Origin of the sequence: Klebsiella sp. CN_Kp100, assembly GCF_040065315.1 — a bacterium.
Classification (GTDB): Bacteria; Pseudomonadota; Gammaproteobacteria; order Enterobacterales; family Enterobacteriaceae; genus Klebsiella; species Klebsiella oxytoca.
This window is the reverse complement of record NZ_JBEAIJ010000039.1, coordinates 113,126-170,796: the sequence shown is the minus strand read 5'-3', so window position 1 is coordinate 170,796 and position 57,671 is coordinate 113,126. Positions and strand designations below refer to the sequence as shown.

Here is a 57,671-nt window from a genome sequence, read left to right as displayed (position 1 = left end):
AGGCCATCTGAACATGATGGTCGCCAGGCTTACCGGAGGGTATGGCGGCAATACTCAATGTGAACAGGCTTTCCCGGTCGGAGGGGAGCGCGTCGCCGGTCCAGGTCACGCGCAGCGTATTCTCCTGCTCTGCCGCAAGACGGAACAACGGCGGCGTAATGATAAAGGGGGGTCTGTTCCCTGCGGCAATAGCCGCGCCGGGCCATCGTCGCGCCGACTGAATGTGGCTATCAATAAGCCAGCTCTCAGAAGAGGTGTTGCTCACCGGCACGCTTAGGGTCGGCATCTGCGCATGATAGATAAACCGCGTCCCGCCAATCACCACGCCCGCCTGAGCCACAGGGATCGGCAGCAGCCAGATCATCAGGATATAAAAAAGGAGTTTATTCATAGGCGAGGATAAACGTGGCTGAAGCATTCGCCTTTCCGGCCGTAACCGCGCTGCCGTCCGCGACATAACGAGCATAGAACTGCAGATGCGCGGAAGTCTGCCCCGGAGAAAGCGCGATGACTTCGCTCGTCTGCCCTGGCGGAATAAGATGTTTATCCTGGTCATAGAGGCCAATGCCAATCCCTGTGGCATCGTCCGCCGCGTCGATAAGCGCCAGGAGATCCGTATTTCGCTGATTTGCCGTCCCGCTGAAGCTCACCGTAACGCCGCTGACGGTGCTGCCGCAGTTTTGCAAATCAATGGCGAAAGGCTGCCAGGCGGAACCATCGCCAGCCTGGTAAAACTGACGGTTCGATACGCTGCCCATCTCCACGTTAATGTTTTCTGAATCCGGCGACAGCGTGCAGGTATTGTCGGTAATCGTGCCGGTGACATAGACACGCCCGTCATGCGCGTCTGCTGTTGCTGTCGTCAGAAGGCAGCAAGCCATGCAGGCATAATAAGCATATTTATTCATCGCCGCGCCTATTCGTATTGCAGGTCGAAATACATCACCGCCGTCGCATTGCCGGAGGTGACCACTGGCCGTGTCGATTTGTAGCGAATGTAGAAGGAGAGCGTATTGCGCCCGGCCTTGAGGGGATAAACAACTGATTCGCTATTATTAATACTGACATCATCTTGATCTTCATCAAGCAGCTCCACGCCGATGCCGCTGGCCAGCATATTTTCGTTACCCATGCCGGTATCGGTCAGCGCCAGCAGCGACGGATCATCACTGTCTGCCGTGCCGGTAAACCAGATTTTGGTTCCGGTAATTCCCCGGGAGCAGTTTTTCAGATTAATGTTAAACGGCTTAAATTTTGTTGTCGTTCCGGTTGCGGGAAAATCCTCAACCGAAAACTGCCCCAAATCGATACTCTGGCTGACGCTGGAAATCTCCACATCGCAGGTTTGCGCAACGATCGTGCCGGTAAATTCCAGGTTATTGCCGGTATCACTGGCCTGGCAAAATGGGCTCCCGCAGAGGAGCGCTAAAAAGAGACCGCGTTTTAAGCTCATTTAGTCGAAGTCCACCCGCAGGTTAGCCAGCGCGGTAAATACGCCCTCCGCGGGAATTTCACCGGTCGTGCTAACCGGATAAGCCTGCAGCGCGATGTTGGCTTTGCCCGCATCGTCAGTGACGAAAGGCACCACGCTGCTGGCATCGTTTGGCGTCAATACCGCGCCATCGTTGGTCTCAACCACCACGCCGACGTCCGGGTTATCCGAGGCGATAGCCTGGTTAAGGTGAGTATCCGCTGTCGCAATCAGCCGCAGGCTTAAATTAACCTGCGAATTCACGCCGCTGCATTTCACCGGCACCCTGAATTTTTTATTTCTGACGCTCACCGGCTTTGCCCCGGCGCGGTTGAAGCCACCGCTATAAAGCGAGCCGAAATCCACAAGAATGGTCTGCCCTGCGTTGATTTCGCAGCTTTGTGGCACGGTTACCGTTCCGCTGTAAGCAATGTTGTAAACCACGTTGCTCAGGGGATCGCTCGTCCCTGTCGTCACGTAGACGTTGAACATGGTCTTCGGAGTGATAGTGACGGTTCCCACGAAAGGCCTGGCAATCTTGAGCTGAAACACCAGGTTCGAGTCGCGGATGTAGAACGGTTTGCCGGCGTTTACGCTGTCATCGGTGCCCATATAGGCGTAGTTGGTAGGGAGATAAAGGGTTCCTGCCGCGGAGTCGTCAATTCTCATCGCCCCCTCCAGATAGTCAGGGTCGAGCTTTAAATACTTCCATGGGCCGCTGGTTTCAACCACGGCGTAGGGTGAAACATAGGAACGATACGTCCGGTTCGAGAATGCCGATCCAGCGGGACACACGGCCTGAACGTTCACTTCCTGGTTTTTGGTCAACTGAACCGTATTCCCCGCCGCGTTTTGGGCCGCCGTGAGGGTGGTACTCAGATCGTAATCGACCGTAGTAGGCGCGCCGTTGACGTTTTGACAGACGGCAGCCTGAGCCGCATTGGCTAACAGCAGTCCCGCCAGCGGAATAAAAAATAAACCTGTCTTCATTTAGCGGCATTCCACGCGTTGTCGCACCAGGGCCTGCCGGGTTGCGGGAAGTTGATAATGCACCAGACACTGGCGGGAAGCTCCCCGGCCCCACTGCACCTTAAGCGTCCCCTGAGGGCTCAGACCGGCCAGGTAAACTTCGCCGCCATCGCCGACGATCGCCTCCTCCACTGACGCATCGGTCGAGGCGGTCGCGCCGAACGGTACCGGCTGCCCGTCATGCAGCAGCGTCAGGAGCGCACGTTCGCCGACGCGCGCTTTAAAGCTGGCCAGTACCAGCGCGCCCTGCGTAGGCACGACGTTCACGACGGCATCGTCGATATCCACGTCATCCGCCATCGAGTTCACATCCAGCGCCATGCGATTTTGGCGATAGGTCGTGGCGTAAGGCACCACCGCATAGCCCCGGCGATCGGTATGAATGCCCGGCTCGTCATCAATATTGACATTGCCTGCTCCCGGAGCGGCGATCAGCACGTTGGTTTCGCCCAGCGGCTGGCTCAGCGTTAAGCCGTGCGCATGCGCCACTATGCCGCCGCTCAGACCGTAATTTATCTGCTGATAATCGCCGTTATTGCTGGTGTTATAGCCCACGTTGACATTGCCTTTGGCGCCATCATATTCGAGGCTGGCGGCGCCGCTTTTGCCAACGCCATGATTTTGATAACCCTGCTGTACGCTATAGCTGAGATTGTTTTGCGCCAGCGCGGTACCGCTTATTCCGGCATTTTGGATGACGCCGCCGTGCCGATCGGTACTGGTGCTGAACGTGGCGTAGATATTGTGATGCTTGTGGGTAATATCATCGCTGTGATGTAGCCACTGGCTGAGCGGCAGCGAGAGATTCAGGGCAATAAGCTGGTCGCTCTTGTCCTCTCCCGGGGCACGGCTTTGGTTATAAGAGAGGCTCCATGACACGCCCGCCAGAGTATCGCTATAGCCCACTTGCAGCAGCGTGTTCTTCTCATCGGTATGCCAGTAGCTCTGCTGACTACCGGTTACATAAAGCGAACCAAAACGCCCAAGCTGCTGCGAGATATTCAGCTGAATCTTGCCGCGTTTGGTGTAATAGAGGTTGTAGTAATCGCTCCAGCTACGCTGGTCTTCGTTTTCGTCGGTTGGACCGTTATAGCCAGACATGCGCTTCCACGCCGTCTCGTCGAGGGTATAAAAACCCGATGTTGAGTAGCGATAGCCGAGCAGCTGAAAGTTAGTTCCCAGACTATTCAGCGATTTAGCGTAAAGAAAACGCGTGGATTGCCCCTGATGCTCGCTATCATCAGCCAGGGTGCTGCGCGCCTGGGTCAGGTCGACGGAAATCGCCCCCCAGTCGCCCAGATTGGCTCCCGTACCTAACGCCAGCGCGCGATAATGATCGGCAAACTGCGTCCCGCCGTAAACGGTAAAGCTGTGCGGCAGGCCCCATATCAGCGTCGCCTGGCCAAACTTAACGTCCTCTTTCTGGCTGCTGTCGCCGCGATAGCTCGCCGCCGTGGCCGCGTATTTCAACCGCCCTTCACGTTGCAGAATTGGCACAGCGGAATACGGCACGCTATAGCGAGTGATGCTGCCATCGGACTCTTTTATCTCAACGCTTAAATCACCGCTGCTGGCCGTGGAGTAAAGGTCGTCAATAGTAAATGCGCCGGGAGAGACGTAGCGCTGGTCGATGGTGTAGCCATTCTGCCGAATGGTCACCTGGGCATTGCTTTTAGCGATACCGTGGATGGTCGGTGCGAAGCCTTTCATACTGTCAGGCAGCATGTTGTCATCGGAAGCCAGCTGAATGCCGCGCAAGGGCAAACTGTCGAAGATCGCGGAAGGCGTATAGCTATCTCCTGCGGTCAGTTCGCTTTTCAGAGCGCGCAAATCGCGCTCTACATACGTGCTGATATGCTGCCAGTCGCTTTTATTGCTCTCGCCGCCGCTGTTATCGTTCCAGGTGGAATAGTTACGCAAGCGCCAGGCGCCAAGGTTCAGGCCGCTGTTAAGGCCAAGAAACTGGGTACGGGCATCAACGCCGCCCTCGCTGCGATCGCGGCTATTCGCACCGGTAAACGTGTAATTAAGCAATAGCGCGTTGATCCCTTCATCCCAGTATTCAGGTGCAATATAGCCCCTGGCGCTGTTCTTCATCGCCGCCTGGGGAATACTGATATTCAGGCGCTGCTGGGTGAAATCAAAGCGCGCGAAGGCCGCAGGAATGGCGGCGGCAATATCCACGCACCCTTGAGAAGAGGGCCTTAACAACCCCGGAAAGGCCTCAACGTTCACCTTCATCTCTTTGAGCATATCAGGCGTCAGACAAGCGCTTAGCCCGGAGTCGTCTGCGGCTGGCGTCCTGGCGGAGGGTTTCGCTTCGTAGAAGGTCATATCGCGGGTGGCAAGAAAGGCGCCATTCAGATAGACGTCGACCCGATAAACGCCAGGCGCCTGGCCGTTGCCTTCAAAACGTGAAAGATCGGCGATCCTGGACGGATCGTCCGATAAAAACGCGGGATTAAAATAGTTATCCGCCCAGCCCTTCGGCAACGTTAACACGCTGACTAAAGTCAGGGTCATCAGCACCGGTTTACTGACAGACGGCGATTGACGCTTTATAGCAGCCATTTTCTGCACGCTAAGATTGGCTCTGGCAGGTTTGTACAGGCGTGGTCGCACCAAAATCATTGACGGTCTGGAAGGTTACCCGGCTTTCGCTGCTCGGCAACGTCAGCTCGCTTTTTGGCGCGACCATGGCATTCGGCAGTTTTCGGCTTCCAGCATGTATTTCAACCAGAGAGACATAGTAGGGCGACGGATTGGTAACGATTAATCGACCGTTTTGGCTATGGCAGCGCAGCATCGCAGGCGCATTTGCGGAAGGAACGGACAAATCCGCAGGACGAATAAAAAGTTTAATGACGCTTTGGGTCGCAATTTGCAATGAATTATTCGCCAGCCTGGTTTTATCGACCGAGGGGATCGCTTTGCTATTGAGATAGAACACGCTTTCCCGGTCGGTGGGCAAAGACGGACCGATGTACATAATTCGCAGGGTGTTCTCTTTTTTCGGCTGAATCACGAACAGCGGCGGGGTAATAATAAAATCAGAGCTCCGGCTACCATCAGCATTGGCAACCCAGGACTGAATCAGGAAAACGTTGTTCTCCGAGGAGTTAATAACCGGCAGAGAGACCTGCTTGCTTTCCTGCGGATAGATAACGCGGGTTGATCCCAGAGCAATACCGCCCGCGTGCGCCTGGTTTATTATTCCAGCGATAGCCAGTAACAGCGATAGAAATTGAATTGTTCTTTTAAGCATTTTCTAAGTAAATAAACGATTTTGGGCGCAACACAAATAGCGTTTCCTCCGTGCAAGATGCACGGAGGAATACCTGAAAAGAAATCAGGAGTACACCATACTAAAGGTGGCGGTAGCAGAGACGTTACCGGCAACTACAGCGCCGGTGGCGATATAATCGACGCTCAGCGGAACCACGTTTTCACCATCAATTAACGTTACGGTGCCAGAAGTATCGCCAATATTGAGCGGCTGGCCGTCCGGACCATACAGCTGCAGAGCGACGTTGGTAGCCGCACCAGCACCTGCGGTGTTGGCAAGGGAGCCGGCCAGCGTACCGTCCTGCTGACCGTTAAAAATAACTGCGGCTTCCTGGCTTACCGTGGTATCGCAATCTTCCAGTTTGATCGAGAAATCTTCTTTTTGATTCGCAACCATGCCGGCGGCCGTTAATTTGCTGGCACGAACCTGGCTTAAGGTGACCGTTTGATCAACGGAGTCAGCAGAAACAGAACAGGCGGCATTAACAACCTGGCCAACAAAATTAACAGTGCCACCAGAAACGGTCGCCGTATCCGCAAAAGCGGAAGTCATCATGCCGCCTGCAGAAATAGCAGTCACCATCATGGCTAATAGATGCTTTTTCATATAATCCCTTTTAAATTTAATAAAAACCCAGTGTTATAGTTTGATAAATATCAGACATTGGTGGACAAGGGCTTTCGCTCAGGCCAGCCTGACGACTCCTGGTTTTATATGCTACAGGAAGACACTCACGTCATTAATATGAGATAACTTACTGACCAGTAATCGCCTCACTCAAATAAACACTCTGACATTAGTTAATTATTATAAAAGGTATAAACAGTTGCAATCATCACCTGCTGTTTTTATAGGACTACAGGTAACCTCATGTTTTAAAAGAACTATAGTTATGAGATACACCCTATGCCATCAGGACTATTGACTTTTTAATTAATACATGAATGCACGAAAGACAACCGTTCGTAATACTTTTTAAAAGGTGTTTAATTGATGTAAAAAAACACCTTTTATGCAACATCGTTAATAGGCCGTCGGTAATTTCTTCATGTCTAATAAACGACCGCCATCGATACTAATATAACCCCCTTTCTTAAGTTCAGAGAGAAGTTTCATCGTACGGCTACGGGATATGCCCGTTCGTCTTTGAATAAAATTAAGGACGTTAATGCTTTGTCGGTATTCGCTGGCATAAGCCCAAAGCTCGATTAATAATGCGCGTACCTTCAGATAAGAATCCACGCCAACCAGCTCCCGATCCCGTACGCTCATCACCATCAGACGATAGGCAAGTATTCGTGCGACATCGTGCCACAGATCGCACTCATCGACGGTCTTAATAAAGTCGGGCAAAGAAACCGCACGTCCGCTGCACTCGGTTTCGGCCACCAGAAAGTGCTCCGGTCGGGTCGGAACATCGTAGGTCACCCCGTAGCTGTCAACTAATCCGACAATAGAGGGCGCAAAAGCGGAACATACATGAAGTCCGCTGCCGCAGCGGCAAAATGAAAAAATTCCGGACTGCAGAAGAACTATTTTACTTTCTCCGGAAGAATTCAGTAAAAACTCATCGCCAGGATTTAAATTAAAAGGCCTTCCAAAAGACCATAATGCAGAGAAGAGCGCATCAAGCGCTGCATGTGGTTTAGCCTGCTGGGAAAATAAATATGAGTGCAAGGTATTCTCATTATCGTTTTCAGCAATGTCAACTTTCATTTTTTCATTAAAAACCATAATCATAGGTCAACCCAACATATACTTAATGAAAGGTGTCTTCAATTAATTATAAATAAAACCACCTGGTAGTATATCTGTACCAAACCCGCACAAATACGCAATACTTAGCACGATGAGTAAATTCTTAATAAAAATATCAACAAGCTCAATCAAACCTCAAAACATAATATTAACAGGGAAATAAAATCACAAATGAAACTATTTCTCGGAAAATAAAAAACCTCATAAAAAATAGTGATTCAGAATATTAAACTCTCTGAATCACTATGAACAAGACGATTTTTCTTCACTAAACAGCAGGGAAAGAGGTGTTATTAACTAAAATATTTTGGCGCTGAGTAATATTCCACCATTTTTTCTGCCAGCCAACCGCCATCTTCACCGTTAGAGTGAATCGTCGTAATACTTACCGTTGAGCCTCCGCCCCAAAGTACCGAGAAAACGTTATAATCAGGAAGATTTAACGCCTGCATCTGCCCCCAGTCGTAGCCATTATCCTGGCGTAAAAAGTCACCGACTGTCGCTACGCCATAAGTCGCGCTATTCACCGTCGTATTTAACAGATCCGAAGCGATGGTATTAAGATCGCTGCCAATACGCGCATCGCCCATAAAGAAGCTTCCGCCCGACGCGTAGTGCGCGGCGGCAATTTTACTGTTGCCTTCGTCTACGGTTGGCATATGGCCCCCCGGGATTTGCCATAGCATAGCCGGTTTATGCAGGTCTTTAGCCGCTTGTTTTACCATCCCTAAATAATTAAACCAGCAGGTTGCGTTCCAGCCATAGTGCGCTAATGCATCCGGGCTAAAGCAATCGCGTTCAAATTTATCAAAGGCGATAAAATCTGGCGCATACTCACCGCTATACACTCCCAGCTCATTGATAAAGCTGGCTATCGCTGTCCCCTGGGCCACAGGATCGGCATTTGCTCTGAGTACCCAGTCTGCCGTTCCCGTCGCCCAGACGTTGGTCTGCCAGCCGAAGGCCACGTCCGGCGCAAACTGGCGCACAATATAGTTAATCGCCTGGACATAACCATAAAGATCGTTAGAAAACGTCGGCAACAGCGGCGCGCTGAATCCCGGAAGAGCAGGCAAAGCGTTAATCGCCGCCGCCAGCTGGACGTTAACCTGTACGCTATTCGCTTTACGTACCGCGGTATAGCCGTACGGCTCCTGCTGTATCGCGCCAAGGAAATCCGGATTCAGCACAAAGGTGGCGGGAACGGCGTGCTGGTCGTCCTTCCAGGACTGCGCCGCAAGACACTGGGTGATGAAGTTACCAAAGTGGTTACGTAACCGCTGTCCGTCCTGAAGATCCGAGAGCGCGCTGCCGCCGCTGGCGTTAGCGGTATAAACCACCATGACCGGCATCACGGAGCGTCCCGCCTCTTTTTCAATCTCACGCACCAGCGGAACGGTTTTGTGAATCGGCAGCGAGTCATAATCAAGGAAGCCGTCACCGTTTTTATCCACTTCCGCCGCCGGTATCGGGTCGCCGCCGCCGTCAAAACCATCATATTTAAACAGGGCGCTAAAAGGGACGTCGCGATATAGCGATACGGTATCCGCGGCATTCACCGTCACCCCGCCGTGGGCAAGATAGTCCGGCCAGCCTTTAACCTGCAGTGGAACGCCCTGCACAAACTCGAGCGTAATGTGATTGACGCTTTTCAGCAGCCGCAGCGGCGCATCCTGTTCACAGCGCCACGGTGTACCGGCGACGTAAACATCGGGAGTCTCAACGCTATACTGTCCGGGAGCCAGATGCATCGCCAGCGTTTGCAGACGGGCATCGCTCTCCAGCATCACGGTATATTGATATTGCCCGCAGCAGAACCGATAGCGCTGAGGCGATACGCCCTCAGGTAAACCTAGTATCGTCACCTGAACTTCGACAAAATCATGACTATCAACCCCGGTCTGCTGGAAGCCGATGCTCACCTCTTTCACCTGGCCCTGCTCAGGGGTAAAAATCGTCGGTCGGGCGGGATGGCTAATCATCTGATTATTGATTACCGTCGACTGTAAGCCAATCTCGTAGCAGTGACCGGCGATAAGCCGATCCACCAGCTGTATTTGGTTGACGGGCATCGTCAGGGTTCTTTCGCATACCCCAGATTCCGACCACAGCTCAACCACCATTTCCGCGCCGGCAAACTCAGGGGCATCGACGATAAGACGTACTGAAGCAAACTGTACCGGCGCCTGATACGCGACCTGACAGGTCTGGCAGTCAGATCCGCCAGCCAGCTTCAGCCTGAACGTCGATTCAACGGGTACGATCTGCATATCATCATTACTCAGTTCCAGCACAGCGATCGTGTACTCACCCGCGCTAAGATCGCTGATGGTCAGCGTCTCTCCCCACTCGCCTGCAAAGCGTCGTGAAGTCGCATCCGGATAGAACAGGTCGATCGTCGGCTTCAGGGTGGTGTTTTGTTTTAACGAAGGGAACTGAATATTGATCTTGCCCTGACGGCCTGGGTCGTGCGCGAGGATTGCCGTTAAGCCGCTCATAGTGACCGGAGTTTGGGTAGCGGAAAGATAGAACTGCAGCTCAGCGCTTGCGCCGCCCTTTAGCCAGAATTGCCCATCATTATTTATCGTAATCGTGTTCTTTTCGATTGGCCAACCGCCGTCGCTGCCCAACGTTACGGGCTTGTTGCCGAGCAAAGATCCGCTGAACGCGCTGTAAGGATCGGGATGCGCGCTGGCGGTAAACTGCAGCTTAAGTTGGTTAAGGTCGATAGCCTGGGCATAGAGGTTGGTCAGCGTCAGAGTCACCCGTTGATACCAGCTGGTCGTGCTCAGCGGGCTTGCGACAACAGTCATTCCCTCTCCTTCCACAACCGCATCATCGCCCTGCTCTTCAGGCTCAGGAGCCATCTCATCCGTACCCTCATCGTCAGGGATAATCTCTTCCGGTACAGGCGCGACATCATCAGTTTGATCATCGACGGGGGCTTCAGGTTCCGGCTGCCCCTCGTCCGCAGATTCATCAGCGCTATCATCTTGCGCAGATGAGGCCAGGGTTAAGCTAAAAGTTGAGATTTTGACCGGTACCTGAGTGGCGGCAAAGCTGAAGAATAACGTGCCGCTTTCACCGGGCTGCAGCAGCAGCGGTTGGCTGTTATTAATAATGATTTCATTGACGTCGAGGGCTCCCTGCGTTTTACCGCTCAAGGTGAGGGGCATATCCCCTTTAAGCGTACCGCCAAAATTGCCCCACGGATCCTGATGTCCGGACCCGGTAAAACCAATGGCCGCATGATTGATATCCACGGCGCTGTTATTTTCATTGGTGATGGTTAAGGTGATTTTTTGATACCAGCTGTTCACATCGATCTGGCTGTTTTTAATCGAGACCGTCATTGACAAAATTCCTCATTCCCTGGTGGAAAAAAGCCCCGGTAAACCGGGGCTTGCATTTTTTAGCCCACTATTTTTCGCTTAACGAAAAGGATCAGTAAGCACCAAGGTCAGTCCATGCCTGGCCCGCAGCGCAGTTCAGATCCGGCTGGTCGCCCTGAGACCACCATTTCACCTGGTAGTTATGGCCTTTCCAGCTGACGGTTTCAAAGGTACCCCAGTTGCCGCCATAAACGGTGCTGGCATCCCAAAGCGGGTAAGGCATCGTCGCGTCATCCGTGGAAGTGTCATCTTCCGCAGGCGTGGTGTCTTCTTCCGGTTCGACAGGCTCTACCGGAACTACGGTATCGTCCTCTTCAGGCTCAGGCTGCACCTGAGACGCCGACGGAACGACAACCAGCACATAACGCTGCTGGGAAGAAGGCTCGCCCCAGGCATCACGAACGAACAGGGTGAACTGGAAGTTGGTGTTAACGGTCACTTCCGGAACGACGAACTCGATGACAGCACTGGTCTTGTCTGCCACGCTGATTTCAGAAGGAACGCCCCAGCTCCAGGTAATCTCGTCTTTATCTTCATCAGAGGAACCTTCACCAGAGAGCTGTACGGTAGAACCGCCCACAACGCGCAGTTCAATGGCAGCCTTCGGCGCGTGGTTGATCGCCGGTTCAGGCTGAACGCTATCGTCATCCTGTTCATCTGCCGGGTCGACGTTGATGCCTTCGAAATAGAACGGTTCCATATCGATAACTTCAGAGGCCATTTCATAGCCCAGACCTTCACGCGCGGCGTTCACCAGCACGCCGTTGTCCTGGTCGATAGTCCAGGTGAACATTCCTCCGAGCCCCAACTTCGCGGCGTACTCGCCCTTGGCTTTAACAGAACGCGGCGTGTCCAGAGACATGAACAGTTTGCTTTCCGGGTTGTAGAGGTAATCCGCATTGGCCACCTGGTCGGTATAGACGTTGAAACCGTTGCGGCCTTTCTGGTTTTCCAGGTCCAGGTAGTTATAAATAACGTCATACCATTCGGTGGTACCGGATTCGAAGGTACCGGTGGTAGTACCGGTACCCGGGTTATAGGAGCCTTTCAGCGGAGACAGAGATTCCAGCTCAACGCTGCGGCCATTGCGGGTATAACCGGCATAGCCAATGTTAATGCGGTCTGCCGGGAAGCCTTCGGCCAGCAGATGGTCGACGATGGTATTGACCGCCCAGCCGCCTTCTTCCAGCGCGTTCAGGTTGGTGTGATGGGTCAGGGTTTCCGCCCACGGCGTACCGAAGAAGTCATAGGTCATCACGTTGATGCCGTACAGACCGGCCTGCAGCAGCGCTTTCACGTTGGAGTAATCGAAGGTCTTCACTACCGCGGAGCTGGCAATGGAGATTTTGACGTTGCTCAGACCGGCGGAATCCAGCTGCTTACGCAGCTCGCCGATCAGCAGCGCATAGTTTTCGCCGTCTTCCGGGCCGTAAGGGTTGCCCGCGCCTTCCGCGTTCGGGTATTCCCAGTCGATATCCACTTCGCTGAACATCGGGAACTGTTTGAACAGTTTTACCACGCCTTTCGCGAAGGTTTTACGGGCGGAATCAGAAGCTGCGGTTTCGTGGAAGCCGTTACTCATGGTCCAGCCGCCGATGCTCATGGACAGCACCAGATCGTGACCCTGCTGCTTCGCTTTAGCCTGCAGATCGCGCAGGCCGCCGAGCAGACCTTTGGCATTCGCCTGAGTGACGGTTTTCGGATCGACGTCCCAGCCGCTGACGGAGTGGCCAACGTTAACGTAGGACTGGAAATCGCCCCACGGGTCGAGGAAGGTCGGCTCATATTTAACTTTTCCGCACTGCTCGGCGCCTTCGGCAACCACATCGCGGTACATCCCATCCACTTTATGGAAGCCGGTGACGCCGACGAAACCGACGATGATTTTGTCGTAAGCGGTAGGCGCAACGTTGGTCAGATCGTAACCGCGACCACGGTTATCTTTCGAATCATCTCCCTGCAGGCGACCATCATACTGGGACCAGTCGGTGTAGTAGCCGAATACTTTGGGCTTAGCCGTGGAAGACTTGTACTGGTTATATACCGGCTTCGCGACGCGAGCAGAAGTATAGCTGTATGCGCTGACTTCTTTCGCTGGGTTAAAGCCGTCTGCGGCGTTGCTGGTTTCGGTCAGCGTATCGCCCTGAATCAGTTTGCTAGTAGCCATTATTAATTTCCTTTTAAGCTTGAAAAATTGTCGCAGTTCGTTCTGCCGGACCAATAATTCAATGCTTACGAGACAATGGCTAATCACATAACATCATGTTTTCAACATCTCATTCACGCTATTTTATGCGAGAAAAATGATGGCGGTAATTCTTAAATCATCAGCGGATATACGTATCTCAGCAAAATCATGGCGAAAACATCAGCAGCACATTAAATCTCATTTATCAGTGGGTTAAATATCATTTACTTTACATGAGATTATGTGATTAAGCTCTCATCATCAAATGACATTAGAATAATACGAATGACAAGTAATAGATTAAGCCAATTCTCGTACAATATATTGAACCCACGCAATCAGGATCTATATATCTAAAGGACGACAACATGAAAACTTATCTCATCAATGATAATTGCGTTTACAACGAAGGAAAGTATGAGCTGAGAACCACCTCAAACTCACAGGTCATTAAAATGACGGCAATGAGGGCGAAGTGCCTGAGCTTCATCATCGAAAATGCAAATATGGATATTATTGAACGGCAAAAAATAACTTCAGAATTATGGGGAAGCCGTAGTCACTTTGTGAATGACGCAAATTTAACGCAAATACTCTACTTAATCAGAAGAGATCTGAAGTCCCTTGGGATAAATGACCTGTTTATCACCATCCCAAGACAGGGCATTCAGGTTAATAAAGAAATTCCTATTAAAGCCATGGAGAGCGAAAAGAAAGGAACAAAACGACAGGTGTTCAGAAAGACGCTGGCAGCATTAACCACCGTATTTTCTGTCACCCTCGGCACGGTGATGTACCTGCACATTCATTAATTCAAGGAAATGAAAAATGAACCCGATTATTGATGGTATTTTAGTAATGGAAGGCGGCTATACCAACAATCCTAAAGATAAAGGTGGAGCCACCAACTGGGGGATCACTGAGGCAACGGCCCGAGCTCATGGTTATACAGGAGAGATGATCAACCTGACGCGAGCTGAAGCATTTTCTATCCTCGAAGAGGATTACTGGATCAAACCCGGATTTGAGCAGATCTCAACTATATCCTGGCCCATTTCTTTCGAACTCTGCGATGCCGCAGTCAATATTGGCCCCCACTATCCTTGCGTCTGGCTACAGCGCTGGCTCAACGCGCTAAACCGGGAAGAAAAAAGTTACCAGGATATCAAAACCGATGGCAAAATTGGCCCTCGGACCCTCTCCGCTCTCAATCACTTTCTGGCCTTAAGGGGCAAACAGGGTGAAGAAGTGCTGATAAAAGCGCTCAACTGCAGCCAGGGAGCCTACTATCTGGATATCACAGAAAAAAACAAAGGTAATGAAGAGTTTATTTATGGCTGGATGAAGGCCAGAATCACCTAAGATCATCGTGGCAATACAGCTAATAAAAGACTCAGGGACGAGACTTTTATTAGCATAAATATAGACTGGACATCACTTAATGAATTTTTGCATTTTCCAGAGCCTTTTTAATCTTCTCGCCAAGAATTTTCAAAATCGGCCCTGCAAATACCCCGCCAAGCCCCGCGGCGAGCAACACCATATTAAAACTAAGCTCTTTTTCAATCGCCACGGCGCTGAGCAAAAAACTGGTAAAACAGGAAACCACAACCTGGGTTAAACAGTGCATGATGCCCTTATGGGAATGATCATCACCTTCTTGCTTATCACGCCGGATAAGGTAGCTAACAAACCCGCCCCAAGCTCCGATAGCAATAATGGTGATAAAAATTTCGACTTCCAGCAAAACGACTTCCGTTGTCGCCAAATGATTTGGAATAGACATAGAACACTCCTTGATGAAGGCGTACAAAATGGTACCCAATAAGTGTAAAGAGGTTAGCTATTTACCAGTAATCAAAGAGCATCAAACCAAACCATATTAACTATATCGTTTGAAGTGATACTCCTCAGCGACGAAATGATGACAGAGTGTGTAACATGGAAACAATTTCATTTATCACTGATATATTTTTACTGTTTCTGTTCCATGATGCATAAATCTGTATAGATTTAAAAGTAAGTTCCGGTGGCGGTTGCACAAACTTAATATCATATTTACGCTGATTCTTATAGAATAGCGCCAACTTCAACGGCATTAAGGCTATGAATGAAGTACGTTCAATCATACTCATTAAGCCATTAAGGGAGTCGCTACGATAGCCAATAATACGTGAGCCTTTATAATAAAGATCATCTTTAAAAAGACCCTTATCATTAATAATCATCGGGGAGTGCATGCCCGGCTGATACATCGCATGACGGGAGGAATAGAAATGATGTAATGAAAGATGAGGCAAGGTACTTAAGATATGATTACTGGCAAAAATGCAGACAAAGCTTTTGAAGCTATCGATCAGTTGATTATCAATCCCGGGGACGTTCAACGGCTCGGTACCAATCAGAACATCACATTCTGCTGTAAGCAGTAGCTCCGTCATCATCTCACGAGAGAGATTTCTTGATGAATAATGGTTGAGTAATACTCGTTCAAAGATATCTCCGGCATAAAGCTGTGAGAGATAGTAAGCCTCAACGATATCACCGCCTAAAATAGTCAGCCGGGCATCACGACTCCCTTTATGCTCGGGAATAAAGGTACTATTTATCAGTTCCATAACCTGACGGAAATTTTGATGGATCTCGATCGCTTTAGCGGTGGGTAACAGGCCATCTTTACCACGGATAAACAACTCTTCCTGATAATAGCTCTGTAAACGGCGAAGCGCCAACGAGACCGCCGCCGGAGTGATACCAAGTTTTTTTGCTGCTTTGGCAGCATTTCCAGCTGAAATAACAGCGTCAAGGGTCTTGATTAAATTGTAATCAAAATCCTTGTTGGCACCTTTCGATCCCATCCGCTGTCAGCCTCTAAAAACGAAAAAAGCAATATAGATAATACTCAAAATAAATCAATTCTTAGCCCTTATAAATAATAGGTTAATTAAAAAGATAGGGCTGCGGATAGAAAAAAGCCTGAACGCGAAGGCCCAGGCTTAGTGGAAGACTGAAAATGAAATGCAATTAGCGGGTCAAATCATCGAAAAATTTCTTCACGCCATCGAAGAAACTTTTGGAGCGCGGGCTATTCTTTTCACCCGTTGGGCCACCAAAGCTTTCCTGCAGATCTTTCAGCAGCTGCTTTTGTTTATCGTTCAGACCAACCGGCGTTTCGACCACCACGCGGCATAGCAGATCGCCCTGCGCGCCGCCGCGAACGGACTTCACGCCTTTACCGCGCATCCGGAACAGCTTACCTGTCTGCGTCTCGCCCGGTATTTTAAGATTTACACGACCGTCCAGCGTCGGGACTTCGATTTCACCGCCGAGAGCAGCCATAGTGAAGTTGATCGGTACTTCACAGTACAGATTATTTCCTTCACGCTCGAAAATGGCGTGCTGCTTAACCTGAACCTGAACATACAGATCGCCTGCCGGTGCGCCATGCTCGCCGGCTTCACCTTCACCTGCCAGACGAATACGGTCGCCGGTATCAACGCCCGCCGGGATTTTAACCGACAGCGTTTTCGTTTTCTCGACGCGGCCATGACCGTGACATTTATTGCACGGATCTTTGATCAGCGTACCGCGTCCCTGACAGTGCGGACAGGTCTGCTGAACGGCGAAGAAGCCCTGGCGCATCTGAACCTGGCCTGCCCCGTGGCAGGTCGGACAGGTCTGCGGCTGGCTGCCCGCTTTGGCGCCGCTGCCGTGACAAACGTCGCACTCTTCCAGAGTCGGGATACGGATCTCTTTCGTTACGCCGCGAACGGCTTCTTCGAGCGTAAGATCCATGTTATAGCGCAGGTCTGAACCGCGCGATGCGCGCTGACGACCACGTCCGCCGCCGAAAATATCGCCGAAAACATCGCCAAAGATATCGCTGAAATCCGCGCCGCCGCCAAAACCGCCGCCGCCGCCCATACCGCCCTGCTCAAACGCAGCATGGCCGTACTGATCGTAAGCTGCACGCTTCTGGGCATCAGTCAGGATTTCATACGCTTCTTTGATTTCTTTAAACTTTGATTCTGCCTCTTTATCGCCCTGGTTGCGGTCCGGGTGATACTTCATGGCCAGGCGCTTGTACGCCTTTTTGATTTCACGCTCTTCCGCTGTTTTGGAAACGCCTAAAATCTCGTAATAGTCTTGCTTTGCCATTGGTGTTTTTCAGCCCCTTAACATGCGTGCACGGGCGGAGAGGAAACCTCTTCGCCCGTGCCAGTGTTTTACCCGTTCAAAGGGCGATTATTTTTTGTCTTTCACTTCTTCGAACTCAGCGTCAACAACATCGTCGTCCTTCGCGTTGCTCTCGGAAGCGTCAGCGCCGCCAGCCTGCTGCTGGGCGTGCTGCTGCTGAGCGATTTCCATCAGCTTCTGGGAAGCCTGGGCCAGCGCCTGCATTTTCGCTTCAATATCGGCTTTATCTTCACCTTTCAGGGAAGTTTCCAGCGCGGTCAATGCAGACTCGATAGCGGTTTTATCGTCAGCCGGCAGTTTATCGCCCGCTTCTTCAACCTGCTTACGGGTGCTGTGCAGCAGATGGTCACCCTGGTTACGGGTCTGAACCAGTTCTTCAAACTTACGGTCAGATTCCGCGTTAGCTTCTGCTTCACGAACCATTTTCTGGATCTCTTCTTCGTTCAGGCCAGAAGAGGCTTTGATGGTGATCTTCTGCTCTTTACCGCTGTTTTTGTCTTTCGCGGAAACGTGCAGGATACCGTCGGCGTCAATATCGAAGGTGACTTCGATCTGCGGCATGCCGCGCGGCGCCGGGTTAATCCCATCCAGGTTGAACTGACCCAGAGATTTGTTATCAGATGCGCGTTTACGCTCACCCTGCAGCACATGGATGGTTACCGCAGACTGGTTGTCTTCCGCAGTAGAGAACACCTGGCTGTGCTTAGTCGGGATAGTGGTGTTCTTGTTGATCAGCGCAGTCATCACGCCGCCCATGGTTTCGATACCCAGAGAAAGCGGGGTAACGTCCAGCAGCAGTACGTCTTTTACTTCACCGGTCAGAACACCGCCCTGGACAGCTGCGCCAATGGCCACGGCTTCGTCCGGGTTAACGTCTTTACGCGGCTCTTTACCAAAGAACTCAGCAACTTTCTTCTGCACCATTGGCATACGAGTCTGGCCGCCAACGAGAATAACGTCGTTGATGTCAGACACGGACAGGCCAGCATCCTGCAGAGCAACTTTCAGCGGCTCGATGGAACGGTTAACCAGATCTTCTACCAGGCTTTCCAGTTTCGCACGGGTCACTTTAATGTTCATGTGTTTCGGACCGGTGGCATCTGCGGTGATGTACGGCAGATTCACGTCGGTCTGCTGAGCAGAAGAGAGTTCAATCTTCGCTTTCTCAGCGGCTTCTTTCAGGCGCTGCATCGCCAGCGGGTCGTTACGCAGGTCGATGCCCTGATCTTTCTTAAACTCGTCAACGAGGTAGTTGATCAGACGGGTGTCGAAGTCTTCGCCGCCCAGGTGGGTGTCACCGTTGGTCGCCAGAACTTCGAAGGTTTTTTCACCGTCAACTTCGTCGATTTCGATAATGGAGATATCGAAAGTACCACCACCAAGGTCGTATACCGCAATAGTACGGTTGCCGACTTCTTTATCCAGACCGTAAGCCAGCGCAGCGGCTGTCGGTTCGTTGATGATACGTTTGACTTCCAGACCTGCGATACGGCCGGCGTCTTTGGTTGCCTGACGCTGAGCATCGTTGAAGTAAGCTGGTACGGTGATTACCGCTTCAGTTACCGGTTCGCCCAGGTAATCTTCAGCCGTTTTCTTCATTTTCTTCAGCACTTCAGCAGAGATCTGCGGCGGTGCGGTTTTGGTGCCTTTCACATCAAGCCATGCGTCGCCGTTATCTGCGGCCACGATTTTGTACGGCATGATAGAAACGTCACGCTGGACTTCTTCGTCCTGGAAGCGGCGGCCAATCAGGCGTTTAATCGCAAACAGGGTGTTTTGCGGGTTTGTCACTGCCTGACGTTTAGCCGGCTGACCAACCAGAGTTTCACCATCCTGGGTATAGGCAATGATAGAAGGCGTGGTGCGATCGCCTTCGGCGTTCTCCAGCACGCGTGCAGTAGTGCCATCCATAATCGCTACACAAGAGTTGGTAGTACCCAGGTCGATACCAATAATTTTACCCATCTAAACGTCTCCACTAAAAATTCAGTCAACATGTGGTTGTGAACCTGTAATAAGGGCGAAACGTGCGGTTTCAACTACCCAGACATCATTTTTTTTCAGGTTCATTCACTGCGGTTGACTACAAGATGGGGTCACCCGCGACTTCATCAAGGGGGGGATACGAAAAATTTTTACTCTGACCGCGCCGCCGGGTACGTCCCGGCAGCCGATAACGCGCGAAATGCCGCGCTAAAAACGCCCATTACATAATTTAAAATTATTATTAAACCTAAATACATTCACGCCGTAATTGACATAATCCGCAATCATTACGTGCTAAATACAATAAAGTTCCAGTGATAAAATGCGTCGTCCTAATAACCCATCTAATAATCAGGAAATCCTCATGAAATCACTGATTCATATATCAGCAGGATTATTTTTGAGCGCGACGTTAGCCACGTCGGCGTCCGCTAACGATCATAAAATTTTAGGGGTTGTCGCCATGCCGCGAAATGAGACTAACGATCTCACCCTGAAGCTACCGATATGCAGGGTAATTAAGCGTATCCAGCTGACTGCCGATCGCGGCGATGTCCAGCTGTCCGACGCAACGGTGTACTTCAAAGTCAGCAACAGCGCCAGCCAAAGCCTCAGCGTCCCGTCAACTATAAAAGAAGGGGAAACAACCGGCTGGATTAATATTAATAGCGACAACGACAACAAACGCTGCGTTAAAAAAATCGCTTTTTCTGGTCACACCATTAACTCTTCCGATATGGCCTCGCTAAAAATTATCGGCGACGATTAATATTCCGGTTCACATTATCAAAACGCTTATGAAGATTAATTATCTGGATGATGAAGACCTCTCTTTTCTGCATCGCTGCAGCGAAGAGCATCTGGAAACATTCACTCGAATTCTGACTCACAATGAGAATGGAAAACCCCGGCTTTCAAGTACGCTATTGCGTAATGAAACCTTTCAGGCGATGGAAGGACACCCTGAGCGCTATCGCCGCAACTGGCAGCTCATTGCCGGGGAACTCCAGCACTTTGGCGGTGATAGCATCGCCAACACGCTGCGTCGTCATGGCAAGTTCTATCGCGAAATTTTGCTGGACGTCTGCAAGAGACTAAAAATCAAAACCGATAAACAAGCCTCTACCCCGGAAATAGAACAACATCTCCTGGAACACTTTCTGGAGCATAGCTGGAAAAAGATGGATGAGCGGCAAAAAGCCGACTTCTTTAGTGCCGTTGAGTGTCGTGTCAAAGAGCAGAAAGAACTGCTTCCCCATCTGCTTCAGACAAATAAGTTAGCGCAGGGAGTCTCGCATCTTCTTGAAACCCGACTGACGAAGATCCTCCGCACCCACGCCGCGGTGAGCGTCATCGGCCACGGGCTGGTACGCGGAGCAGGGCTTGGCGGACCGCTCGGCGCCGCGTTTAATGGGGTAAAAGCCGTGAGCGGCAGCGCATATCGGGTGACCATTCCAGCCGTGTTGCATATTGCCTGTTTAAGGCAAATGACCAGACTTCATCAGGGAAAAAATGAAATTGGCGAAAAATACCCCGCCAGATCATAGACAGTATCGTAACGCCTAATTATTATGCCGCGCCCCGACGCAGAGACGGCGGGGAATGCTTCCCTTTCTAATCATTATTTTGAGGAATTATGGGCAACACTAAGTTGGCTAATCCGGCACCGCTGGGCCTTATGGGCTTCGGCATGACCACTATTCTGCTTAACCTGGCAAATAGCGGCCTGTTCGCGTTTGATGTAGCTATCCTGGCGATGGGCATTTTTTATGGCGGCATTGCGCAGATTTTTGCCGGCCTGCTGGAATTTAAAAAAGGCAACACTTTTGGCTTAACCGCATTTACGTCTTACGGCGCTTTTTGGCTGACGCTGGTTGCCATTCTTCTGATGCCGAAAATGGGCCTTGCTGAAGCGCCTGATGCACACTTCCTCGGTATGTACCTTGGACTGTGGGGCGTTTTCACCCTGTTCATGTTCTTTGGCACTCTGAAAGCCGCACGTATGCTGCAGTTTGTTTTCCTCAGCCTGACCGTGTTGTTCGCTCTGCTGGCGATTGGCCACCTGGCTGATAACGAAGGCATTGTGAAGATCGCTGGCTGGGTGGGTCTGGTCTGCGGCGGCAGCGCCATCTATCTGGCGATGGGTGAAGTGCTGAACGAGCAGTTTGGCCGCACCGTTCTGCCAATCGGCGAAAAGCATTAATTCATTGTCGCCGCTCGTTCACGAGCGGCGACATGAGTCACCTTGATTTAAGGCAGACGCTGCAGTTCAGCTTTCGGCGCTGCAACCTGCTGATCCAGTCCCTGACGCAGCCAGATCCCCAACCCCAATCCCATAAACGACAGTGCCAGCACATACCACGCGGGCGCCATCGGCGAAACGCCCATCAGCATGGTCACCGCAATCGGCGTCAGGCCGCCAAAGATGGCGTAAGAGACGTTATAAGAGAACGAAATACCGGTAAATCGGACCTCCGCCGGGAACGCGCGCACCATCACATACGGAACCGCCCCGACCACGCCAACGCATAACCCCACCGTACCGTAGAGCAGGAACAGGCGCTGCGGGCTATCACCGGAAAGATGATAGAAAGCCCAGCTTGCCGCAGCGAGGAATAAGCTGCCGACAATAAACGTGCGGCTGGCGCCAAAACGATCGGCGGCCAGGCCTGCCAGCAGGCAGCCGATACAGAGCATGATGGTAGCGATGCTGTTCGCCTGCAGGGTGATGGCGGGAGCAAAGCCGTAGTGTTTTTGTAGCCAGACCGGAGACATGAGGATCACCACCACCACGCCTGCGGATAACAGCCACGTCAGCAGCATTGAGACCACAACCGCCTTCTGATGCTTCAGCGTGACGGCTTTAACCGGCAGCTCCTGCGCTAATGCCTTACGCTGCTGCATTTCGAGGAAAATCGGCGTCTCCTGAAGCCAACGGCGCAGATACATGGCGACGAGGCCAAATGCGCCGCCTAACAGGAACGGGATACGCCAGCCGCCATCGTGGATACCCTGAGGGGTGAGGTGCGTATTAATCAGCGTCGCGACAACCGAACCAAGTAAAATACCCACCGTCAGACCGGCAGTCAGCGTACCGCAGGCGATACCTATTCTTTTTTCCGGTACATGCTCGGCAACGAAGACCCAGGCGCCGGGAACTTCACCGCCAATCGCTGCGCCCTGAAGAATGCGCATCAGCAACAGCAAAATCGGCGCCACGATGCCCATCGATGCGTAGGTAGGCAGTAGACCAATCGCCAGCGTAGGCAGCGCCATCAGTAGAATGCTCAAAGTAAACATTTTCTTACGCCCAACCAGATCGCCAAAGTGGGCCATAATGATGCCGCCAAGAGGACGCGCTAAATAGCCTGCCGCAAAAATGCCGAAGGTTTGTACCTGTCGCAGCCACTCAGGAATATCCGCCGGGAAAAACAGCTCGCCGACAACGGCGGCAAAGAAAACAAAGATGATGAAATCATAAAACTCCAGCGCGCCGCCAAGCGCGGCAAGCGTCAGGGTTTTATAATCCTGTCGGTTCAGGGGTCGGGTATAGTGTGACATAACGAGCAATCATCCAGAGGTGTGAAGAGATTCTACGCAGTGTGTAAAGTAAAAAACACTATATCGTAAATAAAACAACACACCACTGATGTTGCAGGTTATTTCAGGAATGCATTAAATTCAGGATAATGTTTCACGTCTCGCGCTTTTAGGGCGAAAAGCTGCTACAACATTGCCGTTTGTTTCGACATATGGCCCCTCAAGCAACTGTACACAATACGGTACACTTGCAAAAACTCCGTGCACCAGCACGTTACCCTCGGCATCTTTTACGCCTTCCAGGGTTTCTTCAATCGCTTTCGGCTGCCCGGGCAGGTTAAGGATCAGCGCCTGCTTGCGAATAACGCCAACCTGGCGAGAAAGAATGGCCGTCGGCACAAAGTGCAGGCTCACCTGGCGCATTTGCTCGCCAAAGCCTGGCATCACCCGATCGGCAATCGCCAGCGTCGCATCCGGGGTCACGTCACGGCGAGCCGGGCCCGTGCCACCGGTAGTCAGGACCAGATGACAGCCCATTTCATCAACCAGTTCGCACAGCGTTTGCTCGATAATAACCTGTTCATCCGGGATCAAGCGGGTTTGCAATTCGAAAGGCGTGGATAGCGCACGGGCCAGCCACTCTTCAAGCGCCGGGATGCCTTTATCCTGATAGACGCCGCTGGAGGCGCGATCGGAGATGGAAACTAAGCCGATTCGTAAGGTGTTCATGATTATTCCGTTCAAACAGTATTAATAGCCAGAATAATACACCGAGGGGAGCAAGGCAGACAGTTTAATGTGGCCGACGGGCGTCGGCCACATGGGGGATTACAGCAGATCGCCGATCATTTTTTCCAGTTTTTCCTGGTCGATCGCAAACTTACGGATACCTTCCGCCAGTTTGTCTACCGCCATCGGATCCTGATTGTGCTGCCACAGGAATTCGGATTCGGTGATGCGAGCCGGACGGGCTTTCACTTCGCCGCTGAAAGACAGTTTACGCTCAACCGCGCCTTCGCTTTCAGCCAGCTCTTTCAGCAGGGCCGGAGCGATGGTCAGGCGATCGCAGCCGGCCAGTTCCAGGATCTCGCCGAGGTTACGGAAGCTTGCGCCCATAACCACAGTTTCGTAGCCGTGCTGTTTGTAGTATTCGTAGATTTCGCTCACGGACACTACGCCCGGATCTTCTGCCGGCGCGTATTCTTTCTTATCGGTGTTCGCTTTGTACCAGTCGAGGATACGGCCCACAAACGGAGAAATCAGGAATACGCCCGCTTCCGCACAAGCACGCGCCTGAGCGAAGGAGAACAGCAGAGTCAGGTTACAGTTGATGCCTTCTTTTTCCAACTGCTCAGCGGCGCGAATGCCCTGCCAGGTAGAAGCCAGTTTGATCAGAATGCGATCGTTACTGATGCCGGCATCGTTATACAGCTTGATTAGGCGCTTAGCTTTGGCGATAGATGCATCGGTGTCATAGGACAGACGAGCATCAACTTCGGTGGAAATACGGCCAGGGATCAGCTTAAGGATTTCGAGACCAATGTTCACCGCCAGCTTATCGGAAGCATCGATAATCTGCTGCGCGCGATCGCTACTCTGGCCGCGAGCCCAGGCAACAGCGTCATCAATCAGCTTACGGTACTCAGGGATCTGAGCCGCGCCGAGAATCAAAGAAGGGTTAGTCGTGGCGTCCTGAGGCTGATACAGCTTCATTGCCGCGATATCTCCGGTATCAGCTACGACAGTGGTGTACTGACGCAGAGAAGTCAATTTATCCGTCATGATAGTGTTTCTCTTAAACAGCAGTTAAGGGGATGTAACCGGTCTGCCAAGATGATAACACGCTGCCGGGGCAGCGCAACCGCCTACAATGCATGAGCGCAGAGTGTGATAAACTGGGCCAATTAATTACCTGAACACTAAAGGATTGTCACTGGATTGGTAGCGCTTACACTCGCGCGCCGATATGGGCAATAGGATGCTTGATGCCTGATTTTCTGTCGTTTATCAATGAAATACTTTGGGGCTCGGTAATGATCTACCTGTTACTGGGCGCTGGCGTCTGGTTTACCTGGCGAACAAAATATATTCAGTTCCGTTATATCCGCCAGTTCAGCAAAAGTCTGAAAAAAAGCCTTCAGCCGCAGCCCGGCGGCTTAACGTCTTTTCAGGCGCTGTGCATGAGCCTGGCGGCGCGCGTGGGCAGCGGCAATATGGCTGGGGTTGCGCTGGCCATTGCCGCTGGCGGCCCGGGCGCCGTTTTTTGGATGTGGATCTCGGCGCTGCTCGGCATGGCCAGCAGCTTCGCCGAATGCTCTCTGGCGCAGCTTTATAAAGAGCGCGACTCTCGCGGCCACTTTCGCGGCGGTCCGGCCTGGTATATGGCCCGGGGGCTCGGCATGCGCTGGATGGGCGTGCTGTTCTCTATTCTTCTCCTGCTGGCCTACGGTGTTATTTTTAACACCGTCCAGGCCAACTCCGTTGCCCATGCCATGGAGTATGCGTTTCGTTTACCTGATGTCATCACTGGCGGCGTGCTTGCGGCCCTGACCCTACTGGTCATCATTCGCGGTATTCGCGGCGTAGCGCGGTTGATGCAGTGGCTCGTGCCGGCTATGGCTTTGCTGTGGGTGATGGCCAGCCTGGTCATTGGCTTGTGGCATATCAGCGCCCTGCCGACGATTTTTGAAATTATTTTCCGCTGCGCTTTCGGTTGGCAGGAGGCCGCTGCAGGCGCGGTGGGCTATACCATCAGCCAGGCGCTCACCAGCGGCTTTCAGCGCGGGATGTTCTCCAATGAAGCGGGTATGGGTTCGACGCCAAATTCTGCCGCCGCCGCTGCCTCCTGGCCACCTCATCCCGCAGCGCAGGGGATCGTACAAATGATCGGCGTCTTTATTGATACCATCGTCATCTGTACCGCCAGCGCCGTGATCATTATGCTGGCGCCAAGAGACGGCAATGAAGGGGTGGCAAACGGTATTCAGGCTATCCAGCACTCGATGAACAATCTTGTCGGCGACTGGGGTGCCAGCTTTGTCGCTTGTATCGTGCTGCTGTTCGCCTTCAGTTCGATCGTCGCAAACTATATCTATGCCGAAAATAACCTCATCTTTCTGCGCATGGATAGCCTCCGCAACATCTGGCTGCTGCGTCTGCTGACGCTGTGCATGGTCATCACCGGAGCGGTAGTCAGCCTGCCGGTAGTCTGGCAGATGGCGGATATTATCATGGCGCTGATGGCGATAACTAACCTGACGGCTATCCTGCTGCTGTCGCCGACGGTGCGCATCATTGCCAGCGATTACCTGCGGCAGCGCAAGCTGGGCCAGCGGCCGGAATTTGACGTCACCCGCTACCCTGAAATCCATCAACAGCTGGTACCGGGAACCTGGGATAACCTGCCGCGCGAATAGCGCGGCAATCGCAGCTATCGATCCTCTCTTGAGGTTTTTTTGCTAAAGTCGTCAAAAATTTCCCGTAAGGACTGGATATGCTCATTCTGATTTCACCTGCCAAAACGCTTGATTATCAAAGTCCGCTGGCAACGACGCGTTATACTCAGCCAGAGCTGCTGGAACACTCTCAGGAGCTTATCGGCATTGCCCGCCAGCTGTCGGCACCACAGATTGCTAAACTGATGGGCATCAGCGACAAGCTGGCCGATCTGAACGCGACCCGCTTCCACGACTGGCAGCCAGACTTCACCCCGGACAATGCCCGTCAGGCGATCCTGGCGTTTAAGGGTGATGTCTATACCGGCCTGCAGGCAGAGACCTTTAGCGAAGCTGATTTCGATTTTGCCCAGCAGCATCTGCGGATGCTGTCCGGCCTGTATGGCGTTCTGCGCCCGCTGGATCTGATGCAGCCGTATCGCCTGGAAATGGGTATTAAGCTTGAGAATGCGAGGGGTAAAGACCTGTATCACTATTGGGGAGACGTCATCACCGATAAGCTGAATCAGGCACTGAAAGCCCAGGGCGACGATATCGTGGTCAACCTTGCCTCTGATGAATACTTCAGGTCGGTGAAAGCCAAACGGCTTGAGGGCCAGCTGATTAAGCCGGTATTCCTTGATGAGAAAAACGGCAAGTTTAAAGTGATCAGCTTCTACGCTAAAAAAGCGCGCGGCTTGATGAGTCGTTATATCATTGAGAATCGCTTAACGAAGCCTGAGCAGTTGACCCGCTTTGATAGTGAAGGCTATTTCTTTGACGCCGAGGCTTCGGATAACGGAGAACTGGTCTTTAAACGCCACGAGCAGTAAAAACACGCTCCCCTGCTGCGGATAATGCAGGAGGGGAGCGCTGAATCAGGCTTAACCCATCATCAGCTTACGCAGCGCGGCAAAATCAGCCGGCAGATCATGCGACAGCAGCGGCAAATCGGCACGATCGGCCAGCTCTTTCGGCAGCGGCAGCGTCTCCTGCAGAATCTCTTCCACGCTCTCTTTAAATTTCGCCGGATGCGCCGTGCCGAGGAACAGACCATATTCGCCGGGCTGCAGCTGGTCGCGTAGCGCGCGATAGGCAATCGCCGCATGCGGTTCAGAGGTATAGCCGATGGCTTTCAGCTCACGCATGGTCTTTTTGGTGGTTTCATCATCCACCGCCGCGTAGCCCAGCTCGTTCAGACGCCAGATTTTACGACGGAACAGCTCTTCCACACGCGGCCAGTTGTTCGGCTGGCTGACGTCCATCGCGTTAGACAGCGTGGCCTGAGTCGCTTTTGGCGACCAGTTACCGTCCTGCAGGAAGCGCGGTACGGTATCATTGGCGTTAGTCGCCGCGATAAAACGCTTGATCGGCAGCCCCAGAGATTTAGCCAGCAGACCGGCGGTCAGATCGCCAAAGTTACCGCTGGGTACCGAGATAACCAGCTGATTACGGGCTTCCTGAGGCAGCTGAGCAACGGCTTCAAAGTAGTAGCAAATCTGCGCCAGCAGGCGGCTGATATTGATTGAGTTAGCCGAGTTAAGACCCAGCGCAGCTTTCAGCTCTTCATCATCAAATGCCTGCTTAACCAGCGCCTGACAGGCATCAAAGTCACCGTCGATTGCTACGGTTTCAATGTTGCCGCCCAGGGTGCAGAACAGCTTTTCCTGCAGCGGGCTGATTTTGCCGCGCGGATAGAGAATGACGACTTTGACGTTAGGCAGACCATAGAACGCATGCGCAACCGCCGCGCCGGTATCACCCGAGGTGGCCGTCAGAATAGTGACCGGTTTGTCGCCTGCGATATGGGTCAGCATTTGCGCCATAAAGCGGCCGCCGAAGTCTTTAAACGCCAGAGTCGGACCGTGAAACAGTTCGAGGCAGCCGACGTCGTCCTGCACTTTACTTACCGGTGCCGGGAAGGTAAAGGCGGCGCCGATACGTTCTTGCAGAACCTCCTGCGGGATCTCGTCGCCGATAAATGCCGACAAAATTTTTGCGCTACGCGACACGAAGTCCTGCTGCAGCATTTCGTCGATTTCAGTCAGGCTGAATTCCGGCAGATCGTGCGGGAAGAACAGCCCCTGATGCTTGCCAAGCCCCTGCGTAACGGCCTGCGCAAAGCTGACCTGTTCGTTATGATCTTTTAAGTTATAGAGTTTCATTGGTTATCCCACTACTCGAGCGCCCGCCGTGTCCAGCCGGCAAATATGAACGAAGCCTTCCTTATTTTGCAGATAGTGCGTAGCCAGCCAGTCGGCGACGCGCTGCGCGGTTTCCGGTTTATCGCATAATGCAAACAACGTTGGACCGGAACCGGAAATGCCGCACGCCTGCGCGCCAATTTCCATTGCTGCCTGACGCGCTTCGCTGAAGCCCGGCAGTAGTTTGGTACGATACGGTTCGGCAATGACATCTTTCATCAGCTTCGCCGCCAGCTGAGGCTGACGGCTATAGCAGGCGTGAATAAAGCCCGCCAGATGGCGACCGTGGGCAATACAGTCCTGACGGCGATACTGCGCCGGGAGAATGGCCCGCGCTTCCGCAGTTGAGACTTTAATCCCCGGATAGGCCAGCACCCACAGCCATTCATCAAATGCCGGTATCTGCTGGCTGATGATGCCGTTTTCCTCAAGCATCAGCTGAATCCCGCCCAGATAGCAAGGGGCGACGTTATCATAGTGAATGCTGCCGGAAATCCGCCCTTCCATCTCGCCCATCAGCGCCAGCATTCGGCTCTCATTGAGCGGCTTACCGCAGAATTCATTCATCGCCACCAGCGCGGCAACCACGGAACAGGCGCTGGAGCCCAGGCCGGAACCAATCGGCATGTTTTTTTCCAGCGTCATCGCCACCGGTACCTGTTTGCCAATCTCCTGGCAAAAACGCTCCCAGCATTGATAGACGATATTCTCCTGCGCAGCCGTCGGCAGTTTACTGGCGAAGCGACCCACGTTTTGCAGGCTAAAGCTCGCCGCCGCTTCAACCGAGACGTTGTCCCCCAGCAGCGTGCCGTCGACCGGCGTTACCGCCGCGCCCAGCACGTCAAACCCGACGCTCATGTTGGCACTGGAAGCCGGGGCATATACTTTGACCATCTTAAACTCCTAACTTCCATGACAGGGTACGCAGCAGATCGGCAAAAACGCCAGCCGCGGTGACATCATTCCCCGCGCCATAACCGCGCAGCACCAGCGGCAGTGGCTGATAATAGTGGCTGTAAAACGCCAGCGCATTCTCGCCGTTTTTCACTTTAAACAGCGGATCGTTGCCGTCTACCGCGGCAATTTTCACGCGGCAGGTGCCATCCTCTTCGATATTGCCAACATAACGCAAGACTTTACCTTCATCGCGCGCTTTAGCGACCCGTGACGCAAACTCATCATCCAGTGACGGCAGACGCGCCATAAAGCTGTCAACATCACCGCTGGCATCAAAATCCGCCGGCAGCGCCGGCTCTACGATAATGTCAGACAGCTCCAGCTCTCGCCCGGTTTCACGAGCCAGAATCAGCAGCTTACGCGCGACATCAACGCCAGAAAGATCGTCGCGCGGATCCGGTTCGGTATAGCCCATCTCACGCGCCAGCTTCGTCGCGGCAGAGAAGCTTACGCCCTCATCCAGCTTGCCGAAGATAAATGACAGCGAGCCGGACAGAATACCGGAGAAGTGCAGCAGTTCATCACCGGCATTCAGCAAATTTTGCAGGTTCTCGATTACCGGCAGCCCCGCGCCGACGTTGGTGTCGTAGAGAAACTTGCGTCGTGAGCTGCTCGCGGCATGACGCAGCTGATGATAGTAATCCAGCGATGAGGTATTGGCCTTTTTGTTCGGCGTCACCACGTGGAAGCCTTCGCGCAGGAAATCGGCATACTGATCGGCCACCGCCTGGCTGGAGGTACAGTCGACAATCACCGGGTTCAGCAGATGGTACTCTTTCACCAGACGAATGAGTCGTCCCAGGTTGAACGCCTCTTTGGCTTCCGCCAGCTCATCGCGCCAGTGTTCCAGGTTCAGTCCGTGTACGTTGGTCAGTAAAGCGCGAGAGTTGGCTACCCCGCAAACGCGCAGGTCAATATGTTTACTCTTCAACCAGCCCTGCTGGCGCTTAATCTGTTCGATCAACGCGCCGCCGACGCCGCCGATGCCAATCACAAACACTTCAATCACCTGATCGGTATTGAACAGCATCTGGTGAGTCACGCGAACGCCTGTGGTCGCATCATCGTTGCTGACGACAACGGAGATGGAGCGCTCGGAAGAGCCCTGTGCAATCGCCACAATGTTGATATTGGCGCGCGCCAGCGCAGCGAAGAATTTGGCGGAAATCCCGCGTAGCGTCCGCATGCCATCGCCGACAACCGAAATAATTGCCAGGCGTTCCATGATCGACAGCGGCTCAAGCAGCCCCTCTTTCAGCTCCAGATAGAATTCATCTTCCATTACCCGCTTCGCCCGAGCGCAGTCGCTCTGCGGCACGCAGAAGCTGATGCTGTATTCGGAAGAGGATTGGGTGATAAGTACGACGGAGATTCCCGCACGGGACATAGTGGCGAACACGCGCGCCGCCATGCCAACCATCCCCTTCATCCCCGGACCGGAGACGTTGAACATCGCCATGTTGTTGAGATTAGAGATACCTTTCACCGGCAGATCGTCTTCATCGCTGCTGCCGCCGATAAGCGTACCCGGCGCCTGCGGATTACCGGTATTTTTGATTAAACAGGGGATCTGGAACTGGGCGATGGGGGCGATAGTACGCGGGTGCAAAACTTTAGCGCCGAAGTAGGAAAGCTCCATCGCTTCCTGATAGGACATCGACTTCAACAGACGCGCATCCGGGACCTGACGCGGGTCGCAGGTATAAACGCCGTCAACGTCGGTCCAGATCTCACAGCAGTCGGCGCGCAGGCAGGCTGCCAGTACCGCTGCGGAGTAGTCAGAGCCGTTACGACCCAGCACCACCAGTTCGCCCTTTTCGTTACCCGCGGTAAAGCCCGCCATCAGCACCATATGGTCAGCCGGGATCTGGCTGGCGGCAATGCGACGAGTCGACTCTGCGATATCTACGGTGGATTCGAGGTAATGGCCAACGGCAAGCAGTTTTTCAACCGGGTTAATCACCGTGACGTTATGACCGCGCGCTTCCAGCAAGCCGGCCATAATGGCGATTGAGAGCTTTTCACCCCGGCAAATAAGGGACGCGTTAACGCTATCCGGACACTGCCCAAGCAGGCTAATACCGTGCAGAACGTGTTTGATTTGCGCAAATTCCTGCTCGACAAAAACCTTCAGCTGAGCGTGTGGAAAGCCCGGCTGAGCATCGGCGAGCCCTTGCAGAAGTTCGGCGAAAATGCGTTCGGCATCAGCGATATTGGTCAACGCATCCTGCCCGCCGATCGTTTTTTCGATCATCGCAACCAGGTGGTTAGTGATCTTCGCCGGGGCAGACAGTACGGTCGCTACCTGCCCCTGCCTGGCATTACTTTCCAGAATATCGGCAACACGCAGAAAACGTTCTGCATTTGCCACTGATGTACCGCCGAACTTCAACACACGCATGGTTATGACCCCTTGATTTTTTATCGAAAAAAAAGCCCGCACTGTTCAGGTGCGGGCTTTTTTCTGTGTTTCCTGTACGCGTCAGCCCGCACCGTTACCTGTGGTAATAGTGGTGGTGATAATCGTGGTGATCATGCCGATGCGATTCATGGATGTTGTGTACTCTGTAATTTTTATCTGTCTGTGTCCTGTGCCTATATTGGTTAAAGTATCTGCCGACTTAAGTCAATGAATTTCTACTTTTAGCCGGTTTTTATGCACCTGGCCAATACGCCACAACGACCTGATACTTCATCCGTATTTACGCATTTCTGCGTTGTTTCTTAGCATATAAAACCATGTGAAAAAAACATGGCAGAATTTTACTCTGGCAGGTTTTTTTCAATATCATGCAGTAAACGATGCAGCATGGCGGTGTCTCGCTGCTGCAGAAGACCTATTCGCTGCTGAAGCCAGTCGGTCAATTTTATATCGTCGCCGACGCCGAGGCGATTGAGCAGATCGAGCGTGCGCAGACGTAACGCCTGCAGCTGATTGTCATCGACGCCTGGGGCTACGGTCGTGGTTTTTTGCAGCAAAGAGGTCAGCTGATAGCAATATACCATCACCGACTGCCCCAGATTCAGCGAAGGATAGTCTGCCGCCATCGGCACGCCGGTCAGCACATCGGCAAGCGCCAGCTCTTCATTGGTCAGACCGGAATCTTCACGGCCAAATACCAGCGCGGCATGATGCATCCACTGCGCTTTCTCTTCCAGTAGCGGTAAAAGCTGCTGCGGCGTCGCGTAGTAGTGAAAACGAGCCCGACTGCGGGCCGTCGTGGCGACGGTAAAATCGACATCGTGTAGCGCCTGCTCCAGAGTGGCATAAGTCTGAATATTATCGAGAATATCGCCGGAGCCGTGCGCGACCCAGCGCGCGGCAGGCTGCAAATGAGCCTCGCTATCGACGATCCTCATATCGCTAAACCCCATAGTTTTCATTGCCCTGGCTGCCGCACCCACGTTTTCTGCCCGCGCCGGGGACACTAATACTATTGATAAACGCATTCGTTCTCTCTTTTGCTTTTCCAGGCGTGGAAATGACAATTCATCCCTTCATTTTACGCGCCGTAAATTTACAAATTTGCAACAAAAATCACTAAATTTGAGCTTTATCACCCATAAAAAAAACTAAACTATTCCCAAGGCACCATGACACAGAGTATGTTAACAGAACAGCTTTATCCGTATGTTTGGCAATGAGATTTATGCCCGAATACGTTTTGAAGCTTTGGATTCACCACGTTTATTATTTTCTCATTGCAACTAGTTGAGCAGGGTATGAATTGTGAGTATGAATCCGGTTTAGATGCAATGATTTCACATGACTGTTAACGTGCTACAATTGAACTTGATATATGTCAACGAAGCGTAGTTTTATTGGGTGTCATGCCTCACTTAGCCTGTTATGTTGCTGTTAAAATGGTTAGGATGACAGCCGTTTTTGACACCGTCGGGTCCAGAGGGAAAGTACCCACGACCAAGCTAATGATGTTGTTGACGTTGATGGAAAGTGCATCAAGAACGCAATTACGTACTTTAGTCATGTTACGCCGGGCATGTTAATTTGCGACATGCACCAGGCAGGTCAGGGACTTTGGTACTTCCTGTTTCGATTTAGTTGGCAATTTAGGTAGCAAACATGCAGACCCCGCACATTCTTATCGTTGAAGACGAGTTGGTAACACGCAACACGTTAAAAAGTATTTTCGAAGCAGAAGGTTACGATGTATTCGAAGCGACCGATGGCGCGGAAATGCATCAGATCCTGTCTGAAAATGATATCAACCTGGTGATCATGGATATCAACCTGCCAGGCAAAAATGGTCTCCTGTTAGCACGCGAGCTGCGTGAGCAGGCGGACGTCGCGCTGATGTTCCTCACCGGTCGCGATAACGAAGTGGATAAAATCCTTGGCCTCGAAATCGGCGCCGATGACTATATCACTAAACCGTTCAACCCGCGTGAACTGACGATCCGCGCTCGCAACCTCCTCTCCCGTACCATGAACCTGGGTACCGTGAGCGAAGAACGCCGCAGCGTAGAAAGCTATAAGTTCAACGGCTGGGAGCTGGATATCAATAGCCGTTCGCTGGTAAGCCCAAATGGTGAGCAGTATAAGCTGCCGCGCAGTGAATTCCGCGCCATGCTGCACTTCTGCGAAAATCCGGGCAAAATCCAGTCGCGTGCAGAACTGCTGAAGAAAATGACCGGCCGTGAGCTGAAGCCGCACGACCGTACCGTGGACGTGACCATCCGTCGCATTCGTAAGCATTTTGAGTCCACTCCGGACACCCCGGAAATTATCGCCACCATTCATGGCGAGGGGTACCGCTTCTGTGGCGACCTGCAGGAATAACTCCGTTTTTCTTGCTGTCATAACGTAAAAACGGCGCTATTCGCGCCGTTTTTTTATTTCCAGATCCTGAGCTTATCGTCATCATCGCCAACATCATCGCCAACGCATGGCTGATTATCTTTGGCTTTCGGTAGAGATAACGCGTACCAGTCAACATGGCGAGTCAGGAACATAAGCGCACTTAACGCCAGCAGCAGCACACCGGTACCCAGCAATAATGCGCTATCTTCCGAACGCAGCAGCAGCCACATAATGCCATCCAGCAGCAGTAGCGCACAGACGAACAGGAAGCTATTCCGCCACCCTTTCAGCACCGCCTGAAGATACACGCCATTGATGAGCGCGCCGATCAAACTGGCGGCAATCCATGATGACGTAAAGCCGATATGTTCGGACAGCGCCAGCAGCACCAGATAGAACATAACCAGCGACAGCCCCACCAGCATATACTGCATGGGGTGCATACGATAAAGGGTTAAACTTTCAAACACAAAGAACGCCATAAATGTCAGTGCTATCAATAGAATGGCATATTTTGTCGCCCTGTCGGTCAGCTGATATTGATCGGCAGGCGTGGTGACATTCACGTTGAATGCAGGTAGCTGACGCCACTCAATTTCCCGGTCATCGACAAAAAACCTGGCCATATTGTTGGCAAACCAGGTGCTTTGCCACTGTGCGCTATAGCCTGTTGGGCTAACCTCACGCTTGCCGGGTAAAAAATCGCCAAGGAATCCCGGATGCGGCCAGTTGCTGGTTAGCTGTAGCGTGCTGTTGCGCCCAAGCGGTACCACCGAGAAGCTGCCGCTACCATTCAGATTAAGTGTGAATTCAATATCCAGCGCTTTTTGTTCAGGTAACAACAGCGGCATTGGCATATGAATGCCCTCTCCGCTCTCGCCAGTGCCGGGCCCTGGCTCAACGGACAGCGTCTCGCCGTTGACCTCAGGAGCCTTAATCTCGCCAATCCCGCGCGCATCGCTAACGCTAACGACCAGAAATGGCCTCCCCAGCGTAATCGTACTTTTCCTGAGCGCCGTGATTCGTGCCGGGTCAAAATGCGCCTTGATGCTGAGATTATTGTGCCAGATTTGCCCTTCATAGATACCGACCCGCCGGGATTCAACGTCCTGATTACCGTTAACCGCCAGCGTCTCCGGCAGCCAGTAATGCACCCATTGATTCTGATATTCGACCGTTTTTTTGCCCTCAACCCGAGTCAACGTCTCGGTTACGGGAATGGCGATGAGCGGCCCGGCCAGCTTCTGCGCCCCGCTGGTGCTGCTCTCCAGAGCCTCAATGACGTCGCTACGATAATCCGCGCGTTCGTCGATCAGCTGTCTGACAATCATCAGCGGGATCGACAACAGTAAAATACATCCCAGCAGGGTGCTCATTTTCCAGAATAGTGGTGATTTCAACATAGCCCTCTCCTTAGTGATGCGCTCACCTTAAAGAGGCTATGTGGGGAGAGTTTGAAGCTATGTGAAGTGAGCGTGAAGTCTCAGCAAAGCGCACGCCCCGCCTTCAGGGCGATTAATCAGCTGAATATCCCCCTGATGCAGGCGCGCAACCTCACGCACAAATGCCAGCCCCAGGCCGCTGCTTTTATGTCCATCGTCGCGCGGCAGTGAGTAGAAACGCTCAAAAATACGCCCCAGCGCATAGTCTGGAATACCGCTTCCCGTATCGCTTACGGTCAAGAGTACGCCGCCATCGTTTTCTTCCGCGCCAAGCAGGATCTCTCCTTCCACAGGAGTGAAATCGATAGCGTTATCAAGGAGATTGCCCAACGCCTGCGCCAAAAGTTCGCGATCGCCCTCAACCGTCAGGGTTGTCTCCTGCCAGCGTAGCTTGAGGTTTTTCGCCGCCAGCGCGATCTCTCGCTCCTCGGCAAGGCGGCGAAAAAGCGCTGCTACAGAGACGGGACGCCTGGCGATCTCCAGCCGATTCTCCAGCCGGGCCTGCTGGAGTAAATTTTCTACTAGCGACTGCATACGCGCATTCTGCGCCAGGATATTACGGGTAAAACGCGCGGCGATCTCAGGCGGAGGCGCTTCCTGGAGAATTTCTGCCGCGCCGCGAATCGCCGCCAGCGGGCTCTTCAGCTCATGGGTCAAGGCATACACGTAGTTTTCAATGGCGTTTTTTCCTTCCAGCTTAAGGCGCATACTCTCCAGCGCCTGCGCCAGCCTACGCAGTTCGCTGCCGCCGACATCCGGCAACGGAACCGGGCGGTCGGCGGTCACGGAGTCCGCGTAACGAACCAGCTTGCCGATGGAGAAATTAATCCACCACACCATCCCGGCGCCGATCAGTAGCGCGATACCCAGCAGCGCGCCTCCGGCCCACAGAATACGGCGCTCGCTGCGTTTGATTACCGGCGCCATGGCCAGATTGGGTTTTCCAACGCTCAGCACGCCAATGATCCGGCCATTGTCGCTCACCGGCGCGGCAATATACATCACCGAGCTGTCGTCGTCGTTCGGGTCGCTGCGGGTACTGCGCGCCCCGTATTGGCCGCGTAAAGTGAGCCAGACATCGTTCCAGCGCGAATAGTCCTGTCCCACCGCTTTGCCCGCAGAATCAAATACCACTTTGCCCTGCGCGTCAGTCAGATAGATATGATATTCGTTACGCACTTTATTAATGCCGGCGATATTGGCGTTAATCGGTTGTCGATGAAGCGACTGGAAAGCCTGGGCCAGCCGCCCATGCTGGGGATCGGCGGAGAGTAAATCCTCGCGGGCCAACTCGGCAAGCAAGGTGGCCGTATCAATCAGCGTACCTTCCGTTGCCCGCCGCACCCCGGGCTTAATCTCCTGGACAAAGATGGAAAGCACAAACCAGGCCGCGATAGCGACAATCAAAAAATAGCCCAGCAGCAGCCGCATTCCGATGCGCATCACTAACCTCCAAGGCTGTATCCCATGCCGCGATGCGTACTAATAGGGGAGATATTGGGGTTAACTTCTCGCAGCTTCGCGCGCAGCGTTTTGATATGGGTATCCACGGTGCGATCGAAGCTCTCGTTCGCGTCGCCCCAAACTTGCTCCATCAGCAGCTGGCGAGAAAAAATGCGGCCGGGAGAGTGAAGCAGCGTTTTTAATAATAAAAACTCATAGCGGGTCAGATTCAGGGGCTGTCCGCACCACGTAACCTGAGCCGCAGCGTCATGCAGAGTAAATTCCCCTACCCGTAGCAGCGGCGAAGGCGCGGCAAATTTTTGCAGCCGCCGCAGGACGGTGCGCACCCTGGCGCACACTTCACGAGGGGAAAAGGGCTTGGCGATATAATCATCGGCGCCGATTTCCAGGCCAAGCAGCTTATCCACCTCTTCGCTGCGGGCCGTCAGAAACAACACCGGCAACGCCGGATAGCGGGCCAGCAGACGACGGCATAGCTCAAAACCGCTGATATCCGGCAGCCCGACGTCGAGGATCGCCAGGTCGGGTATTTGATGATGGGCGGCATCCAGTGCGGGTAGCCCGCGCTCAAACGCCGTAACGATAAATCCTTCCTGTTGCAGCATGTAGACAAGCGTATCGGCAATGCTGAGCTCATCTTCCACCAACCAGATCCGCGGTTGTTGCATCGGCGTTCCCTGTTATTTATTCCATGGCATAATCGGCACGGCGCTAAGCGCATTCTTCGGCGAGCCATCAACGATTTTATCTGAATAGGTCAGATAGACCAGCGCATTGCGTTTCGCATCATAAAAACGCACGACCTGCAGCTTTTTAAAAACCAGCGAGGTGCGTTTCTGGAATACCACATCGCCCTGCTTTTTCCCGTTTTTAATTTTATCCGTCAGCTCAATGGGCCCCACCTGCTGACAGGAAATTGCGGCATCAGAGGTATCTTCCGCCAGGCCTAACCCGCCTTTAATTCCGCCGGTTTTTGCGCGACTGATGTAGCACGTCACGTTCTGGACATCCGGATCGTCAAAGGCCTCCACGACGATTTTATGATCCGGACCAAGAAACTTAAATACCGTATCCACGGAGCCGATTTGCTCCGCCTGGGCCACCTGACAGCCGGCCAGTAAAAACATTCCTGCAACTAACTTCTTGTATTTCATATTGTTACCATTCTTAAAAATTTAGCTGAGTGATAATCACTCATTATGAAGAAAAGTTTTATAGATCACAGCTTTACAAAATTACCACCGATACTTGTGGAATAATCGCATTTAAAAGCAAAAAAAACACTGAATGCTAAAACATTAAAAAATGCTATTATCCGCTACCTTTAGTATCAGGCACCTGAGTTTAAGGATGGGGATATTTTATGGATCAAGCAGGGATTATTCGCGATCTCCTTAGCTGGCTGGAAGGTCACCTGGATCAGCCACTCTCACTGGACAATGTGGCAGCGAAGGCAGGTTATTCCAAGTGGCATCTGCAAAGAATGTTCAAGGACGTCACCGGCCACGCCATCGGTGCCTATATTCGCGCCCGTCGCTTATCTAAGTCAGCGGTTGCCCTGCGCCTGACCGCACGTCCGATTCTCGATATCGCGCTGCAGTATCGTTTTGATTCGCAGCAGACGTTTACGCGTGCTTTCAAAAAGCAGTTTTCGCTGACGCCAGCCCTCTATCGACGCTCTCCAGACTGGAGTTCTTACGGTATGCGCCCTCCGCTGCGTCTGGGCGAGTTCACCATGCCGCAGTATGAATTCGTCACGCTGAACACCACTCAGCTGGTTGGCGTCACTCAGAGCTATACCTGTAAGCTGGAAGAGATCTCCGATTTCCGTAATCAGATGCGCGTTCAGTTCTGGCGTGAATTCCTCGCCAATACGCCGTCAATTCCCCCGACGCTGTACGGCCTGCACGAACCGCGCCCCAGCATGGATAAAGACGATGAGCAGGAGGTGTTCTACACCACCGCGCTGACGCCGGAGCTGGCTAACGGTCACCTGCACAACGCCCATCCGGTGACGCTGGAAGGCGGCGAGTACGTGATGTTTACCTACGAAGGATTGGGTACCGGGTTACAGGAATTTATTCTGACGGTTTACGGCACCTGCATGCCGATGCTCAACCTCACCCGCCGTAAAGGTCTGGATATCGAACGTTTCTTTCCGGAAGATGAAAGCCGGAATCAGGAACCGCCCATTCAGCTACGCTGCGAATACCTGATCCCGATTCGTCGTTAACGCTGTAGTTCATCCATCGCGGGGGCATCAAGATGCGAAACATCCCCCGCGGTTTCCACTACCCATCCTGACGCCAGCCAGGGGCTCTGCTGATAGTCAACGCGGGAAATGGAGCAGTTGCGCAGACGCAGACGTCGCTCCGCGTATGCCGGCAAACCAAGAATCGTACTCACCAGACATCCCAGCGCCATGCCGTGGCTCACCAACAGCGGCCGGCTGCCTGCGGGCAGTTCCAGGCAAGATGCCAGCGCCGCATGCATACGCTCGCTCAGCTCCTGCATCGATTCCCCCTGCGGGATACGCCCATCGGGCGTGCCGTTGACCAGCTGGCGACGCCAGCCCTCTTCTTCTTCGCTTAGCGAGTCAATATGGCGCTTTTCCAGCACGCCCATATCCAGCTCACGCAAGCGTGAATCGGTTATGACGCTGCATCCGCAGGCTTCAGCGATGATTTCTGCGGTACGCCGCGTCCGACCTAAGTCGCTGGCAATTATATGCGTAATCCCCAGCGTTCTGGCGCGCTCGCCTACCTGCCAGGCCTGACGCTCACCGTGGGCGGTAAGCGGACTGTCGGACTGGCCCTGAATACGTCGCTCGGCGTTCCACTGCGTTTCACCGTGGCGAACAAGGTATACCTGTAACATGCTTTATTATCCGTTATGAGCTCTTAACCCTCTCGCTTCAAGCATAGCCGCCTGCAACAAGAAGGGTTTGGAGTATACTGCGATGATGTTAAGTCATTCTGAGTTATTTTGATTATGCACCATGTTGTCTCAGCTACCACTAATCCCGCCAAAATTCAGGCAATTCTGCAGGCTTTCAACGAGATCTTCGGCGAAGGATCCTGCCACATTGAGTCCGTCTCCGTCGAGAGCGGCGTGCCGGAACAGCCTTTTGGTAGCGACGAAACGCGCGCTGGCGCACGAAATCGCGTGGCTAACGCGCGTCTTGCGCAGCCAAATGCGGACTTCTGGGTCGCCATTGAAGCCGGAATCGACGAGGGCAGCACTTTTAGCTGGGTGACCATCGATAACGGTAGCCTGCGCGGCGAAGCGCGCTCGGCAACCCTACCGCTGCCGCAGGTCATTCTTGAAAAAGTTCAGGCAGGGGAAGCGCTGGGTCCAGTGATGTCTCAGCATACCGGCATCGATGAAATTGGCCGTAAAGAGGGTGCAATCGGCGTATTTACGGCCGGAAAACTGACCCGCAGCAGCGTTTATCATCAGGCCGTCGTGCTGGCGCTAAGTCCGTTTCATAACGCTATTTATCGCCAGCGTTAAACAACGACTGTTCCAGCCATAAACGCAGCTCCGGCGGCGCTGACTTGAGGCTGTTCGAACCGCGGGTGATAGTCGCGATGCCGGCGCCGAGTTCATTTTTTAGCTCGCGCTGGCTCATCTCACCGCGCAGCAGCTCTTCAATAATACGTACCCGCGTACCCAGCGCCTCGCGCTCGTCGGGGGTCAGCATAAGCTGTAAAAGCGGCAGATGAAGATCGTCGGCGTACGCCTGCTGTAAGAGCGCGACAAAACGCAGCCACTCCTGATGACGCTGTTCGGCTACCGCTGCTGAATAGGGGGATTGTTGGGTCATGTTACGCCACCTGTCGGATGTACTCACTAACGAGTACAAAGCATAACATACTTCTGTCCGGACTCTACGGATTTCGGGCAACATCGCCTTTTGCTATGTTGCCCGAAAACGACAGCGCTAGTAGCGCAGCTTCCACTCCGCATCGCTCAGCAGAGCATCTTTCTGGCCCATAAAATAGCGATAGTAGGCATCATAGGACAAAACGTTTTTGACGTAGCCGCGCGTTTCAGAGAACGGAATGCTCTCGACAAACGCCACCGCGTCAATACGGCCGCCGCTGTTGCCCCGCCACGTGCGCACCCGCCCTGGCCCGGCGTTATAGGCCGCTGAGGCGAAGATACGGTTATTGCCAAACTGCTGATAAACATACTGCAGATAGCTGGTACCAATGTTGATGTTCATTTCCGGATCCAGCAGCTGCGATGGACCGCTATAGCCAGGGATACTGAACATGCTCACCGTATGCGTCGCCGTACCCGGCATAATCTGCATCAGACCGCGGGCACCTACCGGTGAACCGGCTTTCGGGTTCCAGGCGCTCTCCTGACGCGCAATGGCCATCGCGTAGCTTTGCGGAATATCTTTCCCGCTGATGTAGCGTTTGAAAAGATCGTTATAGGCCAGCGGGAAACGCTCTTCCAGTTGATCCCACAGTTTCCCGGCGATCGTGGCCTGAACGCTGAGATCCCACCAGTTCTGATTAAACGCGTAACGCGCCAGCTGTGCCTGCTGATCTTTGGTCTTGCTGGTGACCAGATTGGCCCACTCGCTGCGGGCGGTATTGTCCATATTCCAGTACATGAGCTCGCGGACTCGCGCCATTTCCGGCCCGGAGGTCAGCGCCGGATCGAGATTAGCGGGAGCTTTATCAATACGGAAAGTGTACTCCTCGCCCAGGCGCTGGGCTGCGACCATCGGGTAGAAACCGCGCTGCTGCATCAGCGAGCGCAGAATATCTTTCGCTTCATCATCGCGCCCGCGCTCCAGCAGCAGATCGGCCTGCCAGTAGCGCCATTCATCCTTCTCTTTCGCTTCCATCGGCAAACGCGCCAGCCAGGTATTCAGGCCACGACGATCGCCAAGACCAAGCGCCATACGTACCCGGCGCTCCACCAACGAAGTGGATTGGGAGCGCATGATAGCGTCGTCGCGCCAGATGGCCTGCTCTTCGGTCACGTCGCTGCCCATCAGTCGCCAGGCGACGATGTCACGCAGCTCCTGGATTTGATCTTCATTAAGCTGCTGCGCCTGCGCTAATGAAGGGATCATCAGGCGCGCATTTTCCACGTCCTGCCGCGCAACGCTGGCAAAGGCGACCGCCGCCATCTGGCGGGTAAAATCCGTCGCGCCGGTTGTACGGGCAAAGGTCATAACGCTATTCGGATCGTTAGCCAGCGCGATAACCGCCGTCGCAATCGTTTGATAATCGGACGGCATCTGCTGGGCCAGAACCCTTACCAGGCTGGTATTTCCCGCCTTCATCGCCAGACGGATCCGTTCAAGATAGGCCAACGGATCCTGCTGACCTGAGGCCCGCCAGGCGCCAAATAGCCGATCGCAGGCGTTTGGCTGGCTTTTGCCGCTCAGCCACAGCGCTTTCGCCCCATCCCAGGCTTCCTGAGTCTGGCCGACGTTCCATTTCGCATAGTAGTAATTACACTGCGCTTCGGTACCGGTCGGTTTCTCCGGGCTAAACGCCAGCAGGCCTCGCCAGTCGTCGCGACGCGCCAGTTCGTTAACAAAGCGGGATTTCAGCGATCGTGCGGGAGGCAGCGTAGGGTTAGCGGCGATAAAATTGGTGACCACCAGCGCCGGTTGGTTCATCAGATCGTCGGTTATCTGACGATACTGGAGATAAGGATAAAGCGGATAGGTCGTCAGGGTGGGCATCAGCTGATTGACGACATCCATCTGTCGGTTGTCCCATGCCTGTTTAGTTTGAGCATAGCGGCTGCGCTGTTCATCCAGTGAATCCGCATGCGCCAGTTGGCTTAACGTCAGCAGACTTACGCCGGCGGCCAGAAGACGCCACGTCACAGTTTTGGCTTTTTCCACAAGCTCTTCCTCTATTCAGGTACATCACAGCAGCATCATGCCGCGGGCAAAAATTTCAGGTATTACGTAGATATGCTAATCAGACAACGCGAATCGCGCCACGTCCCGGACATTTTTTTACTCTTTTGTGAAACCCATCGCCTCGCTGGGATTAAAGCGCGAAAAAGGCTACACTTCGCCTTTGAAAACTATCTATCATTATAAATGAGAGGCGAAGTCCAACGTGGCTCAATTCGTTTATACCATGCATCGTGTCGGCAAAGTGGTTCCGCCGAAACGTCATATTCTGAAAAATATCTCCCTGAGCTTCTTCCCTGGCGCAAAAATCGGTGTTCTCGGTCTGAACGGCGCCGGTAAGTCTACCCTGCTACGCATCATGGCCGGCATTGATACCGATATCGAAGGCGAAGCTCGTCCGCAGCCGGGCCTGAAAATCGGCTATCTGCCGCAGGAGCCGCAGCTCAATCCAGAGCAGACCGTACGTGAGTCGGTTGAAGAGGCGGTGGCCGAAGTGGTCAATGCGCTGAAAGGTCTGGACGAGGTGTACGCGAAGTACGCTGAGCCGGATGCCGACTTCGACAAGCTCGCCGCTCAGCAGGGCAAGTTTGAAGAGATTATCCAGGCGCACGATGGCCATAACCTGAACGTGCAGCTGGAGCGCGCCGCAGATGCCCTGCGTCTGCCGGACTGGGACGCGAAAATCGCCAATCTCTCCGGGGGTGAACGCCGCCGCGTCGCGCTGTGCCGTCTGCTGCTCGAAAAGCCAGACATGCTGCTGCTCGACGAACCCACTAACCACCTGGATGCGGAATCCGTAGCGTGGCTGGAACGTTTCCTTCACGACTTCGAAGGTACCGTGGTGGCGATTACCCACGACCGTTACTTCCTCGACAACGTGGCCGGCTGGATCCTTGAGCTTGACCGCGGTGAAGGTATTCCGTGGGAAGGCAACTACTCCTCCTGGCTGGAGCAGAAAGACCAGCGTCTGGCGCAGGAAGCTTCTCAGGAAGCGGCGCGTCGTAAGTCAATCGAGAAAGAGCTGGAGTGGGTCCGTCAGGGCGCGAAGGGCCGTCAGTCTAAGGGTAAGGCCCGTCTGGCGCGCTTTGAAGAGCTTAACAACGTCGAGTATCAGAAACGTAACGAAACCAACGAACTGTTTATTCCGCCAGGCCCGCGTCTGGGGGATAAAGTCGTGGAAGTCAGCAATCTGCGTAAGTCCTACGGCGACCGCGTGCTGATTGACGATCTGAGCTTCTCAGTACCGAAGGGCGCTATCGTCGGCATCATCGGTCCTAACGGCGCGGGTAAATCGACCCTGTTCCGCATGATGTCCGGTCAGGAACAGCCTGACGCAGGTTCTATCACCCTGGGTGAAACCGTCAAGCTGGCCTCCGTCGATCAGTTCCGCGACGCTATGGACAACAGCAAAACCGTGTGGGAAGAAGTTTCCGGCGGCCTGGATATCATGAAGATCGGCAACACCGAGATGCCGAGCCGCGCCTACGTGGGCCGCTTTAACTTCAAAGGCGTTGACCAGGGCAAGCGCGTTGGCGAACTGTCCGGCGGTGAGCGCGGTCGTCTGCACCTGGCGAAGCTGCTGCAGGTTGGCGGTAACGTCCTGCTGCTCGATGAACCGACCAACGACCTGGATATCGAAACCCTGCGTGCGCTGGAAAACGCCCTGCTGGAGTTCCCGGGCTGCGCGATGGTTATCTCGCACGACCGCTGGTTCCTCGACCGCATCGCGACCCACATTCTGGACTACCAGGATGAAGGTAAGGTGGAGTTCTTCGAAGGTAACTTTACCGAATACGAAGAGTATAAGAAACGCACCCTCGGCGCCGATGCGCTGGAGCCGAAGCGTATCAAGTACAAACGTATTGCGAAATAAGAGCATAAGGGCAACGCAGGTTGCCCTTTTTAATATTTGTCACTCTCCCGCCGGGAGAGTGTTGTAGCCCGGCTCAGGCATTCATGCCGCCAGCCGGGAAACCAACCGCAATACCGCGTCAGCCGGGCCAGGGATTCATGCGGCATCAGGCCGCAGAAGGCCTATCCCTGCTCTCCCATCATCTCTTTCACCAGCTCAACGCAGCGCAGGAAGCGGGCGTCGTAATCAGCCTCCTTCACATGCACAAAATCTATCTCGTTCTCCCTGAGCAGCGACACCAGCAGCGACTGGAACTCTTTACGGTCTACGGAGCTGCCAAGGCTTCGCAAGCCATCGGCTACCCACGGCGTGTTGTTTTCCAGCAGAATGACCAGGTCGAAGCGATACTCATCGATCAGCGCCTGAACAAAGGGATGTTCCCGCCCTTCATACTTCAAACAAAACGCCTGAGTACTGACAAAGTCAGTATCGATAAATGCCACTTTATTGGCATATTTTACTGCAAAATCAATATACTGCGCATGACCGAGAGCGATTTTGTCATAGTCGGAATATTGCAGCGCCATCTCATCGCCGCCGAGATGCGAAAAGACGTAGTCGCGGCCATACTCCCAGGCGCTGGTGGTATTAAAGATATTGGAAAGCTTATTCACCAGCGTCGACTTCCCGCTCGACTCACCGCCGAGGATCGCCACCGTGCGTACGAAAAAGGGCTTCACTTCGGTAGGAATATATTCCCAGTAGCGGAACGGATTCTCACGAATCTGCCCGCCGCTGATGTTCATAAAGGTGCGTTTAGGATCGATAAGAACGGTTTCAATCCCCAGATGATCCAGATACTGCGGCGCGTCGCCCTCTTCCGAGGTGTAGATCCAGTTAGGCTCAATGCCCTTCTCGCTCATAAAGGCGCGGATCCCGCGGCTCCAGACGTCCCAGCCGTGCGGATAAGGCTCCATTCCCTCTTCATTGAAGGCGTGGATGCGGATATTTTTTTGATATTTGAACGTTTGCAGCAGCCAGCGCAGGCGGTCAGGCACGGTCGGCTGCTGCGACATCGCGCTCTTTTCAAACAGCTCGCGATCGCGGGGATCGTCGTAGCCCATAATGATATGCAGCTCATCGACCTGGCTACAGGCGCGCTGAATCAAGTAGATGTGCCCGGTGTGCAGCGGGTAAAACTTACCAAATACCACGCCAACGCTTTTTTGCCGACGCGGAAACTCCAGCCCGAGAAACCGGTGCAGCGCTTCGAGCTTTTGCGCGCTGGGGCTTTTAATTTTGGCGTTCAGCAGCTGGCTCAGGTAGCCTTTTGTCATTCCGCTGGCGTCCGCCACCTGCTGTAGCGTACAGCCCTTCTGCTTTATGGCGCTTTTTAAATAGTCAAATGACGACATGGCGAGTCTCCTTTTAACTTATTATAAGTCGTCAAAGACGCTTAGCGCGTCCGCAAGCTTTTTCACGCCAAAGATTTGCATCCCTTCCGGCACTTTTTTCGGCACATTCGCGGCCGGAACAATCGCCCGACGAAAACCATGCTTAGCCGCTTCGGAAATACGCTCCTGGCCGCTCGGCACCGGGCGAATTTCGCCCGCCAGACCCACTTCGCCGAAAACCACCAGGTCCTGCGGCAGAGGACGGTCGCGCAGGCTGGAAACCATCGCCAGCAGCAGCGCCAGGTCGGCGCTGGTTTCGGTGACCTTCACACCGCCAACCACGTTGACGAACACGTCCTGGTCAGCCATCTGCAGACCACCGTGACGATGCAGTACCGCCAGCAGGATCGCCAGACGGTTCTGCTCCAGCCCCACCGCCACGCGGCGCGGGTTGGACATCATCGAGTGATCGACCAGCGCCTGGATCTCCACCAGCAGCGGTCGGGTACCTTCCCAGACCACCATTACCGAACTGCCCGAAGTCACTTCGTCACCGCGGCTCAGGAAGATAGCCGAGGGGTTGCTCACTTCACGTAGCCCCTGCTCGGTCATAGCGAATACGCCCAGCTCGTTGACTGCGCCGAAGCGGTTTTTATGGCTGCGCAAGGTGCGAAAACGAGAATCGGCGTCGCCGTCGAGCAGCACGGAGCAGTCAATACAGTGCTCCAGCACTTTCGGCCCGGCCAGCGAGCCGTCTTTGGTCACGTGGCCGACCATGACGATCGCCACGCCGCGCGTCTTGGCAAAGCGCGTTAAATAGGCCGCCGTTTCGCGCACCTGAGCCACGCTGCCCGGCGACGACTGCACGTCGGCCATATGCATCACCTGGATGGAGTCGATAACCATCAGCTGCGGCTTTTCTTCGTCGGCAATCTGGCAAATCTGCTCAATGCTGGTTTCTGACAGCATATTCAGGTTGGCGGTGGGCAGACCTAAGCGGTGAGCGCGCATCGCCACCTGCTGAAGCGACTCTTCCCCGGTGACGTAGAGCGTTTTCATGCCTTCGGAGAGCTTACACAGGGTTTGCAGCAGCAGCGTCGACTTGCCCGCGCCGGGGTTACCGCCGATCAGAATCGCGCTTCCCGGCACCACGCCGCCGCCGAGCACGCGGTCAAATTCTTTAAATCCGGTCGAAAAGCGCGGCAGCGCTTCGAGGCTGATATCAGAGAGCTTTTGCACCTTCGATACGCCGGCATTACCGGCGTAACCTGACAGGCGTTCGTTTCTTGCCACCTGCGGCGAAGCGGCAATGCGCATCTCGGTTATGGTATTCCAGGCATGACAGGCGCTGCACTGCCCCTGCCAGCGCGGATAATCCGCACCGCATTCATTACAGACAAATGCGCGTTTTGGAGCTTTCGCCACGTTAACCTCTTACTTTTGATTCATGCTGCCGGAGAGAATACAGAATACCCCCATCAGGTCAGCGTGGCGGATTGTCACTTCCGCCAGTTCATTCACTTTGGGCTTAGCATGATAGGCGATGCCGAGTCCTGCCGCTTTAATCATCGGCAGATCGTTTGCGCCATCGCCAATAGCGACGGTTTGCGCCGGCGGGATTTCATACTTTTCCGCCAGTTTACGCAGCGTACTGGCTTTATATTTCGCATCGACGATATCGCCGATGACGTTGCCGGTCAGCTTACCGTCCATGATCTCCAGTTCGTTGGCGAACACCGCGTCGAGATGCAGCTTGTCGCGCAAATACTCGGCAAAGAAGGTGAAGCCGCCGGAGGCGATCGCCACCTTCCAGCCGAGCGTTTCCAGCTTCAGCACCAGCTGGGTCAGCCCCGGCATCAGCGGCAGCGTTTCACGCACCTGCAGAAGAATGTTGGCATCGGCATCTTTCAGCGTCGCTACCCGCTGACGCAGGCTGGCGGTGAAATCAAGTTCGCCGCGCATCGCGCGCTCGGTCACTTCAGAGACCAGCTCGCCGGTACCAGCCAGTTTGGCGATTTCATCAATGCACTCGATCTGAATCGCCGTCGAGTCCATATCCATAACCAGCAGGCCCGGCGTGCGTAAATGCGGGATTTTCCCCAGCGGCGCGACGTCAAACCCGGCCTCATGGGCCAGACGGGTCGCTCGTAGCGTTAACGAACCAGCCAGACGAATCACCTGATAGTCGTCAACCGCCCAGGAGGCAACAATCACCAGGGCCGCCCCCAGCTCTCGCTGCCACTCGGTCAGACGACGCTTGTTGAGACCGCGACCATACAGCAGCCAGCCGCTACGTCCGGCATGATAATCCAACGGCATAACCTCATCACCGCTCAGGGAAAGCGGCAATCCAGGCCACTGGGAAACATCTTCAGGCAGGTCGCACCAGGTCAAACTGTTTGGCATCACGGCTCCACATAACTTCATTCAGGCGAGGAAAATAACGCATGAGGCTACCTTGTAACCAGCGCTTCTGGCAACATTAAGCTGCAAATTTTCAAAGGTGGAATATGGTACGCGCAAAACTTAAATTCCGGCTGCATCGCGCGGTGATAGTTCTGATCTGTCTCGCACTCCTCGTCGCCCTTATGCAGGGCGCTTCGTGGTTTAGCCAGAACAGTCAGAAGCAGCGCAATCCGCAGCTGGAAGAACTGGCCCGCACGCTCGCCCAGCAGGTCACGCTGAACCTGGCGCCGCTGATGCACAGCGAAACGCCCGACGAAAAGCGAATTAGCCAGCTGCTGGACCAGCTTACCCATAAAAGCCGGATCCTCGACGCCGGCGTGTATGACGAACAGGGTGACCTGGTGGCGCGTTCCGGCGAAAGCGTCGAGGTACGCGATCGGCTGGCGCTGGACGGGAAAAAAGCGGGCGGCTACTTCAACCAGCAAATCGTTGAGCCTGTTCAGGGTAAAAACGGGCCGCTCGGCTACCTGCGCCTGACGCTGGATACCCACACGTTAGCCACCGAAGCGCAGCAGGTCGATAATACCACCAATATCCTGCGTCTGATGCTGCTGCTATCTCTGGCTATCGGCGTCGTCCTGACGCGCACCCTGCTGCAGGGAAAACGTACCCGCTGGCAGCAATCGCCTTTCCTGCTTACCGCCAATAAGCCGGTGCAGGATGAAGATAAAGATGAATCAGAATAAGGAAATCGCTATGCCCACGCTGCGCCTGCTGCTCTCTGACTCTTACGACCCCTGGTTCAATCTGGCGGTTGAGGAGTCCATTTTTCGCCAGATGCCCGCAACTCAACGGGTGCTGTTTCTGTGGCGCAACGCCGATACGGTGGTCATTGGCCGCGCACAAAACCCGTGGAAAGAGTGCAACACCCGACGTATGGAAGAAGACAACGTGCGCCTGGCGCGTCGCAGCAGCGGCGGCGGCGCGGTATTCCACGATCTGGGCAATACCTGCTTTACCTTTATGGCCGGAAAGCCAGAGTACGATAAAACCGTTTCCACGAATATCGTCCTGACGGCGCTGAATTCGCTGGGCGTCACGGCGGAAGCCTCAGGCCGTAACGATCTGGTCGTAAAAACCGCTGAAGGCGACCGAAAAGTCTCCGGCTCCGCCTATCGCGAAACGATGGATCGCGGCTTTCACCACGGAACGCTGCTGCTGAACGCCGATTTAAACCGTCTGGCCAACTACCTCAATCCCGATAAGAAAAAGCTGCAGGCTAAAGGCATTACCTCCGTACGCGGGCGCGTAGCCAATCTGGTCGAGCTGCTGCCGGGCATTACCCATCAGCAGGTCTGCGAGGCGATCCAGGAGGCGTTTTTCGCCCATTACGGTGAACGCGTCACTGCAGAAGTGATCTCTCCGGAGAAAATGCCGGACCTGCCGAATTTTGCCGCGACCTTTGCTCGCCAGAGCAGCTGGGAGTGGAACTTTGGCCAGGCACCGGCTTTCAGCCATCTGCTGGACGAACGTTTTACCTGGGGCGGCGTAGAGCTCCATTTCGACGTCGAAAAAGGCCATATCACGCGCACTCAGGTCTTTACCGACAGCCTTAACCCGGCACCGCTGGAAGCGCTTGCCGCCCGACTGCAGGGCTGCCTGTACCGCGCGGATATGCTGCAGCAGGAGTGCGAGGCTTTATTCGTTGATTTCCCGGAGCAGGAGAAAGAGCTGCGTGAGCTGTCAGCGTGGATTGCCGGCGCGGTACGCTAACGTGCGGTCAGATCACGTCGCCCCTCTCCCATAGGGAGAGGGGGGAAGAGATGATTACTCTTTATCGCCCAGCAGAACGGATTCCAGCGCGATTTTGATCATATCGTTGAAGGTCGTCTGGCGTTCAGCAGCCGTGGTCTGCTCGTGGGTACGGATGTGGTCAGATACGGTGCAGATGGTCAGCGCTTTCGCACCGAATTCCGCCGCGACGCCGTAGATCCCGGCCGCTTCCATTTCCACGCCCAGAATGCCGTATTTTTCCATTACGTCGAACATCTCACCGCCGTCCGGCGCATAAAACAGATCAGCAGAGAAGATGTTGCCCACGCGAGCGTCAACGCCCAGCGCTTTTGCCGCGTCAACCGCGTTACGCACCATGCCAAAGTCGGCAATCGCCGCAAAGTCGTGGTCTTTGAAACGCATACGGTTAACTTTAGAGTCGGTGCAGGCGCCCATGCCGATAACCACGTCGCGCAGTTTAACGTCCATACGCACCGCGCCGCAGGAGCCTACGCGAATGATTTTTTTGACGCCGAAGTCGGTGATCAGCTCTTTCGCATAAATGGAGCAGGAGGGGATACCCATACCGTGACCCATAACGGAAATTTTGCGGCCTTTATAGGTACCGGTGAAGCCCAGCATACCGCGGACGTTGTTTACTTCACGGATATCTTCAAGGAAAGTTTCGGCAATGTGCTTCGCGCGCAGCGGGTCGCCAGGCATCAGCACAACGTCAGCGAAATCGCCCATTTCTGCGTTAATGTGTGGAGTAGCCATCGTTAAATCCTTCTGAATGTTATACCTGATGGCGGCTACGCCTAATCAGGCTGACAAAAAAGGCCCGGTGAGCGTGACTCACCGGGCAAAAAATCACAGCATGTTTTTGCCGTATTCCATCGGAGACGTACCGAAGTACGTTGCCAGAGTCTGGCCGATATCGGCGAAGGTTTCGCGGTGACCCAGCGAACCCGGCTTCACTTTCGGGCCATAAATCAGTACCGGAATATGTTCGCGGGTATGGTCAGTACCGGTCCAGGTCGGGTCGCAGCCGTGGTCAGCGGTCAGGATCAGAATGTCATCTTCCCCTACCAGTTCCATCAGCTCCGGCAGACGGCGATCGAACAGCTCCAGGCCCGCAGCATAGCCAGCAACATCGCGGCGATGGCCCCAGGAAGAGTCGAAGTCCACGAAGTTGGTGAAGACGATGGTTTCGTCCCCCGCTTCTTTCATCTCTTTAATGGTGGCGTCAAACAGCGCATCCAGGCCGGTCGCCTTCACTTTTTTGGTAATGCCGCAGTTGGCATAGATGTCGGCGATTTTACCGACCGAAACCACCTGCCCCTTTTTCTCGTCAACCAGCTTCTGTAGCACCGTCGGTGCCGGCGGCTCAACGGCCAGATCGTGGCGGTTACCGGTGCGCTGGAAGTGACCGGCTTTGTCGCCGATAAACGGACGCGCAATAACGCGGCCGATGTTGTAGCCGCCTTCGGTTAGCTCTTCACGCGCGATTTCGCACAGTTCGTACAGCTTATCGAGACCAAAGGTCTCTTCATGGCAGGCAATCTGGAACACCGAGTCAGCAGAGGTATAGAAAATCGGCTTGCCGGTTTTCATATGCTCTTCGCCCAGTTGATCGAGGATAACGGTACCGGAAGAGTGGCAGTTGCCGAGGTAGCCCGGCAGATTTGCGCGCTTAACCAGTTTATCAAGCAGCTCCTGCGGGAAGCTGTTTTCATGCTCAGGAAAGTAGCCCCAGTCAAACAGAACCGGCACGCCGGCGATTTCCCAGTGGCCTGACGGGGTGTCTTTGCCGGAAGAGAGCTCATGCGCCCATGCGTAAGCGCCGATAACTTCCGCGTTGCCGTCCATACCGGCTGCAACTTTACCGGTAGAACCTTCATGGGCCTTAACCAGCCCCAGGCGGGTCAGATTAGGCAAATTGAGCGGACCTTTACGGCCGTTGTCAGCCTCGCCTTTGGCACAAGCTTCTGCAATATGGCCCATGGTGTCTGAACCGACGTCGCCAAAGCGTTCAGCGTCTTCAGTCGCACCGATGCCGAATGAGTCCAGCACCATAATAAATGCACGTTTCATATTATTCTCCGTACCTTTTGCGCTGCAAAAAAGCGATCAGATCAGTATATAACTATTCGGTGATACGACGATAGACTGTCGGCGTAATTTCAGGCGCTTTATCGTCAAGTTTTATGGCCGCTTTCACTGCTTTGGCCGCTTCCTGCCAGCTGTTCTCATCTTTCGCATGGATAACCGCCAGCGGCTGCTGCGTATCAATGCGCGCGCCGAGGGGAACCATGTCGGTGAAGCCGACGCTGTAATCAATCAGATCCGCAGCCTGACGGCGACCGCCTCCCATGGAGACCACCGCCATGCCCAGCGCGCGAGTGTCCATTTCGGCAACAAATCCTTCGCCTTCGGCGTAGACCGCTTTGCTTAGCATCGCGCCCGGCAGGTATTTATCGTAGTTTTCCACGAAATCGCCTGGGCCTTTTTGCGCCGCCACCATCCGGCCAAAGACTTCTGCGGCTTTACCGTTATCCAGCACCGCCTGAAGCTTAGCCCGCGCATCGGCATCGTTCTCCGCCAGCTTGCCGGAAATCAGCATTTCAACGCACAGCGCCATCGTCACCTCAAGCAGCCGCGGATTGCGGTACTCGCCGGTGAGGAACTGCACGGCTTCCCGCACTTCCACCGCATTACCGGCGCTGGAAGCCAGCACCTGGTTCATATCGGTCAACAGGGCTGTCGTCCGCACGCCGGCGCCGTTAGCAACGCCGACGATCGCTTCGGCCAGCGCGGCGGAAAGCTCATAAGTAGGCATAAAGGCGCCGCTGCCGACTTTGACATCCATCACCAGCGCGTCCAGCCCTTCCGCCAGCTTCTTGGCGAGAATCGAGGCGGTGATCAGCGGGATAGAGTCCACCGTCGCGGTGATATCACGCGTGGCGTAAAAACGTTTGTCCGCCGGTGCCAGAGAGCTGGTCTGCCCGATAATCGCGACGCCGACATCTTTAATGATTTCACGGAAGCGGCTATCGTCCGGGAAGATATCGAAACCGGGGATCGCTTCCAGCTTGTCCAGCGTACCGCCGGTATGACCGAGTCCGCGCCCGGAGATCATCGGTACATAGCCGCCGCAGGCAGCGACCATCGGCCCCAGCATCAGGGAAGTCACATCGCCTACGCCGCCGGTAGAGTGTTTATCGACAATCGGGCCGTTAAGATTAAGGCTCTTCCAGTCGAGGACGGTTCCTGAATCCCGCATCGCCATGGTCAGCGAAACGCGTTCCGGCATAGACATATCGTGGAAAAAAATGGTCATCGCCAGCGCGGCGATCTGCCCTTCGGAGATGGTGTTATCGCGGATACCGTTAATGAAAAAACGAATTTCTTCATCGCTCAGCGCATGACCATCACGTTTTTTACGAATAATTTCTTGTGCGAGAAACAAGATTACCTCCCGAGGAAAGAGTCAAAGACCAACCTCAGGCCGGACGACATCCGGCCTTAAGGTCAGACAAATTACGTATTAGTAGCTGCTGGCGCTCTTACCATCGCCGTGACCCAACGCTTTCAGCAGGCTTGCCAGCAGGCTGGAAGCGCCGAAGCGATAGTGGCGAGAATCGGCCCAGTCGGCCCCGAACAGCTCATCAGCAATGGCGAGGAACTTTTGCGCGTCTTCCGCGCTGCGCACGCCGCCTGCCGGTTTGAAGCCCACGCTCTGCTGAACACCCATATCGCGGATGACTTCCAGCATAATGCGCGCGCTTTCCGGGGTCGCATTCACCGGAACTTTACCGGTCGACGTTTTGATAAAATCAGCGCCGGCTTTGATGGAAATTTCAGATGCTTTACGAATCAGCGCTTCTTCTTTCAGCTCGCCGGTTTCGATAATGACTTTCAGCAGCACGTTTGCTGCCGCGCAGGCTTCTTTACAGGCTTTGACCAGGTCAAAACCCACCTGTTCGTTGCCCGCAATCAGCGCGCGATAAGGGAACACGACGTCGACTTCATCCGCGCCGTAGGCAATCGCCGCGCGGGTTTCCGCCAGCGCAATATCGATATCATCGTTACCGTGCGGGAAGTTGGTCACCGTCGCAATGCGGATATCCGGGGTTCCCTGTTCGTTCAGCGTTTTGCGCGCGATCGGGATAAAGCGCGGGTAGATGCACACTGCGGCAGTATTCCCTACCGGTGTTTTGGCCTGATGACACAACGCGATCACTTTCTCATTAGTGTCGTCATCATTCAGGGTGGTCAGGTCCATCAGTTTCAACGCGCGCAGGCTGCTTGCAGTTAAATCAGTCATTTCATACTCCGACGGCGTATTGCCGGTTAAAAGTTTGTTCACCTTGCGAGTCTGTTACTATTGTAACATTGCCTCGCCGCCACACTTCGATATACATCACAGTTAATGAAAACTAATTGCCAATTTGCATTACTTTGACGTGATTAAAATCACACTAAATAGCCAAGCCCGGGCTTCATGAGCGTACAGCACTTTATAAGCATAAACAGCAATCTCCGGCCCGATGGAATGTTATTATTATAACATATCCGAACGCGATAACTCGATATCAGCAGGGTCATTTTGTGCGAACAACGGCGAAAAAGAGCACTAACGATGGAAAAACAGAGCGTTGCAGGATGATGGAATTTTAACAATTGTGGTAAAAATACCGGCGGCAGCGCCGCCGCCGGTATTTTCTCGCTGAAGCACGCGTTATAGCGCGAGGAAGACGCCTGCGATGGTGGCGCTCATCAGATTTGAGAGCGTACCCGCCGCCACCGCCCGCATGCCCAGCTGCGCGATTTCCTGGCGGCGATTGGGCGCCATACCGCCTAAACCGCCAATCAGAATGGCAATGGATGACAGGTTGGCAAAACCGCAAAGGGCAAAGGAGATAATGGCCTTAGTGTGGGTTGAAATGACCTGCAAACCTGCGGCAGCCACCTCGGCGTCGGCTTTCAGATATTCGCCGAAATTCATATAGGCCACAAACTCATTGATGATCAGCTTCTGGCCGATAAATGAGCCGGCCACGGTGGCTTCACTCCATGGAACGCCAATCACCCACGCCAGCGGCGAGAAGACCCAGCCGAGAATCATTTGCAGCGACAGATCCGGGTAGTTAAACCAGCCGCCCACGCCGGAGAGGATCCCGTTAACCAGCGCAATCAGCGCGATAAACGCCAGCAGCATCGCGCCAACGTTAAGCGCCAGCTGCATCCCCGAAGCTGCCCCGGATGCGGCAGCATCCAGTACGTTTGCCGGCGCTTCCGGATCGGCGTCATTTTTTTCCAGCGCCGGGCTATCTTGCGGCTGCTCGGTTTCCGGCACGATAATTTTCGCAAACAGCAGGCCGCCCGGTGCCGCCATAAATGAAGCGGCAATCAGATATTCCAACGGTACGCCCATCTGGGCATAACCGGCCAGAACGGAGCCCGCGACCGAAGCCAGGCCCCCGCACATCACCGCAAATAGCTCAGAGCGCGTCATGGTGGCGATGTAAGGACGCACGACCAGCGGCGCTTCGGTCTGGCCAACAAAAATATTCGCCGTGGCAGAGAGCGATTCCGTGCGCGAGGTTTTCAGTACCGCGCGCAGCGCCCCGCCGAGTATGCGGATCACAAACTGCATAATGCCCAGGTAATAAAGCACGGCGATCAGCGATGAGAAGAAGACAATGACCGGCAGGACGCGCAGGGCAAAAACAAACCCGCCGCCGCCGAAGACCTCAAACATCTTGTCGGAAACCAGACCGCCGAAAATAAAGCCGATCCCTTCATTGCCGTAAGCAATCACGTTGGCAACGCCGTTAGACATGGCCAGCAGCGCCGTGCGCCCGGCCGGCACGTAGAGAATTAACGCGCCGATCCCCACCTGGATAATCCAGGCGCCGAGGACGGTGCGCAGGTTGATGGCTTTTCGATTACTGGAGAGGAGCACTGCGATGGCTAACAGTACCACCATGCCGATAAGTCCCATGATAATTTGCATACAGAATCCCTGTGTATTGATAGTTCAGCGTAAAACCCCGCGATTATAACGGCATGGAACCATCACGCTCATCACAGCTCACACATTTTAGGCAAAACAATGAGATAAAAAGGCAGGAATGAGACACAAGTCACTCAATAAAAGGTTATAAAATAGCAAAAACCTCTTTTGTATTACAAAACATGGTATTAGCTATCTCTTCAGCAGGCTCAGAGCGTAGCTCACATAAGGCGGTGAAGACGCGAGCCGCTTGCTCAGGCCTGTTCGGCTGCCCCTGGAAACCGTTTAACGGCATATCCGGCGCATCGGTCTCCAGTAACAGCGCAGAAAGTGGCAGCTGCGCCATCACATCGCGGGTCTTGCTGGCGCGCGGGTAGGTAATGGTACCGCCAACGCCGATTTTATAGCCCAGCTGGACAAAACGTTCGGCTTGCTGAAGACTACCGGCAAAACCGTGCACCACGCCGGTACGCGGTAAAGCGTGCTTTTTTAGCAGCATCGCCAGCTTGTCATGAGTGCGTCTGGAGTGGAGGATGACCGGCAAGTCGTAGCGTTTCGCCAGACGCAACTGCGCCTCCAGGAGAGAAATCTGGCGCTCGAACTGCGGATCTTCGCGATAGAGATCGAGGCCAATTTCCCCAACCGCGATCAGCTTAGCATCGCGTTTCGCCAGGCAGGCTTCAAGCCGCGCCAGACTCTCTTCTTCATGCCGCTCAATTACTATCGGATGAAGCCCCAGGGCCGCGTAGAGCGGAGCATACTGCGCCGCAAGCCCTAATACGCGGGCAAAGTTATCCGCTTCCGTCGCCGGTACGATGATTTGCCTCACGCCAGCCTGAGCCGCTCGGGCAATACTGGCAGTTTCGTCGCCGGTGAAAGGAGGGAAATCGAAGTGACAGTGGGTATCAATAAATCGCAAGGTCACGCGAGGTCCTCATTATCAAAGCTGGCATCATTGGCCTGCTCAGCCGCGATGACCGGAACCTGAGGGATCTCGTTGGCCACGGGCGCCGGCGGGATAACCACCGTTTTCGGTACCGCAATGCGTGGCGTATGACGCAGCAAAGGAGGCCTGTCGGCCAGCAGTTTACCGACCGTAGCGAGGAAATAGCGCCCGCACTGGCGCCCGGTTTTGTAGTCTTCCAGTAAAGCAGGAAG

General features: G+C 53.9%; 53 protein-coding genes and 1 other annotated feature (2 of these 54 running past the window's edge). Of the genes, 13 read left to right on the top strand and 40 right to left on the bottom strand.

Annotated features, from left to right (window positions below; genetic code table 11):
• The 10 genes from ABLV12_RS16160 to ABLV12_RS16115 form a co-directional block, all read right to left on the bottom strand.
• Positions 1-391, bottom strand: partial view of a pili/flagellar-assembly chaperone gene (locus ABLV12_RS16160; RefSeq protein WP_064398483.1) — the 5' portion only. 314 nt of this gene lie to the left of the window's left edge; only the first 391 of its 705 coding nucleotides appear in the window; it begins with the start codon at positions 389-391; its stop codon lies beyond the left edge, outside the window.
• The gene (locus ABLV12_RS16155; RefSeq protein WP_049128444.1) at positions 384-881 is read right to left on the bottom strand and encodes a fimbrial protein BcfF; all 498 of its coding nucleotides are present in this window, start codon (positions 879-881) and stop codon (positions 384-386) included. The genes ABLV12_RS16160 and ABLV12_RS16155 overlap by 8 nt, the downstream gene beginning before the upstream one ends.
• Positions 882-916: 35 nt before the next feature.
• The gene (locus ABLV12_RS16150) at positions 917-1,453 is read right to left on the bottom strand and encodes a fimbrial protein BcfE (RefSeq protein ID WP_064398485.1); all 537 of its coding nucleotides are present in this window, start codon (positions 1,451-1,453) and stop codon (positions 917-919) included.
• Positions 1,454-2,461: a fimbrial protein BcfD gene (locus ABLV12_RS16145; RefSeq protein ID WP_004108362.1), complete on the bottom strand. Its 1,008-nt coding sequence runs from the start codon at positions 2,459-2,461 to the stop codon at positions 1,454-1,456.
• Complete coding sequence (locus ABLV12_RS16140) at positions 2,462-5,071, bottom strand: fimbrial biogenesis usher protein (protein WP_348867154.1); 2,610 nt, start codon at positions 5,069-5,071, stop codon at positions 2,462-2,464.
• Between the two features lie 10 nt (positions 5,072-5,081).
• Positions 5,082-5,765, bottom strand: coding sequence for a fimbria/pilus periplasmic chaperone (locus tag ABLV12_RS16135; protein WP_160886966.1), 684 nt, complete (start codon positions 5,763-5,765; stop codon positions 5,082-5,084).
• Positions 5,766-5,849: 84 nt separating this feature from the next.
• Entirely contained in the window at positions 5,850-6,392 is a 543-nt protein-coding gene (locus tag ABLV12_RS16130) for a fimbrial protein BcfA (RefSeq protein WP_004108376.1), read from the bottom strand.
• Positions 6,393-6,809: 417 nt separating this feature from the next.
• Positions 6,810-7,526 (bottom strand): helix-turn-helix domain-containing protein, encoded by a 717-nt coding sequence (locus ABLV12_RS16125; RefSeq protein WP_348867153.1) that lies wholly within the window; start codon positions 7,524-7,526, stop codon positions 6,810-6,812.
• A 311-nt stretch (positions 7,527-7,837) separates the two neighbouring features.
• A complete protein-coding gene (locus tag ABLV12_RS16120) occupies positions 7,838-10,897 on the bottom strand; it encodes a chitinase (protein ID WP_335270605.1) in 3,060 nt (1,019 codons plus the stop codon).
• Positions 10,898-10,988: 91 nt separating this feature from the next.
• Positions 10,989-13,103 carry a glycosyl hydrolase family 18 protein gene (locus ABLV12_RS16115; RefSeq protein ID WP_348867152.1) on the bottom strand — a complete coding sequence of 705 codons (2,115 nt, stop codon included), beginning with the start codon at positions 13,101-13,103 and terminating at the stop codon, positions 10,989-10,991.
• Between the two features lie 389 nt (positions 13,104-13,492).
• Between ABLV12_RS16115 and ABLV12_RS16110 the strand changes: the two genes are divergently transcribed.
• A complete protein-coding gene (locus ABLV12_RS16110) occupies positions 13,493-13,936 on the top strand; it encodes a transcriptional regulator (RefSeq protein ID WP_004108388.1) in 444 nt (147 codons plus the stop codon).
• Positions 13,937-13,952: 16 nt separating this feature from the next.
• Complete coding sequence (locus tag ABLV12_RS16105; RefSeq protein ID WP_004110420.1) at positions 13,953-14,486, top strand: glycoside hydrolase family 108 protein; 534 nt, start codon at positions 13,953-13,955, stop codon at positions 14,484-14,486.
• A 76-nt stretch (positions 14,487-14,562) separates the two neighbouring features.
• Here the strand turns inward: ABLV12_RS16105 and ABLV12_RS16100 are convergent, their stop codons facing one another.
• The 4 genes from ABLV12_RS16100 to dnaK all read right to left on the bottom strand — a co-directional run bounded on the left by ABLV12_RS16100 (position 14,563) and on the right by dnaK (position 19,286).
• The gene (locus tag ABLV12_RS16100) at positions 14,563-14,910 is read right to left on the bottom strand and encodes a phage holin family protein (protein WP_004108395.1); all 348 of its coding nucleotides are present in this window, start codon (positions 14,908-14,910) and stop codon (positions 14,563-14,565) included.
• A gap of 124 nt (positions 14,911-15,034) precedes the next feature.
• On the bottom strand, positions 15,035-15,982 hold the full coding sequence (locus ABLV12_RS16095; RefSeq protein ID WP_004110417.1) for a LysR family transcriptional regulator: 948 nt from the start codon (positions 15,980-15,982) through the stop codon (positions 15,035-15,037).
• A 166-nt stretch (positions 15,983-16,148) separates the two neighbouring features.
• Positions 16,149-17,282, bottom strand: a complete 1,134-nt coding sequence (dnaJ, locus tag ABLV12_RS16090) for a molecular chaperone DnaJ (RefSeq protein WP_004108399.1) — start codon at positions 17,280-17,282, stop codon at positions 16,149-16,151.
• Positions 17,283-17,369: 87 nt separating this feature from the next.
• Positions 17,370-19,286 carry a molecular chaperone DnaK gene (dnaK, locus tag ABLV12_RS16085; RefSeq protein ID WP_004108401.1) on the bottom strand — a complete coding sequence of 639 codons (1,917 nt, stop codon included), beginning with the start codon at positions 19,284-19,286 and terminating at the stop codon, positions 17,370-17,372.
• Between the two features lie 385 nt (positions 19,287-19,671).
• Between dnaK and ABLV12_RS16080 the strand changes: the two genes are divergently transcribed.
• From ABLV12_RS16080 to satP, 3 genes are all read left to right on the top strand, one after another.
• The gene (locus ABLV12_RS16080) at positions 19,672-20,076 is read left to right on the top strand and encodes a DUF2541 family protein (RefSeq protein WP_064398496.1); all 405 of its coding nucleotides are present in this window, start codon (positions 19,672-19,674) and stop codon (positions 20,074-20,076) included.
• A 28-nt stretch (positions 20,077-20,104) separates the two neighbouring features.
• Positions 20,105-20,854 (top strand): acidic protein MsyB, encoded by a 750-nt coding sequence (gene msyB, locus ABLV12_RS16075; RefSeq protein WP_004108405.1) that lies wholly within the window; start codon positions 20,105-20,107, stop codon positions 20,852-20,854.
• Between the two features lie 89 nt (positions 20,855-20,943).
• Positions 20,944-21,510: an acetate uptake transporter gene (satP, locus tag ABLV12_RS16070; RefSeq protein WP_004110413.1), complete on the top strand. Its 567-nt coding sequence runs from the start codon at positions 20,944-20,946 to the stop codon at positions 21,508-21,510.
• Positions 21,511-21,557: 47 nt separating this feature from the next.
• Here the strand turns inward: satP and ABLV12_RS16065 are convergent, their stop codons facing one another.
• From ABLV12_RS16065 to tal, 3 genes are all read right to left on the bottom strand, one after another.
• A complete protein-coding gene (locus ABLV12_RS16065) occupies positions 21,558-22,868 on the bottom strand; it encodes an MFS transporter (RefSeq protein WP_160886962.1) in 1,311 nt (436 codons plus the stop codon).
• Between the two features lie 120 nt (positions 22,869-22,988).
• Complete coding sequence (gene mog, locus ABLV12_RS16060; protein ID WP_004108410.1) at positions 22,989-23,576, bottom strand: molybdopterin adenylyltransferase; 588 nt, start codon at positions 23,574-23,576, stop codon at positions 22,989-22,991.
• A gap of 99 nt (positions 23,577-23,675) precedes the next feature.
• The gene (tal, locus tag ABLV12_RS16055; RefSeq protein WP_004108412.1) at positions 23,676-24,629 is read right to left on the bottom strand and encodes a transaldolase; all 954 of its coding nucleotides are present in this window, start codon (positions 24,627-24,629) and stop codon (positions 23,676-23,678) included.
• Positions 24,630-24,832: 203 nt separating this feature from the next.
• Here tal and ABLV12_RS16050 point away from each other — a divergent pair, with 203 nt between their 5' ends.
• Complete coding sequence (locus tag ABLV12_RS16050; RefSeq protein ID WP_004108414.1) at positions 24,833-26,263, top strand: sodium:alanine symporter family protein; 1,431 nt, start codon at positions 24,833-24,835, stop codon at positions 26,261-26,263.
• 77 nt (positions 26,264-26,340) lie between these two features.
• Positions 26,341-27,114: a peroxide stress protein YaaA gene (gene yaaA, locus ABLV12_RS16045; RefSeq protein ID WP_004108416.1), complete on the top strand. Its 774-nt coding sequence runs from the start codon at positions 26,341-26,343 to the stop codon at positions 27,112-27,114.
• Positions 27,115-27,165: 51 nt separating this feature from the next.
• On the opposite strand, the gene thrC is transcribed toward yaaA, so the two are convergent.
• From thrC to yjjY, 6 genes are all read right to left on the bottom strand, one after another.
• Entirely contained in the window at positions 27,166-28,446 is a 1,281-nt protein-coding gene (thrC, locus tag ABLV12_RS16040) for a threonine synthase (RefSeq protein ID WP_004108418.1), read from the bottom strand.
• Between the two features lie 3 nt (positions 28,447-28,449).
• Entirely contained in the window at positions 28,450-29,379 is a 930-nt protein-coding gene (gene thrB / locus ABLV12_RS16035) for a homoserine kinase (RefSeq protein ID WP_004110407.1), read from the bottom strand.
• A gap of 1 nt (position 29,380) precedes the next feature.
• Positions 29,381-31,843, bottom strand: coding sequence for a bifunctional aspartate kinase/homoserine dehydrogenase I (thrA, locus tag ABLV12_RS16030; protein WP_023320300.1), 2,463 nt, complete (start codon positions 31,841-31,843; stop codon positions 29,381-29,383).
• 25 nt (positions 31,844-31,868) lie between these two features.
• Positions 31,869-31,986: a sequence feature (Thr leader region), on the bottom strand.
• On the bottom strand, positions 31,925-31,993 hold the full coding sequence (gene thrL / locus ABLV12_RS16025) for a thr operon leader peptide (protein WP_004222578.1): 69 nt from the start codon (positions 31,991-31,993) through the stop codon (positions 31,925-31,927). (Overlaps the previous feature by 62 nt.)
• Positions 31,994-32,205: 212 nt before the next feature.
• Positions 32,206-32,892 (bottom strand): tRNA/rRNA methyltransferase, encoded by a 687-nt coding sequence (locus ABLV12_RS16020; protein ID WP_017145035.1) that lies wholly within the window; start codon positions 32,890-32,892, stop codon positions 32,206-32,208.
• A gap of 398 nt (positions 32,893-33,290) precedes the next feature.
• Positions 33,291-33,431 carry a protein YjjY gene (gene yjjY / locus ABLV12_RS16015; RefSeq protein WP_001541509.1) on the bottom strand — a complete coding sequence of 47 codons (141 nt, stop codon included), beginning with the start codon at positions 33,429-33,431 and terminating at the stop codon, positions 33,291-33,293.
• A gap of 95 nt (positions 33,432-33,526) precedes the next feature.
• Between yjjY and arcA the strand changes: the two genes are divergently transcribed.
• A complete protein-coding gene (gene arcA, locus ABLV12_RS16010) occupies positions 33,527-34,243 on the top strand; it encodes a two-component system response regulator ArcA (protein WP_002887843.1) in 717 nt (238 codons plus the stop codon).
• Between the two features lie 53 nt (positions 34,244-34,296).
• Here arcA and creD read toward each other — a convergent pair whose 3' ends face one another.
• From creD to creA, 4 genes are read right to left on the bottom strand one after another with little or no spacing between them, the layout of a single operon-like run.
• The gene (creD, locus tag ABLV12_RS16005; protein ID WP_348867151.1) at positions 34,297-35,667 is read right to left on the bottom strand and encodes a cell envelope integrity protein CreD; all 1,371 of its coding nucleotides are present in this window, start codon (positions 35,665-35,667) and stop codon (positions 34,297-34,299) included.
• Positions 35,668-35,724: 57 nt separating this feature from the next.
• Complete coding sequence (gene creC, locus ABLV12_RS16000) at positions 35,725-37,149, bottom strand: two-component system sensor histidine kinase CreC (protein ID WP_064398502.1); 1,425 nt, start codon at positions 37,147-37,149, stop codon at positions 35,725-35,727.
• Between the two features lie 2 nt (positions 37,150-37,151).
• On the bottom strand, positions 37,152-37,838 hold the full coding sequence (gene creB / locus ABLV12_RS15995) for a two-component system response regulator CreB (RefSeq protein WP_004108429.1): 687 nt from the start codon (positions 37,836-37,838) through the stop codon (positions 37,152-37,154).
• A 12-nt stretch (positions 37,839-37,850) separates the two neighbouring features.
• Entirely contained in the window at positions 37,851-38,324 is a 474-nt protein-coding gene (gene creA / locus ABLV12_RS15990; RefSeq protein WP_004110391.1) for a protein CreA, read from the bottom strand.
• Positions 38,325-38,533: 209 nt separating this feature from the next.
• Between creA and robA the strand changes: the two genes are divergently transcribed.
• Positions 38,534-39,403 (top strand): MDR efflux pump AcrAB transcriptional activator RobA, encoded by an 870-nt coding sequence (gene robA / locus ABLV12_RS15985; protein WP_004108433.1) that lies wholly within the window; start codon positions 38,534-38,536, stop codon positions 39,401-39,403.
• On the opposite strand, the gene gpmB is transcribed toward robA, so the two are convergent.
• The gene (gpmB, locus tag ABLV12_RS15980) at positions 39,400-40,047 is read right to left on the bottom strand and encodes a 2,3-diphosphoglycerate-dependent phosphoglycerate mutase GpmB (RefSeq protein ID WP_004108435.1); all 648 of its coding nucleotides are present in this window, start codon (positions 40,045-40,047) and stop codon (positions 39,400-39,402) included. The genes robA and gpmB overlap by 4 nt on opposite strands.
• Before the next feature lie 114 nt (positions 40,048-40,161).
• On the opposite strand from gpmB, the gene yjjX reads away from it, so the two are divergent.
• Positions 40,162-40,683 (top strand): inosine/xanthosine triphosphatase, encoded by a 522-nt coding sequence (gene yjjX, locus ABLV12_RS15975; protein ID WP_004110389.1) that lies wholly within the window; start codon positions 40,162-40,164, stop codon positions 40,681-40,683.
• On the opposite strand, the gene trpR is transcribed toward yjjX, so the two are convergent.
• Together trpR and sltY are read right to left on the bottom strand one after the other, a co-directional pair.
• A complete protein-coding gene (trpR, locus tag ABLV12_RS15970; RefSeq protein WP_004108439.1) occupies positions 40,664-40,996 on the bottom strand; it encodes a trp operon repressor in 333 nt (110 codons plus the stop codon). The two genes, yjjX and trpR, sit on opposite strands and share 20 nt — an antisense overlap.
• A gap of 117 nt (positions 40,997-41,113) precedes the next feature.
• Positions 41,114-43,051, bottom strand: coding sequence for a murein transglycosylase (sltY, locus tag ABLV12_RS15965; protein ID WP_004108446.1), 1,938 nt, complete (start codon positions 43,049-43,051; stop codon positions 41,114-41,116).
• A gap of 223 nt (positions 43,052-43,274) precedes the next feature.
• Between sltY and ettA the strand changes: the two genes are divergently transcribed.
• A complete protein-coding gene (gene ettA, locus ABLV12_RS15960) occupies positions 43,275-44,942 on the top strand; it encodes an energy-dependent translational throttle protein EttA (protein WP_004108448.1) in 1,668 nt (555 codons plus the stop codon).
• A gap of 161 nt (positions 44,943-45,103) precedes the next feature.
• Here the strand turns inward: ettA and nadR are convergent, their stop codons facing one another.
• Genes nadR through serB form a run of 3 tightly spaced genes read right to left on the bottom strand, consistent with a single transcriptional unit; the run spans position 45,104 to position 48,721 of the window.
• Positions 45,104-46,336: a multifunctional transcriptional regulator/nicotinamide-nucleotide adenylyltransferase/ribosylnicotinamide kinase NadR gene (gene nadR, locus ABLV12_RS15955; RefSeq protein WP_004108450.1), complete on the bottom strand. Its 1,233-nt coding sequence runs from the start codon at positions 46,334-46,336 to the stop codon at positions 45,104-45,106.
• Between the two features lie 21 nt (positions 46,337-46,357).
• On the bottom strand, positions 46,358-47,740 hold the full coding sequence (radA, locus tag ABLV12_RS15950; RefSeq protein ID WP_004110386.1) for a DNA repair protein RadA: 1,383 nt from the start codon (positions 47,738-47,740) through the stop codon (positions 46,358-46,360).
• Positions 47,741-47,749: 9 nt separating this feature from the next.
• Complete coding sequence (serB, locus tag ABLV12_RS15945; RefSeq protein WP_004108454.1) at positions 47,750-48,721, bottom strand: phosphoserine phosphatase; 972 nt, start codon at positions 48,719-48,721, stop codon at positions 47,750-47,752.
• Positions 48,722-48,825: 104 nt separating this feature from the next.
• On the opposite strand from serB, the gene ABLV12_RS15940 reads away from it, so the two are divergent.
• Both ABLV12_RS15940 and lplA read left to right on the top strand, forming a co-directional pair.
• Positions 48,826-49,467 carry a YtjB family periplasmic protein gene (locus ABLV12_RS15940; RefSeq protein WP_004108456.1) on the top strand — a complete coding sequence of 214 codons (642 nt, stop codon included), beginning with the start codon at positions 48,826-48,828 and terminating at the stop codon, positions 49,465-49,467.
• A gap of 10 nt (positions 49,468-49,477) precedes the next feature.
• Positions 49,478-50,494, top strand: a complete 1,017-nt coding sequence (gene lplA, locus ABLV12_RS15935) for a lipoate--protein ligase LplA (protein ID WP_064370961.1) — start codon at positions 49,478-49,480, stop codon at positions 50,492-50,494.
• Between the two features lie 54 nt (positions 50,495-50,548).
• Here the strand turns inward: lplA and deoD are convergent, their stop codons facing one another.
• The 7 genes from deoD to ABLV12_RS15900 all read right to left on the bottom strand — a co-directional run.
• A complete protein-coding gene (gene deoD, locus ABLV12_RS15930) occupies positions 50,549-51,271 on the bottom strand; it encodes a purine-nucleoside phosphorylase (protein WP_004108460.1) in 723 nt (240 codons plus the stop codon).
• 93 nt (positions 51,272-51,364) lie between these two features.
• Positions 51,365-52,588: a phosphopentomutase gene (gene deoB / locus ABLV12_RS15925; protein WP_004108462.1), complete on the bottom strand. Its 1,224-nt coding sequence runs from the start codon at positions 52,586-52,588 to the stop codon at positions 51,365-51,367.
• 52 nt (positions 52,589-52,640) lie between these two features.
• Positions 52,641-53,963 carry a thymidine phosphorylase gene (gene deoA, locus ABLV12_RS15920; RefSeq protein ID WP_004108464.1) on the bottom strand — a complete coding sequence of 441 codons (1,323 nt, stop codon included), beginning with the start codon at positions 53,961-53,963 and terminating at the stop codon, positions 52,641-52,643.
• A gap of 78 nt (positions 53,964-54,041) precedes the next feature.
• Complete coding sequence (deoC, locus tag ABLV12_RS15915; RefSeq protein ID WP_004098396.1) at positions 54,042-54,821, bottom strand: deoxyribose-phosphate aldolase; 780 nt, start codon at positions 54,819-54,821, stop codon at positions 54,042-54,044.
• A gap of 414 nt (positions 54,822-55,235) precedes the next feature.
• Positions 55,236-56,513: a NupC/NupG family nucleoside CNT transporter gene (locus tag ABLV12_RS15910; protein WP_004108467.1), complete on the bottom strand. Its 1,278-nt coding sequence runs from the start codon at positions 56,511-56,513 to the stop codon at positions 55,236-55,238.
• 145 nt (positions 56,514-56,658) lie between these two features.
• Positions 56,659-57,438, bottom strand: coding sequence for a metal-dependent hydrolase (locus tag ABLV12_RS15905; protein WP_016809137.1), 780 nt, complete (start codon positions 57,436-57,438; stop codon positions 56,659-56,661).
• Positions 57,435-57,671, bottom strand: the 3' portion of a protein-coding gene (locus tag ABLV12_RS15900) for a patatin family protein (protein ID WP_325906175.1). The gene runs 837 nt beyond the window's last position; 237 of the gene's 1,074 nt are visible here — the last part of the coding sequence; its start codon lies off the right edge, out of view; its stop codon occupies positions 57,435-57,437. The genes ABLV12_RS15905 and ABLV12_RS15900 overlap by 4 nt, the downstream gene beginning before the upstream one ends.

Excerpts from the sequence above, each read along its gene's own strand:
- lplA (WP_064370961.1), top strand. The coding sequence starts at position 49,478 with ATGCCCACGCTGCGCCTGCTGCTCTCTGACTCTTACGACCCCTGGTTC.
- ABLV12_RS16100 (WP_004108395.1), bottom strand. The coding sequence starts at position 14,910 with ATGTCTATTCCAAATCATTTGGCGACAACGGAAGTCGTTTTGCTGGAA.
- thrA (WP_023320300.1), bottom strand. The coding sequence starts at position 31,843 with ATGCGTGTGTTGAAGTTCGGCGGTACATCAGTGGCAAATGCAGAACGT.
- tal (WP_004108412.1), bottom strand. The coding sequence starts at position 24,629 with ATGACGGATAAATTGACTTCTCTGCGTCAGTACACCACTGTCGTAGCT.
- ABLV12_RS16140 (WP_348867154.1), bottom strand. The coding sequence starts at position 5,071 with ATGGCTGCTATAAAGCGTCAATCGCCGTCTGTCAGTAAACCGGTGCTG.
- ABLV12_RS16130 (WP_004108376.1), bottom strand. The coding sequence starts at position 6,392 with ATGAAAAAGCATCTATTAGCCATGATGGTGACTGCTATTTCTGCAGGC.
- ABLV12_RS16110 (WP_004108388.1), top strand. The coding sequence starts at position 13,493 with ATGAAAACTTATCTCATCAATGATAATTGCGTTTACAACGAAGGAAAG.
- nadR (WP_004108450.1), bottom strand. The coding sequence starts at position 46,336 with ATGTCGTCATTTGACTATTTAAAAAGCGCCATAAAGCAGAAGGGCTGT.
- creA (WP_004110391.1), bottom strand. The coding sequence starts at position 38,324 with ATGAAATACAAGAAGTTAGTTGCAGGAATGTTTTTACTGGCCGGCTGT.
- yaaA (WP_004108416.1), top strand. The coding sequence starts at position 26,341 with ATGCTCATTCTGATTTCACCTGCCAAAACGCTTGATTATCAAAGTCCG.
- satP (WP_004110413.1), top strand. The coding sequence starts at position 20,944 with ATGGGCAACACTAAGTTGGCTAATCCGGCACCGCTGGGCCTTATGGGC.
- deoD (WP_004108460.1), bottom strand. The coding sequence starts at position 51,271 with ATGGCTACTCCACACATTAACGCAGAAATGGGCGATTTCGCTGACGTT.
- ABLV12_RS16150 (WP_064398485.1), bottom strand. The coding sequence starts at position 1,453 with ATGAGCTTAAAACGCGGTCTCTTTTTAGCGCTCCTCTGCGGGAGCCCA.
- deoB (WP_004108462.1), bottom strand. The coding sequence starts at position 52,588 with ATGAAACGTGCATTTATTATGGTGCTGGACTCATTCGGCATCGGTGCG.
- creB (WP_004108429.1), bottom strand. The coding sequence starts at position 37,838 with ATGCAACAACCGCGGATCTGGTTGGTGGAAGATGAGCTCAGCATTGCC.
- ABLV12_RS16050 (WP_004108414.1), top strand. The coding sequence starts at position 24,833 with ATGCCTGATTTTCTGTCGTTTATCAATGAAATACTTTGGGGCTCGGTA.
- yjjX (WP_004110389.1), top strand. The coding sequence starts at position 40,162 with ATGCACCATGTTGTCTCAGCTACCACTAATCCCGCCAAAATTCAGGCA.
- ABLV12_RS16155 (WP_049128444.1), bottom strand. The coding sequence starts at position 881 with ATGGCTTGCTGCCTTCTGACGACAGCAACAGCAGACGCGCATGACGGG.
- ABLV12_RS16105 (WP_004110420.1), top strand. The coding sequence starts at position 13,953 with ATGAACCCGATTATTGATGGTATTTTAGTAATGGAAGGCGGCTATACC.
- mog (WP_004108410.1), bottom strand. The coding sequence starts at position 23,576 with ATGAACACCTTACGAATCGGCTTAGTTTCCATCTCCGATCGCGCCTCC.
- thrB (WP_004110407.1), bottom strand. The coding sequence starts at position 29,379 with ATGGTCAAAGTATATGCCCCGGCTTCCAGTGCCAACATGAGCGTCGGG.
- serB (WP_004108454.1), bottom strand. The coding sequence starts at position 48,721 with ATGCCAAACAGTTTGACCTGGTGCGACCTGCCTGAAGATGTTTCCCAG.
- ABLV12_RS15940 (WP_004108456.1), top strand. The coding sequence starts at position 48,826 with ATGGTACGCGCAAAACTTAAATTCCGGCTGCATCGCGCGGTGATAGTT.
- ABLV12_RS16095 (WP_004110417.1), bottom strand. The coding sequence starts at position 15,982 with ATGGGATCGAAAGGTGCCAACAAGGATTTTGATTACAATTTAATCAAG.
- thrC (WP_004108418.1), bottom strand. The coding sequence starts at position 28,446 with ATGAAACTCTATAACTTAAAAGATCATAACGAACAGGTCAGCTTTGCG.
- ABLV12_RS16145 (WP_004108362.1), bottom strand. The coding sequence starts at position 2,461 with ATGAAGACAGGTTTATTTTTTATTCCGCTGGCGGGACTGCTGTTAGCC.
- ABLV12_RS16125 (WP_348867153.1), bottom strand. The coding sequence starts at position 7,526 with ATGATTATGGTTTTTAATGAAAAAATGAAAGTTGACATTGCTGAAAAC.
- creC (WP_064398502.1), bottom strand. The coding sequence starts at position 37,149 with ATGCGCATCGGAATGCGGCTGCTGCTGGGCTATTTTTTGATTGTCGCT.
- ABLV12_RS16080 (WP_064398496.1), top strand. The coding sequence starts at position 19,672 with ATGAAATCACTGATTCATATATCAGCAGGATTATTTTTGAGCGCGACG.
- ABLV12_RS16115 (WP_348867152.1), bottom strand. The coding sequence starts at position 13,103 with ATGGCTACTAGCAAACTGATTCAGGGCGATACGCTGACCGAAACCAGC.
- msyB (WP_004108405.1), top strand. The coding sequence starts at position 20,105 with ATGAAGATTAATTATCTGGATGATGAAGACCTCTCTTTTCTGCATCGC.
- robA (WP_004108433.1), top strand. The coding sequence starts at position 38,534 with ATGGATCAAGCAGGGATTATTCGCGATCTCCTTAGCTGGCTGGAAGGT.
- gpmB (WP_004108435.1), bottom strand. The coding sequence starts at position 40,047 with ATGTTACAGGTATACCTTGTTCGCCACGGTGAAACGCAGTGGAACGCC.
- yjjY (WP_001541509.1), bottom strand. The coding sequence starts at position 33,431 with ATGACTAAAGTACGTAATTGCGTTCTTGATGCACTTTCCATCAACGTC.
- ABLV12_RS16065 (WP_160886962.1), bottom strand. The coding sequence starts at position 22,868 with ATGTCACACTATACCCGACCCCTGAACCGACAGGATTATAAAACCCTG.
- dnaK (WP_004108401.1), bottom strand. The coding sequence starts at position 19,286 with ATGGGTAAAATTATTGGTATCGACCTGGGTACTACCAACTCTTGTGTA.
- deoC (WP_004098396.1), bottom strand. The coding sequence starts at position 54,821 with ATGACTGATTTAACTGCAAGCAGCCTGCGCGCGTTGAAACTGATGGAC.
- ABLV12_RS16135 (WP_160886966.1), bottom strand. The coding sequence starts at position 5,765 with ATGCTTAAAAGAACAATTCAATTTCTATCGCTGTTACTGGCTATCGCT.
- arcA (WP_002887843.1), top strand. The coding sequence starts at position 33,527 with ATGCAGACCCCGCACATTCTTATCGTTGAAGACGAGTTGGTAACACGC.
- creD (WP_348867151.1), bottom strand. The coding sequence starts at position 35,667 with ATGTTGAAATCACCACTATTCTGGAAAATGAGCACCCTGCTGGGATGT.
- ABLV12_RS16020 (WP_017145035.1), bottom strand. The coding sequence starts at position 32,892 with ATGCGTTTATCAATAGTATTAGTGTCCCCGGCGCGGGCAGAAAACGTG.
- dnaJ (WP_004108399.1), bottom strand. The coding sequence starts at position 17,282 with ATGGCAAAGCAAGACTATTACGAGATTTTAGGCGTTTCCAAAACAGCG.
- ABLV12_RS15910 (WP_004108467.1), bottom strand. The coding sequence starts at position 56,513 with ATGCAAATTATCATGGGACTTATCGGCATGGTGGTACTGTTAGCCATC.
- trpR (WP_004108439.1), bottom strand. The coding sequence starts at position 40,996 with ATGACCCAACAATCCCCCTATTCAGCAGCGGTAGCCGAACAGCGTCAT.
- ABLV12_RS16120 (WP_335270605.1), bottom strand. The coding sequence starts at position 10,897 with ATGACGGTCTCGATTAAAAACAGCCAGATCGATGTGAACAGCTGGTAT.